Source organism: Rhodococcus sp. NPDC060090 (assembly GCF_042729855.1).
Lineage (GTDB): Bacteria > Actinomycetota > Actinomycetes > Mycobacteriales > Mycobacteriaceae > Rhodococcus.
This window is the reverse complement of the sequence record NZ_JBHWXB010000002.1, coordinates 168,677-224,582: the sequence shown is the minus strand read 5'-3', so window position 1 is coordinate 224,582 and position 55,906 is coordinate 168,677. Positions and strand designations below refer to the sequence as shown.

Below are 55,906 nucleotides of genomic sequence, written 5' to 3'. Positions count from 1 at the left end.
TCTACACGGGCGGCACCACCGGCATGCCCAAGGGCGTGATGTGGCGGCACGAGGACTTCTACTTCGCGGCGCTCGGCGGAGGTAACGCGTACGGCGACCCGCACAGCAGCCCCGAGGCGCTTGCCGCCGCGGCCGCCGCCAACGAGCATCCGTTGACGTATGTCGTCACCGCTCCCCTGATGCACGGCGCCGCCATGTACGCCGTGTTCATGGGGCTGTTCATGGGCTTCCCTCAGGTGATCATGCGGAACTTCGAACCCGTGGAAGCACTGCGGCAGGTCGACGAACACAAGGCAGCCGTGCTCATGGTCGTCGGAGACGCGATCAGCAGGCCCATCGCCGACGTCCTCGCCGAGAGCCGCGACGACTTCGACCTGAGTTCGCTGTTCGTCATCGGCTCGGGCGGTGCCCTCTGGTCGATCAGCGTGCGCGACCGATTGAAGGAACTGCTGCCCAACGTCATGTTGCTCAACTCCTTCGGCTCGTCCGAATCGGGGGCCAACGGCCCCCTCACCCCCGGTGAGGACGGCAAGCAGCGGCTGGCCGCATCCCCGAAGGTGCGTGTCGTCGACACCGACTACTCGACGGTCGAACCCGGTTCCGGCACCATCGGTTACCTCGCGCGGGTCGGGCACGTTCCGGTGGGCTACTTCAACGACCCGGAGAAGACTGCCGCGACCTTCCCCGTGGTGGACGGCACCCGCATGTCGCTGCTCGGCGACCTCGCCACGGTCGAGGCGGACGGCTCGATCATCGTGCTCGGACGCGGCTCGGCCTGCATCAACAGTGGCGGCGAGAAGATCTACGCCGAAGAGGTCGAGGAGGCCGTCAAAGGTCATCCCGCGGTGGAGGACGCACTCGTCACCGGTGTGCCGGATCCCCGTCTGGGTGAGACGGTTTCGGTGGTCGTGCAGCTACGCGAGGGTGCGCACGAGCCGACGCAGGAGGAACTCGCCGAACACTGCCGAACCGTCATCGCCGGATACAAGGTCCCCCGGCATGTCGTCGTGATGCCGGAGATCGTCCGCTCCCCCGCAGGCAAGGCCGATTACCGGTGGGCCAAATCGGTAGTGACACAGTCGATCACCGCCGAAGTCTGATCATCGTGTGAGAGCTGCTCTCGGGTCGGTGTTCGCAGCGCCGATGACGGACCCGAGGGTGGCGGTCAGCACGGATCGGCTCTTGCCGGCAGCCCACCGCGTGACTGTGCCCCTGCGGTACTCGATCAGGGTGAGCGCGTCGCTGTCATTGCCGGAGCCGATGCTGGTCTGATGCAGGGCGAGGACGTCCAGCGAGATCCCGACACGAGCGAGTGCTTCGGTGACGGCCTCCACCGGGCCGACGCCGTGATGCGAGCTGGTGTGCTCGGAGTTGTTCACGCGCAGTGTGAGAGTCGTGGTCTCCTCGGTGGTATGGAAGCCCGTCAGTTCGATGGCGGGCTTGTCGCCGGGTGTGAAGATGTACTCGGTCTCGAAGATGTCCCACAGTTGTGATGCGGTGACTTCGCTGCCGGTGGCGTCGGTGTGCTTCTGTATGTGGCGGGCGAAGTCGATTTGCAGACGCCGGGGCAGTTCGATGCCGTACTCGGCCTCCAGCAGGTAGGCGATACCGCCTTTGCCGGACTGCGAGTTCACCCGGATGACGGCATCGTAGCTGCGGCCGAGGTCGGCGGGGTCGATGGGCAAGTAGGGCACGCGCCACTCGGTCTCGCTGCCTCGACGGCCCTCGGCGGCCGCACGGGCATGGTGCTCGGCGAAACCCTTCTTGATCGCGTCTTGGTGGGTGCCGCTGAAGGCGGTGTGCACGAGGTCGCCGACATACGGATGCCTGGGATGGATCTCGATGCGGTTGGCGTGCTCGACGGTGCGGCGGATCTCGTCGATGTCGGAGAAGTCGATCATCGGATCGATGCCCTGCGCATGCAGGTTCAGAGCGAGGGTGGCGATATCGACATTGCCTGTGCGCTCCCCGTTGCCGAAAATGCAGCCTTCGACGCGCTGTGCTCCGGCCAGGACGGCGAGTTCGGCACACGCGACACCGGTACCGCGGTCGTTGTGTGGGTGCACGGACAGGATCACCGCATCGCGACGATCGAGGTTCTTGTGCATGTATTCGATCTGATCGGCATACACGTTCGGCGTTGCGATCTCGACGGTCGCCGGCAGATTGAGGATGACCGGACGCTGCGGCGAAGCATCCCACAGCTTCGTCATCGCATCGCAGACCTCGAGGGCGAAGTCGGGCTCGGTGAGGTTGAAAACCTCGGGTGAGAACTCGAAACGCACATTCGCGAGGTCGCCGGCGAATTCGAGCACATCCCGGCCTCCGGACATGATCAATTCGGTGAGCGCCGTGCGGTCGTGCCCGAGTACGACATCGCGCCACGTCGGTGCGGTCGCGGTGTACATGTGGATGACAACGTCATTGCGGACGCCTCGGACCGACTCGACAGTGCGCTCGATGAGGTCGCGGCGGGCCGGAGTGAACACGACGATCGTGACGTCGTCGGGTGCGATGTCGGTCTCGGCGATGAGGCGGACGAAGTCGTAGTCGGTTTGCGAGGCCGACGGATAGCCGACCTCGATCTCCTTGTAACCCATCGCGACCATCAGCTCGAACAATCGGCGCTTGCGGGCGGGATCCATCGGCTCCGCCAGCGCCTGATTGCCGTCGCGCAGATCGACCGGTACCCACAGCGGGGCTGTGGTCAAGCGCTTGGACGGCCAGTCACGCTCTGTGAGTGGAACTTCCAAGCGTGAGTACACATCACGGTAGCGGTGTGAGGGCATCTGTGAGTGCGTCTGCCGATTCCAGGACGGAGCATCGGCGGGTACCCGTCCGGCGGGAGTGTTGATGCTGGGGAAGGCGGTCATGTTCGTGGTTCCTTCTGCGGGTCGTGAAGTGTCGACCGGCGCGTTCGGGCTCCACGACGGGAGCCGGTCGGGCTACACCCCGCCGTGGCGGCGAAGAAGAAGGAATCCGAGGATGAGCATGCGGCGACACTACCACAACTCCTCAGACAAGCTGAGGAGTTGAAGGATGTCGAGCCTGGCATGGGAGAATGGCGGCATGTCGCTCGTCCGTCGTGAGTCACTTGCCGAACAGGCCGCTGAACTGCTGTTTTCGCGAATCAGAGACGGAGAGTGGAACGTGGGGGACAAGTTGCCCGGGGAGACCACGCTCGCCCCTCAGCTCGGAGTCGGCCGCTCGACCGTGCGCGAGGCGATCCGGCAACTCGCCGGTCAAGGGGTACTCGCTTCGCGTCAAGGGGCAGGGGTGTTCGTCACCGCCCTCGATATTCCGGAGAACTGGGATGCCGTGCTGCATCGCGCCGACATCGTCGCCGTCATCGAGGCTCGCATCGCGATCGAGGTCGAGGCTTCTGCTCTGGCGGCCGAACGCCGCACTCCCTCGGAACTCGAGAACCTGCGCCGGGCATTGGTCGACCGCGCGAAGCATCGAGTGGACATAGAAGAGCACGTCGACACCGACTTCGCTTTTCATCGCGGCATCCTGCTGGCAGCGCACAGCGCGATCCTGCTCGAACTGTTCACTCACTTCGCGCCGCGCAGCCGTCAGGCGATGGTCGACATGCTCCGTCTCCGAGGCGCACATGGAGACGACGCCGACCACGCCACACACGAACGCATCTACAACGCGATCGACTCGCGTGATGCCCTGACGGCAGCCTCTCTCACACGCGCCCACCTGAATTCACTCAAGGAACTACTTCTCTGAGGACGCGGAGGGAACAAGGTCTCGGTCGGCCACTTCTCTAAGAATCGAGTTGTTGCCCGGGCGGCTTCGGTGCATTCAGGGAGAAGCCGACGCCGACCATCCGGATCGCGAAACACACTGCGGCAGCGCCGAGGAGTGCGGCTGTTCCGCCGAAACCGAGGGAGTACGCGGTCGCGAACCCGAGCGCGCCGATCAAAGCAGGAATCGCGTAGAGCTCGCTGGTCAGGACCGTGGGAATTCGACGCACCATGACATCGCGGATGGTTCCACCGCCCACCGCGGTGATCGTACCGACGAGGACCGCCTGGAGGATCCCGAAGTCGAGGGCCAGAGCCTTGGCTGCGCCGAGGACCGCGAACACGCTCAGGCCGATGGCATCGAGGACCGTGATGGGGAGAGCGAGGCGGTCCAGGACCCGACTCAGGGCGAACGCAATCAACCCACCTGCTGCCGCCACCGCGAGATAACGCCAGTCCAGGAACGTGGCCGGCGGTAACGCGTCGAGGAGGATGTCCCGGATCACCCCGCCACCCAGCGCGGTGAACATGCCCAGCGTGATCACGCCGACGATGTCGAGCCGTGCCGCGCGGACCGCGGTCAACGCGCCATTGAGCGCGAAGACGAACGTGCCGGTCAGATCGAGAACGAACAGCAGCGTCGATTCGGTGGGCATTCTCGACTGTCTACCGCATGTGGCAGGTTTTCACCCGCCCGACAGCCGGTAGAACCGGAAGAAACTGAAGTCCTCGATCGGGAGGACATCCATCCGGGTGAAGCCGGCCTCCTGCGCATACTTCCGCAGGGTGGCGGGACGCATGACGGTGCCCGTCCCCACGCTCGGTTGCCGGCTCATCCCGTCGGGGAGGCAGAACATCAAGCTGTAGCCGTACATGAGTCGCTCGACCTCGTTTCCCGGCGCGGTGAACTCCTCTCCGACGGCCTCGTCCATCACGATCACCGCACCGCCCGGCACGAGCGCGCGGCGTGCTGCCGCGAGCACCTGCACCGGCTGCGGCATATCGTGAATGCACTCGAATGCGAACACCGCCTGGAAGGTCACCTCCGGTAGCCCGGACGCATCCACTTCGGCAATCGTGATCCGCTGTGCCACATCTTGTTCCGATTCCACATTCGAACGAGCGAGCTCGACCGTGGCCGGGTCGATGTCGAATCCGTGCAACATGGAGTCCGGATAGGCGCGGGCAAGCGCGATGGTGGACCATCCACCACCGCAACCGATGTCGGCGATCACAGCCCCAGGTGTGCGGAGCAGGTCGTCGACTTCGGGTACCGATTGCAGCGCCCCGGGCAACGCCAGCTCGAACCACGGCCGGTTCACATCGGCCTGCGACTCCCGTGCATCGCTTCCGTAGTGCGCCCAGCCGACCCCACCTCCGGTGCGATACGCCTCGAGCAGCGCAGGCATCTGCATCGCGCCTCCGGTCAGGATGCGAGGCAGTGGAGTCAGATACGCCAGGCTCCGCTCGTCGGTGAGCGCTTCCGCACCGGCAGGCGACAGGGTGAAGCACGGAGGATCGTCGTGGTCGACAGAGAGCAACCCGGTCACCGCCTGCTGTTCGAGCCACTCGCGTGCATACCGCGGATGCGTTCCGGTGCGGGTGGCGAGCTCATCGGCGGTGGCGGGACCATCGGAGGCGAGACTGCGGTACCAGCCGAGCCGGTCGCCGAGATAGATGGAGAACACGTCGATCGCGCCGAGGGTGGCATCGACGATGCGCTGCGCGTAGGCGTCGACCGAGTCCGTGTCGGTGACAGAAATCGAAGGTTGTTCGGGAATCGAGGTGGACATGGCTGTCATCTCCGTACAGGAGAACGAATGGTGTCTACCATCGTGGCCCTCGACCCTGCAGGTGTCACCGGTCGTTTGCCGTTCGAATCATTTTCGCACCGAGCCGCGCTACCGTGTTCAGGCATGAGCGCTTCGTCGAACGCAGCCAGTGGCGTACTCGAGAAACTCTCCGAGGTGCGTGCCGGCCTCGAGGACCTCTACCGCGACCTACACGCGAACCCGGAACTGTCGCACCAGGAACACGAGACCGCGAAGAAGGTGGCCGACCGACTCCGGGTCACCGGATACGAGGTGTTCCCAGGCATCGGCGGCACCGGCGTGGTCGGGGTGCTCCGCAATGGGGACGGCCCGACGGTCCTGCTACGTGCAGACATGGACGCGCTGCCGGTGAAGGAAGCGACAGGCCTCCCCTACGCCAGCGCCGTGCGTACCGCCGACGGCGACGGCAACGACGTCCCCGTGATGCACGCGTGCGGACACGATGTGCACGTCACGGCGCTACTCGGGGCGGCGGATCTGCTTCGGCAGGGTGTCAACTGTTCGCCATATCGAGTAAGTTTGCGTTATTTGATGTAGTTTTGTGTATGTGAGGTTGAAGGAGTGGGCTGCCGGTCAGGGGGTTTCGTACCGGACCGCGTTGAACTGGTTTCATGCTGGGACGTTGCCTGTGTCTGCTCGTCAGCTTCCGACCGGGACGATCCTGGTCGACCCTCCTGTCGCTGCGACGGATGGTGTGGCGGTGGCGTATTGCAGGGTGTCGTCGTCGGATCAGCGGGCGGATCTGGAACGGCAGGCGGGTCGGGTGGCCGAGCGGTGCGGTGAGCGCGGGATCGTGCTCTCGGCGACGGTGACCGAGGTTGGTTCCGGGCTCACCGCTCATCGCCCGAAACTTCGGAAGCTGCTGGCGGATCCGTCGGTGACGACGATCGTGGTTGAGCACCGTGACAGGTTGGCCCGGTTCGGTGTCGAGCATCTCGAGGCTGCGCTGTCGGCATCCGGCCGCCGCATCGTGGTCCTCGACGACGCCGAGATCAACGATGATCTGGTCGCGGACATGGTCGACGTGTTGACGTCGATGTGCGCTCGGCTGTACGGCCGCCGCTCCGCGCGGCGCCGCGCCGAGGCGGGCATCCGGGCCGCTGCGGGTGAGGCGACCGGATGAGGTCGGTGATCCAGGCCTACCGATTCGCGCTCGATCCCACCATCGGGCAGGAGCAACAGCTCCGGTCGCATTGCGGTGCGCAGCGTTTCGCGTTCAACTGGGGCCTGGCGCGGGTGAAGGCGAACCTCGACCAGCGCGGCGCGGAGCGTTCCTACGGCATCGCCGACCCGGATCTGACACCGAGCGTGAGCTGGTCCGCCTACAACCTTCGCAAGGACTGGAACCAGGCCAAAGATGGTGCCGCGCCGTGGTGGGCGGAGAACTCGAAGGAGGCCTACTCCTCGGGTCTGGCGAACCTGGCGACGGCCCTGTCGAACTGGGCGGATTCCCGGTCGGGACGCCGAAAAGGCGCGGCGGTCCGGTTCCCGCGGTTCCGGGGCAAGCGTGGCATGTCGTCATGCCGGTTCACCACCGGCGCGTTCGGTCTCGCCGACGCTGATCGGCGACATGTGAAGCTTCCACGGATCGGCCTGGTCCGCACCCACGAGTCGACGCGGAAACTCACCCGCCGGATCGAGGCCAGGACGGCTCGGATCCGTTCGGCGACAGTGTCGTTCACGAGGGGTCGCTGGTTCGTCTCGTTCTCCGTCGAGGTCGAACGCACCGCCCCGAACCCGGCAGGACCGCCGTCGGTGGTGGGTGTGGACCTGGGCGTCGCGTCGCTTGCGGTCCTCTCGACCGGGGAGGTGGTTCCGAACCCGCGTCACCTCGAGCAGGCGCAGAAGGAACTACACAGACTCGGCCGCCAGGCCGCACGGCGCACAGGACCGGACCGGCGGACCCGGCAGCAGCCGTCGAACCGGTGGCGACAGACCCAGGCCCGGATAGCTCGTCTGCACACGTACGTGGCGAACGCGCGGGCCGACGGGCTGCACAAGCTCTCGACCCGCCTCGTCCGCAGCCACACCACCATCGTGGTCGAGGACCTGAACGTGGCCGGGATGGTCCGCAACCGGCGGTTGGCCCGGCACATCGCCGGAGTCGGCATGGCCGAGCTACGACGACAGCTCACATACAAGGCCGACTGGCACGGGACCGACATCGTGGTCGCGGACCGCTGGTATCCCAGCTCCACAACGTGCTCGGCGTGTGGCGTGGTGAAAACCAAACTGCGCCTGTCCGAACGCATCTTCACCTGCGATGGATGCGGACAACGCCTCGATCGTGACCTCAACGCGGCGCGCAACCTCGCCGCACTCGCAGAGGCGTCCTCCCCGAGTTGCGGGGCGACGGAAAACGAGCCCGACGGAAACCCACGTAAGACCTGCACTACGCGGGCGACGGGTACTGCCCCGGGAAGACCCACACCCCCGGGTGAGGGCCAACGTCGACGCTGCAAGGCGTCGACTCAGGACACACATTTGTACGTTTCCTGAACGGTTCACAGCACTGGCAGGGCACGCTGGTGGCGCTCTTCCAACCGGCAGAGGAAACCGGCGACGGTGCCCGCACGATGGTCGACGACGGACTCGCTGACCTGCTGACCGACGTCGACGTCGCGCTCGCTCAGCACGTCCTTCCGGCACCGGCCGGCCACGTCGGCACCAGAACCGGTGCGGTCCTGTCCGCTGCCGACAGTATGCGCATCACCGTGTACGGACGCGGGGCGCACGGTTCGATGCCGCAGGCCGCGGTCGATCCCGTGGTGCTCGCCGCGATGATCATCGTGCGTCTCCAGGCCGTCGTGTCGCGGGAGACCGCGCCCGGCGAATCGGCTGTTCTCACCGTGGGAAGTGTCCACGCAGGCAGCAAGGGCAACGTGATCCCCGACAGCGCGGTGCTGCAGCTCAACATGCGTACCTACGACGAGGGCACCCGCGAGGCGATGCTGCGCGCGATCCGCAGGATCGTCACCGCCGAATGTCAGGCCTCGGATTCGCCGAGAGATCCCGAATTCGAACTCTACGAACGTTTTCCGCTGACCGACAACGACAGTGAGGTCACCGGCAGGGTGGCCGACGCGTTCGGGGAGTTCTTCGGTGACCGGTACCGTGAAATGCCTCAGCAGACGGCCAGCGAAGACTTCAGCGACATTCCGAACGCGCTCGGCGTGCCGTATACCTACTGGGGCATCGGCGGTATCGACCCGTCGACCTATCAGAACGCCGTGCAGCAGGACCGTGTCGCACAGGACATCCCGGTCAACCACTCACCGGCGTTCGCACCGGTCGTGCAGCCCACACTCGACACCGGAGTAGAAGCGCTCGTCGTCGCCGCACTCGCCTGGCTCGCGAAGGACTGATCCGCTCAGGCTCGGTTCATTGCCGACGTCACCAGGTCGACGAACGCACGCCCGGCTTTCGACAGCGACGCCGGATCGAATACCAGGCCGAATGTGCGGGTGAAATTCGGCTCGCCGGGCCGGACCACCGCGATGTCACGAACCGACTCCGCGAGCGACCGCTCCACGAGCGAGCCGCCGAGGCCCGCCAATACCATCGGCAGGCGCGCCTCGCGGTGGCTGGCGAGTACTGCTATGCGAGGCCGGTTACCTTCCTGGCGCATCGCGTGGTCGAACTCGTCGCTCAAGGTTCCGCCTCCGCGAGGCACGAACACCATGGGGATCGCGGGCATCGCCGACAGCGTGATCGGACCCGACGGCAGCTCGGTACCCGGCGGGTACGCGAGCCAGTACTCCTGCTCCCCCAGCTCGATGACCTCGAGTCCGAGCCCGCCCTCGAGAGGGAGATGTGCGACCACGAACTCGCAGTGTCCGTCGCGGATCACCGAAGCCGAATCACGCTCGTTGCGGAGGTCGCCGAAGCGCACCGTCGCCTTCGGGTGCGCGCGCCGGAACTGGGCGATCAGATCGAGAATCGGGCCGGTCGCGAGTGCAGGGAACACCATCAGGTCGAGGCGGCCCGTGACCTCGGCAGAACTCGAGGTCAGCAATTCCTCGACCCCGCCCACATCACGCAGGATCTGACGGCTCGGGCCGATGAGGGAACGTCCGGCTGCGGTCAGGACCATGCCCCGGCCGATGCGGTGGAACAGCTGCACCCCGAGCTCGCGTTCGAGACTGCGCAGGGCCTGTGACACCGTCGGCTGTGCAACGCCGAGCGCGGCCGCAGCACCGTTGATGCCGTCGTTCTCGACGACCGCGAGGAAGTACTCGATCTGACGGAATTCCATGTGTCTACGCTCCCGGTTTCGTGCCGGTTGCCGCCGAGATGAATGCAGCCGCCGCCGGCGACGGCTCTCCGGCCCGCAGAACGAGCCCGACCGGGCGGCTCAGCGGCGGATCGAGCGGCAGGACGACGGCACCGGGAATCTGCTGTTCCGCGACTCGGCGCGGCACCACGGTCGCGCCGGTACCGCGCATCACGAACCCCCAGATGGCGGTCGGGTGAGCACAGTCGATGACGACATTGTCTGCGCCGAGCAACTCACCGGTCTTCGCGGCGTCTGCAGGGGATCCCAGGTCGATGACCAGGGGCACCTTGCGGACGAGTTCGCGTGGCACCGGGTCGGGAAGCCCGACGGCGAGGTCGGGATGCAAGGCGAGGACCATCTCCTGCTCCAGGAGGGGGACGGTGATCATGCCCGCATGCTCGACCGACAGATCGGTCACCCCGATCTCGGCCTCACCGCGGCGCAGTGCGGAGTGCACCCCGGCCGGGCCTTCGGCGTCGGAGATCGACACGACGATGGCCGGATGGCGGGCACGGAACCGTCGGACGAGTTCGACGACGGGATGGATGGAGAACGCCGAGAAGGTGACGATGTCGACGCGACCGGACTCGAGTTCGCGGACCGCGGCGACCTTGCTCTTCGCGCGGTCGACGTCGGCGAGGATGCGGCGCGCCGCCACCTCGAGTGTCCGGCCATCGTCGGTCAGGGTGAGGCGTCGACCGGTGCGGTCGAACAAGGTCGTACCCAGCCGTCGTTCGAGTGTGCGGATGGCCTGCGACAGCGATGGCTGTGAGATGTAGAGTGCCTGCGCGGCTTTCGTGATTCCACCGTGGTCGATGACAGCCACGAAGTAGGTCACAAGGTGCAGGTCCACCCATTCATATTAGGTGGTTGGTGTTCTGCTGTGTTCGGCGGTGCGCTCGCGCGCTCCGCCGAACACCCGGCCTGCTCGCGTTACCTACGCGCCCGTCCAGACGGGAGCACGCTTCTCGGCGAATGCCTTGGCGCCTTCCTGGGCGTCGGACGACGCGAACACCGGGTCGATGAACTTGCGCTGTGCGGCGAAAGCGTCGGGGTCGGTGTACTTCGCGGACATCGCCACGACCTGCTTGGTGGCCTTCACCGCGAGCGGACCGTTCGCAGCGACACGTGCAGCGAGTTCCCTGGCGACGGTGAGTGCTTCGCCGGGCTCGGTGACCCGGTTGACGAGGCCGTGCTGGAACGCGACCTCGGCGGTGAGCGGGTCGCCGGTGATGGCCATCTCCATGGCCAGTGGGTACGGCAGGATCTTCGGCAGCCGCAGCAGACCGCCGGCTGCGGCTGCAAGTCCGCGCTTGACCTCGGGGATGCCGAACTTCGCTTCGCGCGACGCGACGATCAGGTCTGCGGACAGTGCGAGTTCGCAGCCGCCGGCGAGTGCCCAGCCTTCGACTGCGGCGATCAGGGGCTTGGTGGGCGGAGCCTCGGTGATGCCACCGAATCCGCGGCCGGGGATCGACGGGCGTTCTCCGCGCGAGAAGGCCTTCAGATCCATGCCGGCGCAAAATGTTCCACCGGCGCCGGTGAGGATGCCGATGGTCAGGTCGGGGCGCGCCTCGAATTCGTCGATCGCGGCGGCGAGTGCCTCGGACACTTCGAGGGTGACGGCGTTCTTGGCCTCGGGGCGATTGAGGGTGAAGACGGCGACACCGTCGGCGAACTCGGTGAGAACAACGCTCATTTCAGTTTTCCTTCGTATTCCGGTCGACAGCGGGGGTAGCGAGACTCCAGCGAGCGGGAGTTCCACCATCCGAACGTATTACATCTCGGTCGGCGAGAACGATCAGGTGTGCCTGGGTTTCGCGAACGGCGAGCCGCAGCAGTCGCGGGTCCATCGCGTCGATAGGCCGCGACCACGTGATACGCGTCGTGATCTCCCACGCTGTCGACTGGGGGTCCGCGTCGACGGCCGAGCGGATCTCGTCGAGACGCTCGTCATGGTGTGCCATCATCTGCCGAGCGCGATCGGCGACGCCGCGGAACCGGTACTCGTGGGCGGGCAGCACCTCGCAGTCGGGTAATGCGGTGGTGGCGTGCAGCGACAACAGGTACCGGTGTAACGGGGAGTCGAGTTCGCCCGGGCCCGACGAGATGTTGGGGCTGATGCGCGGGAGCATGTGGTCGCCGCTGAACAGCAGGTCGTTGTCGCGGTCCAAGAAGGCGAGATGGCCCGGTGTGTGTCCGGGCGTCCACACCGCTTCGATGTTCCATCCGGGGAGATCGAGGCGGTCGCCGCCCTCGAGGACGACGTCGGCGGAGGTGCCGGGAGGGAACCGGACGAGATCGAATCGGGGTGCTTCGACGACGTCGTCCGGAGCACCGAGGTCGGTCAGGTCCACGCGCCACGCCTCGACGTCGGCTGCCACATCGGCATGCGTGAAGTGCCCGAGAGCCGTTGCCTCGGCGGCGTGCATTGCGATCGCGGCGCCCGTGGTCTCGCGGAGTCGCGGTGCGAGACCGAAGTGGTCGGGGTGCAGGTGGGTGATCGCGGCATATCGCACGTCGGTGATGTGGTGGCCGGTCTGCGCGACACCGTCGACGAGGGCCTGCCAGGATTCCTCGGTGTCCATACCCAGGTCGATCAAGGCCAGTCCGGTGTCGAGTGCGAGCGCGTAGCTCAGCACGTAACGCAGTGGGTTGTGCGGCATCGGGACGGGAATCGACCACAGTCCGGGCCGGACCTCCTCGACGGGAGGCAGTCGTTTGGCTGCCCAGGCCTCGCGCTGGGCGACGCCGACGTCTTCGGTGATGATCATGATGTCGATCCCTCCCGGCTTCCGAGGGTGTCGCGCAGGGTGCGCTTGAGGATCTTTCCGCTCGCATTGCGCGGTAGTTCGCCGACGATGTGGATGCGTTGCGGCTTCTTGTACGAGGCAAGCCGCTCGGTCGTGAACGCGACGAGTTCGGCTTCCGTCGGGCGCGGCGCGCCGTCGACGAGTCGGACGACGGCGGTGACGGCTTCGCCCCAGCGTTCGTCGGGCAGGCCGACCACCGCCACCTCTGCGACGGCGGGATGTTCGGCGAGTACTGCTTCGACCTCGACGGGGTAGACGTTCTCCCCACCGGTGATGATCATGTCTTTCACGCGGTCGGTGACGAACAGGTAGCCTTCCTCGTCGATGTGCCCGGCGTCGCCGGTGCGCAGGAACCCGTCGGCGGTGTAGAGGGTGGCGGTCTCGGCGTCGCGCCGCCAGTAACCCGAGACGTTGTTGCGTGACCGCGAGACGATCTCCCCGGTGGCGCCTTGCGGCAGGGGTTCGCTGGTGATGATGTCGCGGATCTGCACCTCGGTACCCGGCAGCGGTGTCCCCGCGGAGCGCAGCAGGTAGGTGCGTGTTCCGTGCGGGTCGTGATCGTCGGCGCGGAGTGCGGTGAGCGCGCCCATCGTCTCGGTCATCCCGTACCGTTGCACGAGGCGGCAGCCCAGAGTGTCCATTGTGCGCGCGAGCATTGTCGGAGTGATCGGTGACGCCCCGTATGCGACCACCTTCAGGCTCGACAGATCGTAGTCGGCGAGGTCGGGCAGCTCGAGGATCATGCCGATCGCGGAGGGCACGAGAAATGCGTGGGTGACGCCGTACTCGGCGATCGTTGCCGCCACCAGCGCGGGGCGCATCTCGCCGAGCAGCACCAGATGCAGACCCGCAGACAGACAGGTGCTGGTCCACCCGGAACCGGCAATGTGGAACAGGGGCAGGGCATTCAACGACACCGAATCGTCCTCGAACTCGTAGAGCTCGAAGTTCTCCTGCACGTTGTAAAGGTTGCGATGCACGGCAACAACACCTTTGGGCTTCCCTGTGGTGCCCGAGGTGTAGAGCTGCAGGACCGCGGTCTCGGGATCATCGCCCAGGCCCGGATCGGTGGCGTCACCGGAGGCGACCAGCTCGTCCCAGCTGCGGGCACCGTCGAGGGCTGCTTCACCGACAACGATGATGCGCACGTCCGGGAGGGCGGCGGCGACCGCGCGGGCGGCCTCGGCGAAGTCCGCCTCGACGATGAGCACACCGAGCTGCGCGTCCGCCGCGATCCACGCGATCTCATCGGGGTTGAGCCGCCAGTTGATGGGGGTGAAGACGAACCCGGCCTTCGCGCAACCGACGAATGCCGCCGCGCCGGGCAGACCCATGCGGAGCAGTGCACCGACCCGGCCGGGTGATGTCGCCAGGGTGGTCAGTGCTGTGGCCACTTTGTTGGTGTACGAGTCGAACTCTGCGTAGGTGAGGGTTGTGCCTTCGGCCGTGACCGCAGGTGCCGACGGCTGGGAGACCGCCAGCTGCCGGATGCGGTTGGGAAGGTGCAGTTCGCTCACGAGACACTCCTGGTCGACTCTGTCCACGGGAATACTGATCCGGGGTTTCAGTCGATCACGACCGTGACGACGGCGACAAAGACCTGAGGCCGCATGAATCGATAGGGCAAACCTATATGCGTCGGTCGGTGCCTCCGGGTTCGCCGACTACCGACGTGACGAGACTGTGCACAGCGTGGGCGAGCCGCTCGGTCTGGCCGGCGCGGATGTGTTGCAGGATCACATCGGGGTTCAGTGCACCGAGGAGCACGCGGCCGAGGACAGTGGCGTCGACGTCCGGTCGTGCTTCTGTCAGCAGCGTCGCGATGTGTCGCGCCCAGAACACGTTGATCTCGTCTTCCTGTGCGTCGCTGGTGGAATTGCCGTACGCGATCATGAGCTCGACGTTGTCGACGATGAGCTGGAACATCGCGTCGAAATAGGCCAGGAGGCGGTCGGGTGCGGGTGCCCCCGGGCCGAGGGGTGGCTCACCGTCGGTCACGGCGTCGCGCAGGGTCAGGGCGCGCTCGCGCACGAGTTCTCGCATCAAGCCCGCACGGCTTCCGAAGCGGTGGAAGATCGTGCCTTTGCCGACGCCGGCTGCTGCCGCGATCTGGTCGATCGACACGTGCTCGGAGCCGTGGGCGGCCAGAAGGGCGTCGGTGGTGTCGAGGATCGCGCGACGATTGCGCGCCGCGTCGCTCCGCTCCTTCTTCGAGGGTCGATCCGGCATCGAAAAGCCTTCCGTTGACAAGTGGACTGTCGGTCCATATCGTCGGTTACGCGTCGAACTGGACTGACGGTCATGTTATCGGGTGCCACCCGAGACACTGCATCGCCCAAGCGTCACCGGTCGGAAGGACCTGGAAGAATGCCGCATTTCCCGAAGCCCCCGGAAGGTAGCTGGACCGAGCACTACGGAATCGACACTGCGCCGGTGTCGTACGAGGACTCGATCAGCCCCGAACACTACGAGCTCGAACGCGAGGCGATCTTCAAGCGCTCCTGGCTCAATGTCGGCCGCGTCGAACAACTTCGGAACGATGCTCACCGCTACACCCAGGACATCGTCGTTGCGGACGTCGCCGTTCTGGTCACGGAGGATGCCGACGGGCACATCGCAGCTTTCCGAACCCCGATCGACGGCGGAGCCGACCACGTTCCCGTGCAGATCGATGTGTGGGAAGGCTTCGTCTTCGTCAATCTCGACGACTCGAACGCCATTCCGCTGCGGGAGAGCCTCGGCAGGTTCGCGGCCGGACTCGAAGGCTTCCCCTTCGGTGAGATGACGCAGGTGTTCAAGTACCGATCCGATGTGGGGAGCAACTGGAAGCTCTACATCGATGCGTTCGCCGAGTTCTATCACGCTCCCGTGCTCCACTCGAAGCAGTACACGTCGGAGGAATCGAAGAAACTTCAGCGCTACGGGTTCGAAGCCCTGTACTACGACGTGGACGGCCCGCACGGAATGGTGTCATCGTGGGGCGGGATGGCGCCTCCGAAGGACCCCTCGATGGTCAAGCCCATCGAACGCATCCTGCGCAGCGGCAACTTCGGGCCCTGGGACAAACCCGACATCCCCGGGCTCGCCGACCTGCCACCCGGCCTCAATCCGGCCGAGCACCCCGCGTGGGGCCTCGACTCCTACGTCTTCTTCCCGAATTTCATGCTCGTCATGTGGGAGCCAGGCTGGTTCCTCACCTATCACTACTGGCCGACCGCGTACAACCGCCACACTTTCGAAGGCACGATGTACATGGCGCCGCCGCGCAACGCCACCGACCGCTTGCGTCAGGAGATCGCTGCGGTCACGTTCAAGGAATTCGCACTGCAGGATTCCAACACGCTCGAAGCCACCCAGAAGATGCTCGAAACCCGTGTGGTGTCGGAATTTCCGCTGTGCGATCAGGAAGTTCTCCTGCGCAATCTCCACGCGTCTGCACAGAGCATCGTCGACGACTACGTAGCGACCCAGCAGCCCGCAACCACCTCGACCGGATAGGAAGTGAAAGCCGATATGACACAAATGCTTCCCGCAGAATTTTCCGATCTCGAGCCGTGGGCCGAGTGGGCGCTGCCGACCGAGGCACAGCGCTACGGCCGGCGTCTCGAGAGCACGATGCCCGAACTGCAGTCGTTCTACGACGCGGCGCTCCCCCGACTCGCCGATGCGGCAGCATATCTCGACACCTTCGACCTCGAGAACCTGCCCGAGGATGCCACCCGGCTCCTGCATGTCTGCTACTCGTTGATCAACATCTCGTTCCCCATCGAGGCATGGCACCAGCCGCGGGTGCCCGACACGGGAGCCGCGAGCATGGATGCGGTGATCGAACCGGTGCCGTGACCCGGACGATCTGCGTGGAGGTGGCAGGTGATCGACGCTTGCCAGCGAGTAGTGCGGTCGTGCGTGTCAGGTGGCTCCGAGGGTGGTGATCACACGCTGCAGCAGGACCGCGTCGGCGGGAATCACATCGGGAGTGAAGGTCCAGTCGCTTCCGGTCCACGGGTCCGCGAAATGTCCATCGGCGCTCGACGGCAGATGCTGGGATTGCTCGAGCAGAATCTGGAATGCCGGATCGTCCACCACCGTGTCGGCCGCGCCGGCGATCACGATCGAGATGTGCTGCGCGCCAGGAAGGCGGGTGAGCCTGACGACCTGCAGGAGGTCGTCGCTGCTGTAACCGTGGGGCACGCCGACGAGCACGAGGACACGCGGTTCGAGGTGTGCCGCAGCAGGGTCCGTGGACATCGCCAGGGTCGTCAGATCGGCACTGTCGGCCAGACCCTTCAGTTTGGCTGCGACACCACCGATATCGAGGACGGGTGGTCCGGCGAGTACAGGTGCGGCCAGTTCCCGGAGTTCGACGAGCGCTCTCGCGGGGTCGACGATATCGACGCGCGCACCGGGTCGTGCGGCGAGAAGGCGAAGTGCGAGCGCGGTGACAACCTGTTGTGTTGCCGGGTCCTGCTGTATCTCCGAGTCGCCGCCGTCGATCCACAGTGGCCGATGCATCGGAAGCGGCACACACAGTGGCACCTGGAGAGTTCCGCGTTCGGGGGCCGAGAGTTCACCCACTCGGATTCCGTCGCTGGGCGTGCGCAGCGTATTCCAGGAAGTGGACGTCCATGTCGACAACGATGCGGGCAACCGGCTGTCGATGGTGTTCAGTTCGTCGGTGAGTCGTACTGAATCATCCCGGTGTCGTTGTTCTGCAGCAGAGTTCAACTCTTCACATCGTCGGTGTGCCCGAGCACGTGCGGCTTCCGCGGCAACGCCGGTGCGGGTTGCGGGGTCGGCGACGGCTGCAGACAGTTCATCGTCGAGGCGGTGCTGTGCGTATTCGTGTGCCGACAGGTAGGCCGTCGCGGATCGGGCGGCGTCCTCGAAGATCTTCCACAACCACTCGAAGGACGGTGCGAGATCGCTCGGTATCGCTGCGGGCTGCTGCTCCACCGGCGCAGGTTCGTCGTCGACCTCGACGCCGTGCGCGGTGAACATCGCACCGAGGCCGCCCGCGTATCCCTGGCCGAGGGCCCGCAATTTCCAGTTTCCGTTGTGCGGGTAGATCTCCCAGCACAACAGTGCGGTTTCGGTTCCGGACGGTTCCACATCGAATGCGGCGAGCGGTGCACCCGACGGATCTGTCAGCGAGGTGGAAACGGACACGGCCGAATCCGTTCCCACCGCACACAGCACGCGAGTGCCTGCACGCAGAGCGGCCAACTCGACGACGATCGTGTCGCCGTCGAGTCGAACACCCTGCCTCCGGGGCTGGTTGTAGAACACCACGTCGTCCGACGATGCGACCTGAAGGCGGTCGTCGACCACGAACGCGCACAGGTCGATCGGCGCGGCAGCCGAGGCGGTGAAGCGGACGGTGTGCGCCGTCAACGGAGCGTTCTGCCCCGACGAGAACACTCCGTTCACGGCTACGAGACCAGGAAGCGGCCGAGCTGCGGCGCAGCCTCACCCGGATGCTTGGCCTGGATACCCTCGCCGATGGCCTGCAGCTTCCATTCGCTGCCCTGGCGGTACACCTTCGCCATCACCATGCCGGTGAACGGCATTCCGCCCTGCAGCGTGTAGCGGGCGAGCTCGTCGTTCGTGGAGCCGTCGACGAGGCGGCAGAACGCATTCTGGACCTGCTCGAAGGTATGGCCCTTGTACGACGTGACGATGAACATCACCGTGTTGATGTGCGGGGGGATGCGGGTGAGGTCGACCAGGACCACCTCGTCGTCGCCTGCGCCTTCGCCCGTCAGGTTGTCGCCCTGATGCTGGATCGAGCCGTCTTTCGACGTCAGCTGTCCGTAGTAGGCGACGTCGACGATGTTCTGGTCGGCGAACAGCACCGCTGACGCATCGAGGTCGATGCTCGGGGCACGGTTGCCGAACAGTCCGCGCTTCTCGATGGGATCCCAGCCGAGACCCATCCGCAGGAACGTGAGCGCGACACCGCCGTCCTTGCGGAGCGTGACCTTCTGGCCCTTCACCAGGCTGACGGGGCGGCTCTTCGTCAGGTTCACCTCGGGCGGGCCGGCCGGTGGCTGGTTGAACTGCTGCGCGGGCGGCGGGGGAGCAACAGGCTGCGGGGGAGCAACAGGCTGCGGCGGGGCAACAGGCTGCGGCGGGGCAGGCGGCGCGGCGGGAGTAGCCGGTGCCGGAGCATCGTCGACAGAGACGCCGTGATCGGTCACCAGCGCCGCGAACCCACCGGCGTAGCCCTGCCCGACCGCACGGACCTTCCAGGCGCCCTGACGACGGTACAGCTCGAGGGCGATCACGATGGATTCGCTGCTCAGACCCTCGACCCGGTACTCGTACAGCACGGTGCCGTTCGCATCGGACACCCGAGCCGTGGGCGGAGCGAAGCGCCCGAAGCTGCTCGACGCGTCGTCGAGCGTGATGACCGCGCGCACCTGCTCGATGTCGGCAGGCACCGAACCGAGCGACACCGACAGGGACGCGGCCTGCCCGGGTGCGCCCGGCACGAGGTTGACGCCGGGACCCGTGGGCTGGTTGAAGAACACGAAATCGGCGTCGGACCGGACCTTGCCGTCGGCTTTGACCAGCAGCGCAGACAGATCTGCCGGTGTCGTCAGTTCCAGAGAAACGACGACGTCGTGTGCGCTGAGGGGGCCGTTCTGGCCTTTGGCGAGCGAGCTGGACAAATCGAAGACCTCACTGTGTCGGCGATAGGTGGGCGGTGGGTATCAACTCTACGAAGCCACCGGTACGGAAGCGGAGCGGGTGAACCAGTCCAGGATTTCCTCACCGGCCGCGATACCTGTGTGTTCCGTGATCGTGAGCGTCGGATGCTGCCAGCCGATGGACTCGAGTTCGCCGTGTCGCGGGCGGATGGCTGCGTCGGCGGACGCGAGCATCTCGGCGTCGAGCGCACCGTCGCCTGCCGCGAGCACCGGGGAGCCTGAAGTGAGTAGGCCCGCCTCGGTCAGTCGTCGGTGCACTTCCGCGACCGCGCGGCTCTTGCACACGGGATCCGGCATCGAATAGATCTTGCGGCCCTGCTGCGAGGCGTTCCATCCGTGGTCGATGCACCACGTGCTCCACTCGCTCATGAAGTCGTGGGGCTGTACGTCGACGTCGACGACCAGATAGCAGAACAGGTCTTCGGCGATCCGGAACTTCGACACCCACTCGGTCGAGATGCGTCGCCGCAGCTCGGCGGTGACCTCGTCGAGGCTCGCGGAGGCAGAGCGCACCGTGGCGTCGATGCCGCGTCGCCAGCTCGCATCGGCTTGTCCGTCCACGAGGATCGCTCCGCCGTTGCTCGTGATCGCGTACGGCCACGGACCGCCGGGAAGGTCGATACGACGGAACTGTTCGGGGGTGCGCGTGGTGGTGGGCACCACGGGGTGGGACGCAGCGAGGTCGCGCAACCCGAGCGCTGCCGACTCGCTCACATACGACAGCGGGGCACCTTCGTAGTATTCGACGCACAGGAGACCACCCGCGGCGAACCTGTCCTCGCCCATCGCGCCGCGCGAGTAGATCATCGTGCGGTCGAGATCGGTGGCGATGAGTGCGGTGGCGGTCACGGCATGTCCTTGATCAGGCCCATGCACGAATAGGCGAGGTCGGGTACTTCCACGACCGGAACGTCGCGGGCGGCGGCGAGCATCCGGATGTGAGCATGCTCGTCGGCGTGGCTGTCGCGTACGAGAACCTTCCACGGCACTCGGCGCAGCAGCACGCGGGTGGTTTCGCCGACGCCGGGCTTGACGAAGTTGATGCTGGAGATCCCGAACTGCTTTCGGATCTTCTCGACCGATTCCCAGCCCGCCCAGGTGGGTCGCCGGTCGGACCCGAGAATCTGCTGAGCCTGCGCGACGGCGGGTGCGCGATCGCCGAATTCGGCGGCCACGGTGTCGAGAAGCTCGCCGGAGACGTCGTCACCGGCGAGTTCGGCGTAGAACTTGGCGCCGTGGAACTCACCCGGTGCGATGAAGTCGTCGTTGAGCACAGTGCGCGACACGAGGCCCGACACGGTCGAGTTCAGGCATGCCGACGCGATGAGGAAATCATCTCGGGTGCCGAAGGTGCGCACGCAGTGTCCGGGATCGGCGAGGACTGCGAGATCGCTCGAGAGAGACGGCCCACCGGATGCGGCGTATTCGGCGAGCGCCGCCGACAGTTCCCGCGCGATGGCGCCCTTGCCGGTCCAGCCGTCGACGAAGACCACAGTCCCCGGCTTGTGATGTTCGGTAATGTAATCGAGTGCAGCCCTGTCGATCCCGCGACCGCGAACGATCGAGACCGCATAGTGCGGAAGATCGAGGCCGTGGTGCTGCTGCGCCCAGCGTCGGATCAGGATCCCGACGGGGGTTCCGGCTCGGGCCAGCGACACGAGCGTGAGATCGGTGCCGCGTTCGGCGAGCAGGAGTTCGGTGACGGTGCCGACGGCCTGCGCGAGACGGGGCGCTGTGGTGGCGAGGGCCTTGTCGAACAGTTCCCGGTAGGCGGCGTCGGGTTGGTACTCGACGGGCAGGGACTCGGCGTAGTGCGCGAGTCCCGCCTGGATTCGGGCTTCGCGCTCGGCGATGCTGCCTTCGAGGTCGAGATGCGACAGGTCTTTGAGGAGCCAGCTCACTTCGTCGGCTGCGTACGACCCGAACTCGGGTCCGGTCAGCGGCGTGGTCATCGGGCTTCCTCCCTGAAGTGGCGCAGTGCCACCGGATCCGTGGACGGCACGACGGCGACGAGCACGTCCTCTCCCGCGGCCGAGAGCACGTCGAGCACACCGCCCGGGGCGCGCAGGCGTTCGGTGTCGGCCGGGCCGTCGATCACCAGGATCAGTTCGGGTCGTGTGTCGGTGCCGGCCCACTGTGCGTTGTACAGGAATCGTGGTGACTCGGGCTCGAGGTCGATGTCGATGTATTCCGGTGCGGTGAAGGTGAATCCGCGACGAAGGGGATACCCGGGAACATCGAGGACATACGCCGGGGAACGCGTGGTGGTCTGAAACCGCGTCGGTGTTCCGCGCGAGACGAGCGCGTTCGCGAGCCGCAGCGGTAGATACATCAGTTCCTCGTGGCCGATCACGATCGCTGGGCGCGCGACATCGAGGACGTCCACAATCGCGTCGACGGCGGCGTCGATGGCGGCATCGAACCCCGCGACATCGGAGTTCAGTACCCCATGGCGGCCACCGTCGGGAACGTGGCCCGGCCATGGCAGCTGCACGAAACGAATCTCTCCCCTTTGCGATGCAACAGGATTCAGAGCAGGGTCGGGGAGCGCCGTCACACGGGAGGTCAGGCCGTCGGGGATCTCCGTGTGCCCACCGGCGAGGCTCACGTGATCGATGCGGGCATCGAGTTCGTCGGCGGTGGCAACGGTGAGCAGGCGGTGCTCGTCCGCGCGCATATCGACCAGGGAGGCGACGACGTAGTGGTCGCGGGGTTGCTGCCGGTGCAGAGCGCGGATCGCGTCGAGCGCGGTGGCGCCCGTCGAGATCTCGTCGTCCACGAGCACCAGTGGCGCAGTGTTCGCGAACAACTCGGGCGAGGTGGGCTGCAGCAGGTGCGACGTCGCGTGGGAGTGACCTTCTTCGAACCCGGCGAAGACGTCGGCGCCGGGAACGTGGCGGCGCGTGGAGTGCAGATAGCATGCGGCCCCGATGCTGTCGGCGACGCAGTGACCGAGCCCCGTTGCTGTTTCTGCGAATCCGAGCACGACAGCATCGGAGGCGATCGGTCCGAGTACGTCGGCGACGAGTTGTCCGAGTCGGCGACCCGCAGCCAGCACCACCGCGGGATCGGTGGGCAAGTGCTTGCCGAGTACGGTCGACACCAGCAGGTGCGCGCGTCGAGGGTTACGACGCAGGCCCGGTTCGACGAGTTCGGGCACGGTGTACCCCGTCGACGTGGCATCATGATGCAGGACCAGCCCGAATGTCTCTGTGGCCCATAAGGTCTGCAATGTATCCGTCACCGGTCCACCAACGCCGTCAGTAGGTCCACGAACGAGACTCCTTTGTTGGTGACTCCGAACACCGAGGCGCGTACCAGGGTCTGCTGCGCCCAGGTGCGATGCGGTCGGCGTTCGTTCATCTTGTTGCCGTAGCCCGACGCCTGAACCCCGCCGGTGTCGGTATCGAGAATGTCGACGGCATCGTGGAATTCTTCGTGGGTCACCGCGGACAGTGCATGCACCGCGGCGACGTGCGACGGGTGGATGACGGTTTTCCCCTGGATACCGTTTGCTCGGTCCAGCGCGATCTCGCGCAGCAGCCCATCGAGATCGCGACTGACGAGTTGCTGCCGGAACAGCACCGCGTCCTGCTCCTCGAACGGGGTGGCGCGCAGCATCGGCCGGAACATCCGTTCGTGGTCGGCGAAGTACTCCCAGACCGGGCCTGTGATGACGAAGCCGGTGCCGTCGGTCCGGCCCAGGTGGTTGACGATATGGGCGATGACGTCGACGACGACACGCACGTCGTAGATGGTGAGGTCGCGGTCGCGGCGGATGCCGAACGCGCTGCACATGTCGGTCGCACCGATCCGCACCGCGAGTACTCGAGACCGGTATTCGGCGAGCAACTGCGAGATCGCGCGCAGTTCGTCATCGCGGGTTTCGCGATGCACGATCGCTGTGGATTCGAGGACGGGCATGGCATACAGGTGTTTGCCGAGTAACTTCGACGCGTCGACGATAGCGTCGAGGAAGTCGCGTCCGCATTCAGCAGTGAACTTCGGGACCACGAACCCGGTGAGGACCGCGGTGCCGGTGCCGAGACCGCGGGCGATACGGCCGATACCGTCGGCGGTGCGGACCCGCACGAACAGCAGCATCCGGCCGGTGTCATCGGCGGCGAGTTCGTCGAGCGTGGCCACTGCGTTGCTGAGAGCGAACTCGACCTCGTCGTCGGCGACGGCGTCTTCGAGATCGAGGACCATCGAGGTGACGCCCTCGGCGGCACGCCGCTGGATTGTTGCCGCGAGGTCGGCGCGGGTAGCGGGCACATACAGGGTCGCACCGAGCGCGAGTGCGAGACGCTCGCGCTCGTCGGTGTGACCGAACGGCTCCGGTTCGTGGAGAAACAGTCTGTCCAGGGTGGCCTGATCCAGATGGCGGAAGTGGCGCATGTTGCGCACTTCGGTGTAGGTCGCCCCTGTCATGTGCGGTCTGTCCGTCCTCTCATTCGTTCAACCACTCCAGCGATGAAATCCGATACGGCGTCCAGGTCGCGCACGTATGCCCAGTAATCGGGGTGAACCCCGGTGAGAGCGTCGACGGCTCTGTCGATCCGGTCCAATTGGGCGTCGAGGACCGATCCCCATTCTGCAGCCAGGTCGCGCTGCACCGCGAGTAGTTGCGCATCACGCAGGCGGAACCGCACCTCGTCGACCTTCGCCCGAGGATTCTCGCGCACGGCGCGCAGCGTCGCGAGTCGACCGGTCACCGCGTCGACCAGGTCTTCTGCCGCTGCAAGCTCTGCGCGTACTTCGTTCGCGAGGTCGAGTGCCAGTTCGGGCCGGGCGTCTGCGGCTGCCCGGCGCGCTTCGTCGAGTCGTGCTTCAGCGCGTTCGAGCAGTGCGTGGGCCTGCTGTTCGTTGCCGGACAGATCGGCCGAACTCGCGGCGTTGAACTCTCGGAGCAACGCGGAATAGGCCGGCGGTAGGCCCGAAGCCCGAGTGCGTACGGCGCTCGATCGAGTCGTGACAGATGCCACGGTGTTGCGGGCCTCGGCCTGCCGGCCGGGTGCTTCGGAAAGGGCCTGGCGTAGGGCTTTCGTTGCTTCTTCTACCTGATGAGCAGCCGAGCGGACAGCGCCGGTGCCGCGAGCGGAGTCGAGCGCGCGCAACGCAGCACCGATTTGGTCGGCGGCTGTGCGCACAGACGGGTAATGCGCGAAGGACATGCGTTCGGGGGCCTGCAGTGCTTCGAGCGCCACCTGTGCGTCGGCCCGAACTCGATGCGCGAGTTGGGGAGCGGTCTGGGCAAGTGCGGTCGCATGCTCGAGGTGTCCCCGATTGTTCTCGTAGAATTCATCGAGAATTCTTGTTGCATCCGATATTTGACGTGTCACCTGGTCGTACGCCGCGGCGGGAGCAAGAGCTTGGTCGGGATCGGTGTGTGCGAGCTGCAGATACCCTTCGGCTGCTCGATAGCAGGTCTGCCGGATCGGTTCCCACTGCCGGAGCAGATTCCGTTCGGGCGCGATCTCATGTGATTCGGCGACCCCGGCCTCGGCGACGGACTGGCGCCGGTCCATGTCGAGGAACGCGGCCACCATCGTGTCATGGGCACGACGAGCCGCGGGATCTTCGGTGCGCCCGCCGCCGAAGAGGCGGCGTGTCCATCGGCTCGCCACAAGACCGAATGGTACTGGTCGCGCGGCCGACGGCACCGTGGCCCACAACACTGGGCATAGTGGACAGGGGCGTACTTCATTCCTACCTATTACTGTGGGGGATACGCACGAAACCGGGCGTACCTCTCCGGTGCGTCGACCGACCGATCGAAAGGACCCCGCATGGGCGTCAGCTTGACCAAGGGCGGCAATGTCTCCCTCACGAAGGAAGCTCCGAACCTGACCGCAGTGGCCGTCGGCCTCGGCTGGGACGTGCGCACCACCACCGGCACCGACTTCGACCTCGACGCGAGTGCGATCGCGACCGGTGCCGACAAGAAGGTCGTTTCGGATCAGCACTTCATCTTCTTCAACAACATGAAGTCGCCCGACGGCTCCATCGAGCACACCGGTGACAACAAGACCGGTGAGGGCGACGGCGACGACGAGATCATCAACGTCGACCTGGCTGCCGTTCCGGCGAACATCGAGTCCATCTTCTTCCCCGTCTCCATCTACGACGGTGACGCGCGCAGCCAGTCGTTCGGCCAGGTCCGCAACGCCTACATCCGCGTCGTCGACCGCTCCAACGGCACCGAGCTCGCCCGCTACGACCTGAGCGAGGACGCTTCCACCGAGACCGCCATGGTGTTCGGTGAGCTGTACCGCAACGGCGCAGAGTGGAAGTTCCGCGCAATCGGTCAGGGTTACGCGTCGGGTCTGTCGGGCATCGCCCGCGACTACGGTGTCAACGTCTAAGAACCGTTCGAATCGGATCCGGTCCTTGGCCTCGATGCCGGGACCGGATCTGCATTTGCCGAATTGCAGTAACCACCCTGCATAGCCCTGACTCCGAGAAGAAAGGCCACGCTTCGTGGTTCTGCGAATATTCGGTGCGTCCTTCGCCGTCACCGTCGTCTCCCTGGTGGTCGCCTTCCTGTATGGCGGTCCCGAAGCCCTATTTCTCTGTGTGATCCTCGGCATTCTCGAGGTGTCGCTCTCGTTCGACAACGCGGTCATCAACGCGACCGTGCTGCGGCGGATGAGCGAGTTCTGGCAGAAGATCTTCCTCACCATCGGCATCCTCATCGCCGTCTTCGGTATGCGCCTGGTGTTCCCGCTGCTCATCGTGTGGGTCGCGTCGGGTCTCGGCCCGGTCGCCGCGCTCGACCTGGCATTGAACCCACCGCCGGACGGCGCCCCCTACTTCCCCAACGGGGATCCGAGTTACGAAACCTTGATCACCGACGCGCACCCGCAGATCGCGGCATTCGGTGGCATGTTCCTGTTGATGCTGTTCCTCCACTTCATCCTCGAAGAGCGTGAGATCAAGTGGCTGCAGTGGATCGAGCGTCCGCTGGCGAAGGCAGGCAAGCTCGAGCAACTCGAGGTCGTCATCGCGATCGTCCTGCTCCTGATCACCGCCACGGTCATCGCTCCCGACGACGCGGTGTCGACCGTGATGATCGCCGGTGCGCTCGGCATGATCACGTACATTGCGGTGAACGGTCTCGGCGAGATGTTCCACATCCCCGAGGAGGGCGAGGAGCCCAGCGGTGGCCCGTCAGGTCTGGCCAAGGCCACGGGTAAAGCGGGATTCTTCCTGTTCCTCTACCTGGAAGTCCTCGACGCATCGTTCTCGTTCGACGGTGTCATCGGTGCGTTCGCCATCACGTCCGACCCGATCATCATCGCGCTGGGGCTCGGCTTCATCGGTGCCATGTTCGTCCGTTCGATCACCATTTTCCTGGTCCGCAAGGGCACACTCAACGAGTACGTCTACCTCGAACACGGTGCTCACTGGGCGATCGGTGCGCTCGCGCTGATCCTGCTGTACTCGATCGGCACGCACGTTCCCGAGCTCATCACCGGAATGGTCGGCATCGTCCTGATCGGTGCGGCGTTCGCGTCGAGCATCTACCGGAACCGCAAGCACGGCAAGGCGGAAGTGTCCGTCTGATCGAGATCGACCGATGGGAGCCTTCGACCCTGTTCTCGGGCCGGAGGCTCCCATTTCCATATCAGGGCACCACCTCATGAAAGGCAAGTACATGGCCATCGACTACAGCAAGAAGCCCGAGCAGGGATCCGGCGGAGTCAATCTCGGCAAGATCAACCTCACGAAGGACGCCCCCACCGTCAGCCTCAGCAAGGGCGGTGCAGGACAGGGCGTGACCCGCATCAACCTCAACTGGTCGCGTGGTGAACAGAAGAAGGGATTCCTCGCGAAGCTCACCGGCGCAGCCGGCGGCGTCGATCTCGACCTCGGGTGCCTGTTCGAGCTGGCCGACGGGTCGAAAGGCGTCATCCAGGCGCTCGGCAACAGCTTCGGGGCACTGAACACCCCGCCGTACATCCACCTCGACGGCGACGATCGCACCGGTTCCGCTCAGGGCGGCGAGAACATGCACATCAACCTCGAACGTCCCGAGTTGATCAAGCGGGTGCTGATCTTCGCGATGATCTACGAGGGTGCTGCCAACTGGGCCGCGGTCGACGGCGTTGTCACACTTACTCAGCCCTCGGGACAGGAGATCGAGGTGCGCCTCGATTCACCGAACAACGGCGCCCGGATCTGCGCCATCGCGATGCTGCAGAGCACCCCGCAGGGCGTGACCGTGCAGCGTCTCGTCGAATACGTCAACGGCAGCCAGTCCGACCTCGACCGCCAGTACGACTGGGGCATGAAGTGGCAGGCCGGCCGCAAGTAGGCATCTCCACCCGTTTTTCGCCCGCCAGAGCAATCGCTGTGGCGGGCGTTCGGGTCTGCACGCCTGCTGCGGTGAGGAAGCCCTTCTCCTCGTAGCCGGGTGTCAGTGACCGATCCTGTCGAGTTCGGCCACGGCCTCTTCCGGGAGAGAAAGGCCGGCGCCTGCGATGTTCTCGCGCAGGTGCGCCGATGACGATGTGCCGGGGATGAGCAGGATATTCGGGGAACGCTGCAGAAGCCATGCGAGTGCCACCGACATCGGCGCTGCCTCGAGCTGTTCGGCTACCGCGGAGAGCGTCTCGGACTGCAGCGGCGTGAAGCCTCCCAGCGGAAAGAAGGGAACATAGGCGATGCCCTGCATGGCGAGTTGGTCGATGAGGGCGTCGTCGTGGCGGTGCGCAAGGTTGTACATGTTCTGTACGCACACGATCGGGGCAATGCTCTGGGCTTCTGCGACCTGCTCGGGGGTGACGTTGCTGACCCCGAGGTGTCGGATCGAACCCTGCGCCTGAAGCTCGGCGAGTGTCCCGAACGCTTCCGCGAGGGAGCCGGGCTGCGGTCCGGTCGCGTCGCCCATCCGCATGTTGACGAGATCGAGGACTTCGACCCCGAGGGATCGGAGATTTCCCTGGACCTGCTTGCGGAGGTCTTCGGGCCGCCGAGCGGTGGGCCAGCCGCCCTGCGCGTCGCGGTTCGCCCCGACCTTGGTGGCGACGAGCAGCGAATCAGGGTAGGGGCGAAGGGCTTCGCTGATCAGCTCGTTGGTGACCGTGGGCCCGTATGCGTCGCTGGTGTCGATGTGGGTGATCCCAGCCTCGACGGCGTCGCGCAGTACGGCCAGGGCGCCGGCCTGGTCGGCGGGCGGCCCCATGACTGCCGGGCCTGCAAGCTGCATTGCCCCGTAACCGAACCTGGTGACGGGAGAGTCACCGAGAGTCCAGGTGCCGCCGGGAAGTGAAGTGCTGAGTGCTTCCATCGTGTTCGCTTTACCCCTTGGTCCTACGGTGGCGCTTATCGCCACCGTAGGACCATCATTGGGTAACCGTTTCCCCTGGGGAAGTAGGCACCTGAAAGTGCGTAACCTACCCGGGGGAAGGCGTGATCGAAGTGGCAACGACGAGTGCGGCTAAGAAGTGAGCGTTGGACAAGGTGCAGTACAACGCGTTCCTGGGACAGTGCCCGAGCCGTCAACTGCTGGAACGTATCTCCGGATACGACGAGCGCGATGTCTGACCAGCGGCGGCATTGTTGCCATCAGCCCCGAGCGGTGAGTCGGACATCCGAGGGGCGTAGCGCGACTCGGCCACCGCACTGATGCCGCGCCGAAGTCCACACGGCCACCCGATCGAAACGCCCGCCAGCCGAGTCCGGATTGCGTGTGTGGCGGAATCTCCGGAAGAACCAAGACCGATCGTTTCCGATATCTCCAGTGGAATCCCGGCCGCAAGTAGGACCCTACGGATGTTTCCTCACCCGCCGCATGGGTACGCAGTGTGTGGACTGTGTACCGGGCCGGTGAGGAGCAATCGATGCGCGACGACTACGACGAACGTGACCTGACGGTCGGCGAGCAGAAGGAGTGGGCGGCCGGAGTCCGCGGTGTCGCGGTCGCGCTGAAACGTTCCTACGAGCACATGGGGCTGGTCCGGTCTGCCGAGACTCTGCGTGAGCTGAATCAGGCCGAAGGGTTCGACTGTATGAGCTGTGCGTGGCCGGACCCGGACCCGGGACACCGGAAGATCGCGGAGTTCTGTGAGAACGGCGCCAAGGCGGTGGCGGAGGAAGCCACCCGCGACCGTGCCGATCCCGATTTTTTCGCGCGGTACAGCATCGCCGACCTCGCGAGCCATAGTGAGATGTGGCTCGGACAGCAGGGGCGCATCACGCATCCGATGGTCAAGCACCCGGGGGCGACGCATTACACCCCGATCACCTGGGATTCTGCATACGCACTGGTCGGCGAGCAACTGAGGTCGCTGGACAGCCCGGACGAAGCGATCTTCTACACCTCGGGCCGGGCCTCGAACGAGGCAGCCTTCGTCTACCAGTTGTTCGCACGCGCGTACGGCGCCAACAATTTGCCCGATTGTTCGAACATGTGCCATGAATCCACCAGCATTGCACTGCAGGAATCCATCGGCATCGGAAAAGCCAGTGTCACGCTCGACGACATCCACAACGCGGAACTCATCATTCTGCAGGGACAGAATCCGGGCACCAACCATCCGCGCATGCTCACCGAACTCGAGACGGCCAAACGTCGCGGCGCGAAGATCCTCACGATCAATCCGCTGCGAGAAGCCGGCCTGATGAATTTCCGCAATCCGCAGGCGCCTCGGGGAGTGGTGGGCCACGGTACAGATCTCTCGGATCTCCACCTTCCCGTCGCAGTCAACGGCGACTTGGCGCTGTTGCAGGCGTTCGGAGCGCTGCTCGTCGAATGGGATGCGCTCGACCATGAGTTCCTCGATCGCCACGCCCACGGCTTCGACGCGTGGAAGCTGCACGTGGAGGCTCTCGATTGGGATCTTGTCACCTCGGCGACCGGGTTGTCGCGCGAGCAGATCACGGAAGCCGCGCAGATGCTGCGGCGGTCGAAGGCGACGGTGTTCTGCTGGGCGATGGGCCTGACACAGCACCGCAACGCTGTGGCAACCATCAAGGAGATCGTCAATCTTTCTCTGGCGCAGGGAAACATCGGAAAGCGAGGCGCCGGGCTGATGCCGGTGCGTGGACATTCCAATGTCCAGGGCGATCGCACGATGGGTATCTGGGAACGAGTGCCACAGCATTTCCTCGACGCTATCGAGCGCGAGTTCGGGTTCGATCCTCCTCGTGAGAATGGCTGGGATACGGTCGATTCCATTCGTGCCATGCGCGACGGCAAAGGGAAGTTCTTCCTCGGACTCGGCGGTAACTTCGTGCAGTCCGCGCCCGACACCGCAGTCACCGCGGAAGCGCTGTCCCGCACCGCGATGACGGTGCATATTTCCACGAAGATCAACCGGTCGCATCTCGTGTGCGGCGATACCGCGCTGATACTGCCCACGCTCGGTCGCACGGAGAAGGACGTCCAGAAGTCGGGAGAGCAGTTCATCAGTGTCGAGGACACCGCGTGTGCCGTGCACGCATCGCGTGGGCCTCTGAAGCCTGCGAGCACGCACTTGCAGTCCGAGGTTGCGATCCTCACCGGCATCGCCGAAGCCACACTGGGTGACCGGTATGGGATTGCCTGGAAGGCGATGCGCGACGACTACGCGAACATTCGAACCCACATCTCGCGGGTGGTCGCGGGTTGTGAAGGATACGAGGTGAACGTACGGCGACCCGGCGGGTTCATCCTTCCGCATCCGCCGCGCGACAGCAGAACCTTCCAGACCGAATCGGGCAGAGGAGAATTCGCGGTCTCCCCCATCGAGGTCCTGCACGTGCCCGAGGGCCACCTCTTGTTGCAGACGCTGCGCAGCCACGACCAGTTCAACACCACGATCTACGGGCTCAGCGACCGCTACCGGGGTATCGAGGGTGGGCGTCGGGTCGTGTTCCTGCACCGCGACGACATCGCCGCGCTCGGATTCGACAACGGTGACATGGTCGATCTCTTCACTCTTTGGGACGGTGACGAACGCGTGCGGTGCGCGTTGCAGTTCCGCATCGTCGAATACGACGTCCCGCGAGGGTCCGCGGCCGCCTACTATCCCGAGACGAACGCCCTGGTGCCGCTGGATTCGACAGCCCTGCACAGCAATTGCCCGACATATAAGTCGATCGTCATCTCTCTGTCCGCCGCGGGCACTCGGGACCACACGTGTCCCGACGTGCACAGCCAGCAGCCGGTGGGATCGGATCGGTCGCACAAGTCGCATCCGGCACCGGAGCACCTGTCCTAGAACACGCCGTCGCGCAACAGAGTTCCGGCATCGGCGAACGCCCGGGCGCGACGCAATACCGTCGGTGGCCCGGGTGGATTGCCGTGCCACTGGTGGAACAGGGTGCTCAAGCTCAGCACGATTCGCTCGGGTGAACTCCAGTGGTTCCACCGATCGAATTCTTTGCTGCGCGCAAGTTCTCGTGCTGCCTGCCTGATTCCGGTTCCGCAGTCGTACTGTGCCCGGCCTGCGTCACGCAACCAGACCCAGTATTCGCGTAGCTCGAGAATTTCGGTGGTCCCACACAGTGGTCCGTGACCCGGAACGTAGACGTCGGCTTCCCACGCGAGTAGGCGATCGAGCGCCGCGATCCAATTCTCGAGCGGACCGTGCCAGAGGATCGGCGTGGTCCCGATGAACAGCATGTCGCCGGTGAACACCACGCCCGCGTCAGGCACATGCGCGACGAGATCACCGGCGGTGTGGCACGGTCCGAGCCCCTCGAGGTCGACCGCCCGGTCTCCGATCGTCAGGCGATGCGTCTCGTCGAACGTGTGGTCGGGGAAGCGTGGTGTGCGGCGCGGGAACCGGGCGTCGCCCCGCACGCGTGCCAGGTAGCTGCCGGCAGCGCCGATCGGTCCGGGGAGCCGCCCGATCATCTCACCGGCCTGGCCATCACGGTCAGGGCAGCCGGCGGAAGGTCCTCGTGCATTCCTTCCAGTGCTGCCGCGCTGGTCGTGATCCGAGTCGCGGTGGGGAGTGTGTCGTTGCCCCACCAGTGATCGCCGTCGGAGTGGGTGTTGACTGCCTCAGTGATCGGTGCGTCGACCACGAGCGGCCACTGCACGTCGGCGACACGTTTCGCCCACGCGACGTCCCACATGGTGTCCACCACGAGCGACGCCGCGCCGGGCGCGACGACGAGCCCGGTGTTCGCTTCGCCCCAGCCCCCCGACGGGCGCAGGAAGGCCCATACTCCGTCGCCCAGCTGTGTCAGTCCGCTCTGTTCCATCGCTCCCCGTTGCCTGCTGAACGTTCACGGCCTTCGGCGTGCGCCGCGTTTCGGACTCGTGCTCCCGGGTACCCACACGCATACAGTGAATCGGGAAGAGGTGTGTCCGGGAATGAAGCTTACAACCGTTCTGGGTACCGTAGCGGCCACGGCGACGACCGCGCTCATCGGGTCGATCGCATCGCGCGACGTCGATTCACGGTGGTACCGCAAGTTACGCAAGCCGGATTTTCAACCTCCGGCGGCGGCTTTTCCGGTCGTGTGGACGACCCTGTACACCGACATCGCGGTCACGTCCGCAGTGGCGATCGACGAGTTGACCGAGCGGGGTGCCACCGAGGAACGCCGGAACTACGTCGGTGCGCTAGTGACGAACCTGGTGCTGAACGGGGCGTGGTCGTGGGTGTTCTTCAAGGGTCACCGGCCCGTGCCTGCGACGGTCGTCGCCGCACTGCTCACCGTGAGTAGTGCCGATCTCGCGCGTCGCACCGCATCGGCGAACTCTGTCGCCGGGCTGGCGCTGGCGCCGTACCCGGTGTGGACCTCGTTCGCGACGTTACTCAGCGGACGGATTGCACAACTCAATCGGTGATGCAGTGCGCCGACCGGCCGTTCTGCGCATGGGGCGAGGTCACCGGCTTTGCTCGGCAGCATTCTTGATGGCCTCCAGCCGGCGGTCCCATCCTGAGCCCACGGCATCGAGTGTGCGGCCCACCGCACTCAATCTCGAACCGGCAGCGGAGAACCGGAGTTCGCGACCGACGCGTTCGGAGGTCACGAGGTCGCATGCTTCCAGGACCGCCAGATGTTTCGCGATCGCTTGACGCGACACCGTGAATTCCGACGCGAGAGCCGAAGCGGATGCGGGTGATCGTCCGAGGCGCTGCAGGATCTGCCACCGTGTGTCGTCGGCAAGTGCCGCAAACACGCGCGTGGTGTCGGAGACCTCATCCGACTCGGTGTGCGGCAACCGTTTTCCCTTTCTCGAGGTGGTTCTTGGCGAGATCCAATTCGAGGGCCCAGCCGTCGGCGTTCCCCTCGTACTTGGCGCGGCGCTCGGCGGAGTCGCCGGGAAGCGAGGTGAATCCGGATTCCGTCACGCTCAAGACGGTCGAGGTATCGGATACGGCGTCGAGCCGGAACTCGACGAGCGTTGACGGGCTGTCGGGGTCGGCGTGGTCGGAAAGCCAGCGGAATGCCGCGTAGTGCGGTTCGTCCAGTGTGACGGTGCGGAAGGTGAAGGCACCGTGGACAGGGTCGTGAACGACGGTGAGATCGCCGTTGTATTCGAGTCGGTGCTCGGTGATCAACGCGTCGTTGATGTACCACCCGGGTTCGGCCACGAGGTCCCACACTCGTGTGGCCGGGGCGTCGATGGTGATCTGTCGTTCGATGCGGTCGAGTTCGTCTGCCATGATTCCTCCTCGTTGGGTGCAACCCCATGGTTGCACTCGCGGGAGTTACTTGCAACCCTCGGGTTGCAAATGGGGCACGGCGACGGAGGGGGTCGAGAGTGGGTGATGATGGTGTCATGCTCGAGACATCCGTGATCATCGGAATCGCGTCCATCTGTGTTGGCTTCGTCTTCTTCCTCGCCGCCGCGACCGGGGCGCGCGCCAAGTGGGACAGGAAGCTGACGATCGCCCTGTTCGTCGTGGCGATCGTGTTCATGACGGTCATTCCGGTGATCGGCGCGGTGGGTTTCGCCGCCTGATTCTTTACCGATTTCTCATTGCGGACCACAACTGTCCTCGATCGTTTCTACCGTATGAACATGACCGAAAACATCACCGTGGAAGCTGCCGATATTCTGGCGATGCTGGCGGAACAGCGTGACATGCTCCTGATCACCGTGCGCGGACTCGACGATGCAGGCGCGCGCACCCGAAGTACAGCCAGCGACCTCACTCTCGGCGGGCTCATCAAGCACGTGTCGGCCACGGAAAGTGGCTGGATCGACAGGATCCGTCAGCTCGACGAGAACGCGACCTTCGACATGGACTCAGCGATGGTGTCGTACTACATGGGCGACGGCGACACCCTTGCCGATCTCCTCGACGAGTACGCGAAGGTTGCGGCAGCGACCGAGGAGTTCGTCGCGGGCCTCGACCTCGACCTGCAAGTTCCCCTCCCGACCGCGCCGTGGGCGCCGGAGCGGGAGTGGTGGAGCGCGCGAAAGGTGTTGCTGCACATCATTCGCGAGACCGCCCACCACAGCGGCCATGCCGACATCATCCGCGAGTCGCTCGACGGTGCGAACACCACCATGCAACGCGGCGCCGATGCCGGCATGACTGTCGACTGAGGGTTTGCCTGCTCTTGTGCTCTTGTGCTCTTGTGCTCTTGTGCCCCAACCCCTCTGAGCGAATGTACCCTTCGTCTCGTTCAGTAGAGTGAAGGGTACATTCGCTCAGATCGCGGAAGCGGGTGCGACAACGTCAGTGCACTTCGGCGACCTCCGCGCCGATGCCGGTCTCTGCCCGGACGAGCATCTCGGCGAATTTCTCGTCGTCGTGGACTCCGCGGCCGCGACGCTTCTCGGCAACGAGCGAGCCGATGATGCAGGCGGCCAGGCCGAGCGGCATCGTGAAGATCACCGGAAGCTGGATTGACAGGGGCGCCGGCCCGCTGCCCATCCACAGTGCCTCGGTGAACATGAGACTCACGACGGTGGAGATCAAGCCTGTGAGCACGCCCCATACTGCGCCGATGCTGTTGAACCGTCGCCAGTTCAAGCTCAGGACCAGGGCGGGGAGATGGGCGCTTCCGGCCACCATGAACGCCATGCCCATGAAGAACGTGATGTTGGTGTCGTCGCCGATGAGCATCGTCAGGCCGATGGCGATGACACTGAACGCGACCGCACCGTAGCGCGCGATACGTGCCTGCGCATTCTCCTCGCGGTGGCGGTCCTCGACGTCGAGGTGCTCGACGGGTTCCTTGCGGGTCAGGGCCGGCCACACATCGCGTGCGAATGTGCCTGCGGCGGAGATGACCACACCTGCGACGACCGCGATGATGGACGCGAAGGCAACCGCTGCGACGAGCGCGAGTGCGATCGAGCCGCCGGTGGTGCCGATGCCGCCGCCGAGTTCGGTCACGAGGACCGGAGCGGCCAGGTTGCCGCCGGGGCCGACGAGATCGGTGCCGTTCGGGCCGAGTAGCGCCGCGGCACCGAAGCCCATCACGATGACGATGAGGTAGAACATGCTGCACAGTGCAACGGTCCAGCCGAGCGAGCGTCGTGCTGTCTGTGCCTCGGGGACGGTGAAGAACCGGATGAGGATGTGCGCCATGCCTGCGGTGCCGAGCGCGAACGCCAGGGCGTACGAGACGAGGTTGATCGCGCTGGTCTCGCCGAAGATCAGGCCGGGCGACAGGATCGCTTCGCCCGCAACGGCATTATCGGTGGCGTCGCCGAGAACCTTGGGGAAGCTGAACCCGAACTGCGCGAGAATGCCGAAGCACACGATGAGCGCGAGGACCGACAGGATCGACGACTTGATGACCTGTACCCAGGTCGTCGCGAGCATGCCGCCCACGAACACGTAGATGCCCATGAGCGAGCCGGCCACGATCACCGAGAGCCAGAAGGGGATCCCCGAGACCGATTCGAGCAGCACGCCGGCGGCGACGAGCTGTGCGAGGAGGACGAATGTGCCGGTTGTGATGGTGCTGAGCGCCACCACGACACGCACATTACGTGATTCGGTGCGGAAGACGAGCACGTCGGCGAGGGTGTACTTGCCGAGGTTGCGCATCTTCTCTGCGAGCAGGAACAGCACCGGCAGGAACGAGATGACGGACGTGAACAGGATGACGGTGCCGTCGACGCCCTTGGAGAAGATCAGGCCCGTGGTGCCGAGGAAGCTACCGGCGGAAATGAATTCACCGGCGATGGCGAATCCGTTCTGCCAGCTCGAGATCGAGCGACCCGCGGCGAAGAAGCCGTCGGCGCTCTTGGCGCGACGGGACGCCGCGAACGTCACCCACAGGGTCAGTGAAATAACGGCACTGCAGATTGCGATGGCCAGGTAATCGGCGTCGCCGGTCATGCGACGACCTCCTCGGAGTCGGGCCGGTTATCGGCGACAGCGCGGATCGCAGCGTCGGCGGCGGGCTGAATGTATGTGCGGGACAACCGGAAATATGCCCACACCATCACCCAGGTGCCTGCGAACTGGCTGAACACCACCCAGAGCGACAACGGGACACCCAGGATCGAGTGGGAGCCGAGCTGGTCGGGGAAGCCGATCCAGGCCACGAGGAAGCTGGTGAACAACACGATGGTGATGCCACCGAGGGTGTTGGTGACCATCTTGCGTCGATGCCGCAGTTCGGCGACCTCGGGAAGCTGTAACATCCGCGACCAGATCAGATCGTCTGCAGCGAACGTGCCCTTCTCGGAGACGGTGTCGTTCATGCCCGCACCGCCGCCCGGCGTGCCGTCTCGAGTGCGAAGAGGTTCTCGTCCCAGCCGGCTTCGAGGGGGCCGAAGAAGTGGAAGCGGACCTGCTTGACCTTGTAGAGCCAGCGGCCGTCGATCTTGACGACCTCGTCGGTGTACCGGCCGGCTGCGATGCTCGCGGTGCCGTCGGTGACGCACGGCTGCCACAGGAACGAACGAACGGTGGCGCGGTCTCTGTCGAGGTCGATCTCGAGATTGGTGATGAAGTGCCAGAACGCGGTGAGTCCGCCGTCGGCGAGGCCGGCGAAGAAGGTCTTCATCTCTTCTTTGCCTTTGGGATGTGACAGCCCGTCGAATTCACCGTCGTCGGTGAACAGGTCCATCAGGGCATCCCAGTTCCCGTCGTCGAGGTGGCGGCAGTACCGGGCGTCGAGCGTGCGGATCGCTTCGAGATCTTCGAGGCGTGCGATGCGCTCGAGGAGAGATCGATCGGATTCTGTAGTGGTCACGGGGGAGCCTCCGGGAGCGTCTGGATTAACGCATGTTCATGTGATCCGAACCATAGCAAGGCCGGATCGTGTGGTCAACGCCGCCGTTGTTGCTGGTGGTGGCGTGTGCCACTACTCTTCGAGAGATGAACACGCGGTCAACTGCGGCTCTGCCGTCCGTTCGTGAGCGGATCCTCGAGACCGCCCTCGACGAGTTCTATGCGTCCGGATTTCACGGGGCGACCATGCGGAATATTGCCAACAGTGCGGGTTGTAGCGCTGCGAATGTGTACAACCACTTCGAGAACAAGTCCGAGCTCCTGGTCGAGATTCTGCGCCGGGCCAGCGATGAGCAGTTCACCGCAACTCGCAACGCACTGCGGAAGGCGGGAGTTGATCCGGCGGTGCGCTGGCGTGCCGCTGTGGTCGCGCATTCTCTGTTCACCGCGCGGAATCCGCGCGCCTGTCTTGTTGCGAACACTGAGCTCAGGTACCTCGACGACATGAACCGCAAGCGGGTCGTGGGGTCGCGCGACGCGCAGGAGCAATTGTTCGTCGACATCGCCGAGGTGGCTGTCGACCTGGAGATATTCGCCATCTCGAATGTGCACCAGGCAGTGACGGCAGTGTTGACGATGTGTTCGGGAATCCCGTTGTGGTTCCGTCCCGACGGCCCGCTCACTGCGCAGGAGGTCGCCGATGACTACGGCGACTACGCACTCAACCTCGTGGGATACCGCAAAGTCTGACGAAGCACGTTGACGGGGTGACGGGCATCATGCTGTACTGGGGTGAACAAGCGTTAATGACCTACTCCGGTCCATAGAGGGAGTACCCCCATGACTCACCGCCCGTCTCAGCCCCGTACCGACTCGCCGCGTTACCTCACCGAGGAACGGCTCGAGATCCGCGACCTGGCCCGCGACTTCGCGATGACCCGGGTCCTGCCGGTGGCGAACGAACTCGACCCGGTCCAGGGCACCATCCCGGACTCGCTGAAGAAGGAGATGGCCGAGATCGGCTTCTTCGGGATCATGATCCCCGAGGAATACGGTGGCCTCGGCCTCGGCGTCTTCGAATACTGCCTCGTCGCCGAAGAACTCTCCCGTGCGTGGATGAGCGTGTCGGGCCTCCTTGCCCGCGGCAACGGCATGGGCGGCGGCTTCACACCCGAGCAGGAGCAGGCATTGCTCCCGCGGGTCGCCCGCGGTGAGTACCTCGGCGCCTACGCGTTGTCCGAGGCCGAAGCCGGCTCCGACGTCGCCAACATTTCCTGCCGTGCCGTGCGCGACGGCGACGAATGGGTCGTCAATGGCACGAAGATGTGGTGTACCTACGCGGACGAAGCCGACTACATGGTGTTGTTCGCCCGCACCGATCCGAACAAGGACCCGGCCAAGCCGCACCGCGGGATCAGCGCGTTCCTCATCGAAAAGGAGCGTGGGGGATTCCCGGAGGGCATCTCGGGTACCAAGATCCGTAAGATCGGCTATTTCGGCTGGAGCACCTGGGAGTTGTCGTTCGACAACTTCCGCATCCCGGCGGGCGAGATGCTCGGCGAGGAGGGCAAGGGCTTCTACCTCGCGGTGTCCGGTCTCGAGGTGGGCCGCGCCCATACCGCAGCCCGCGCGATCGGCCTGGCACGCGCGGCCCTCGGGGACTCCATCGAATACGTGCACACCCGCCGCCAGTTCGGTCGTCCCATCGGCGATTTTCAGCATCTGCGTTTCAAGATTGCGAAGATGGCGGCGGATATCGAAGCTGCCCGTCAGCTCATGTACTCGGTGGCCACCGATATCGACACCGGACGTCGTTGCTCGCTCGAGGCATCGATGTGCAAGCTCGTGGCGACCGAGATGGCCGAGCAGGTCACCAGCGAAGCGGTACAGATCCACGGTGGTGCCGGATACACCACAGACTTCCAGGTGGAGCGGCATTGGCGCGACGCGCGTCTGACGAAGATATTCGAAGGTACCAGCGAAATTCAGATGCGCATCATCTCCGATGAGCTGCTCGGAAGGCCGGAAAAAGCATGAGCATCAAGACTACTCACGAGGTTGTCACTGTCGGAGACCGAACCGTGAGCCTGCCGCAGGTTGCTGCCGAGACTCTCACCGAGGCAGGGGTATCCCTGCCTGCCGGTTCCACGTCGGTCGGTGCTGTTGTCGCATGCGTGTCCGCTCCTGCAGTTCCGGGAGCGCGGCGGATCGGGTCCCAGTGGAATGCAGAGAAAGTCGTCGAACAGGCCGAGAGTGTGTCGGTCGATACGGTGATCGTCCGCATCACCGGCGACCGCGTCGAACGCTACATGGCCCTGCGTGACCACACGAGCGTGATTCGTGAGAGTGGCACCGAAACCTGGGTTCTCGAGGACCCCGCTACGGCGGTAGCAGCCCCGGAACTCGACTTCTGCAGCGTCGAATGGGGAAACCTGCTGAGCGAAAGTCTCGAGGACGACCGCGGTTTCACCTCCTCTCTGTCGACGTGGGACGGCACCATCGGGCTGCGCTGCAGCGATCGGGAACTACATCTGCGCATCTACAAGGGCACCATCATCGATGTCACCCGGCGTACGCCGCACGGCGCCACGTTCACCTTCGTCGCGCCCGCCCACACCTGGGTCGACCTCGTCCTGTCCGACACCGACGACTTCATGCGCAGGGCCATCAGCGGCGAATTCTCCTCCACCGGAGACGGATACGAGTATCTGCGGTTGACCAAACCGCTCAACACGATCATCGCGCATGCCCGACTCATCGCAAGGAAGGCCAACTCATGATCGAGGCCCGCTATCTCGACATCGGGGGAGCTCTCGGATTCGTCGAAATCGTCACCCCCGATCATCGCAACACCGACCACCGCGACGTCGAGACATTGCCCGCAATCCTGTGCATCCACACCGCAGGCCAGAGCGGCGTGCAGTGGCGGCACGTCGCCCGCGACCTCGCGAACCGGGGCTACCGAGTGATCGTGCCCGACCTGCCCGGCCACGGACGCTCCGAGCCCGCACCGTCCGGACCGGTGACCAGCATCGTCGACTACGGCGACTGGCTGTGCAACGTGCTCGACGCCCTCGGGATCGAACGTCCGTATGTGATCGGCTGCTCCATCGGCGGCAAACTCACCCTCGAACTCGCAACCCGTCCCGAGCGACCCCTGTCCGGCGCCATCGCAATGGAGGCAGAAGCCGGCCCCGGCCGGGTCAACGTCAACGGACTCCGTCGCGAACTCGAAGACGTCGCCGGCCCTGCCCGCGCCGAACGTACCTACCTGGGAACTCTTGCTTCGGTGGGGCGTTCGGTTCCCGAGGGTAAGGCCCATCTGATAGCGCTCATGCACAAGCGGGAAGACCCGGAGATCTCGTCGTCCGACCTGATCGGCTGGGGGACCCACGACGTGCGCGACCGACTGAACCAGGTCACCGCCCCCTTGCATGTAGTAGCGGGGCGCGACGACCCGTGGATCGTCGTCGACGAAATCGCCCGGGTCGCGGAAGTGGTCAACGAAACGTCACCCGGACGTGCACGATTCACCGTGTTGGACGGTATCGGGCACTACCCGATGGAGGAGATGGACGACTTCGCCGGTCTCGTCGACACGTGGATCGGCGAGCTGAAGCAGTCGGCCCGGAGCGAGGAGGTAGTGCTGTGACGACCCGAACCGAGACTCTGTCTGCGTTGCTGGACACTCTCGTCGCCGAGAACCCCGCAGCGGCGATCACGTACGACGTGGTCGCGGACGATGTCGTCGTCAGCAGTAGGGCTGATCTTCGCAACCGCGCCGAAGCTCTGCGTGCCGAACTCGAAGCAGTCGGAGTGCGCCCTGGGCAATGCATCGCAGTGATGCTGCCGAACTGGTCCGATGCCCTGGTCTGGCAGTTCGCCGCCGCCGCGGTGGGCGCCCATGTCATCGGCGTCAACACGCGTTACAACACCGGCGAGGTCGCACACATCCTCACCGCCGCCCGACCCGCCGTGGTCGCCGTCCCGGCAGCGTTCCACGGACTGGATCTGTTCGGCCGCCTCACCGAAGCCGCCGCATCGGTTCCCGGTGTCGTGGCCCCGGCCGTCGCCGTGGTACGAGGACCATCCGAAACCGAAGCGACTGCACAAGAATTCGACCTCGGTGGGGGCGCATGGGTCGCGGGGAGCGGTGATACCGGAGCCCTCGAGGTTCCCGAGACCCCCGACCAGGTCACGCTCACCGCAGCCGGAATCGATGACGATCCCGAGGATCGCCTCGCCGTTTCCTTCACGACCTCCGGTTCGACCGGTGTTCCGAAGCTCGCGGCGCACCGTCACAGCGCCATCGTGCGACACGGACATGCCGACGCCGAGATCATGCAGGTTCGCGAAGGCGACGTGGGCTTGTGTGTCCTACCCGTCTCGGGTGTGTTCGGTTTCAGCACTGCCATGGCGATGATCGCCGGTGGTGGCGCGTTGCTCATGGAGACCGTGTTCGACCCGGCGGCAGTGCTGCGCCGCATGCAGCGGGTGAAGGTCACCCATGCGGTAGGCGCCGACGACCTGTTCGGCCGGCTGTACGACGAGTGGCACCTTGCCGATTCGCGGGGCGCAGCCGAGCGCATCGACCTGTCGGCGCTGCGGTGGCTGGGCATCGCCGACTTCCTCGGACGGTCGCACGAGATCGCGCGCTGGACCCGCGACGAGTTCGGCACCCACACTTCCGGGGTGTTCGGATCGTCCGAAGTGTTCGCGCTCGCGATGCTCTGGAACGCCGATGACCCAGAATCGGTGCGCTGGAACGGCGGTGGCCGTGCGGTGGAATCCGCGATCGAGCTGCGTGTCGCGGATCCGCTCGACGACACCCCGGTCGCCGACGGCGAACAGGGCGAACTGCAGTTCCGTGGGCCCAACGTCGTCGACGCATATCTCGGCAATCCCGAGGCCGCGGCGCGCGCCTTCACCAAGGATGGCTGGTTCCGTAGCGGCGACCTCGCCGTGGCGCTCGGTGACGGCGGCTACCGGTATGTGTGCCGCATGGGCGACGTACTGCGTCTGCGCGGGTTCCTCGTCGACCCCGCCGAAATCGAACGACGCCTCGCTCGGCATCCGGGCGTGGGAGTCGTGAAGGTCGTCGGGATCACCGGCGACGGTGGCTACACCCATGCCGTCGGGTTCGTGGTGCCCACCGACGACGCACCTGCCGACACCGACGCAGAAAGCCTGAAGGCGTGGTGCAAGGACGAACTCGCCGCGTTCAAGGTGCCGTCCGCGATCCACATCATCGACCGCATGCCCACCACTGTGGGCGGCAACGGCTCGAAGATCCGGGCCGTAGAACTGCGCGAATGGGCGCAGAACTGGACAGACCGTGAAAGGGACTACCGCCGTGACTGATTCCCCCGCGAACGATGTAGTGATCTGCGAACCGATACGTACCCCCGTCGGCCGGTACGGCGGCATGTACATCGACGTTCCTGCCACCGACCTGGCTGCCCGCGTCATATCGGAGTTACTGGCGCGCACAGCGATCGACCCCGGGACGATCGACGACGTCATCTTCGGACAGTGTTACCCCAATGGTGAGGCACCTGCAATCGGCCGTGTCGCGGCGCTCGATGCCGGTCTTCCCGTCACCGTCCCTGGTCTGCAGCTCGATCGCCGTTGCGGCTCGGGACTGCAGGCGGTACTCGACGCCGCGATGCGCGTGCAGACCGGTGTCGCCGACATCGTCATCGCCGGCGGCGTCGAATCGATGAGCCGCTCCGAGTACTACACCGAATCGATGCGCTGGGGAGCCAAGGGAGCTCCCGCCGCGCTGCACGACCGCCTCGCACGCGGCCGTGTCACCGCGGGCGGTCGCAACTATCCGGTGCCCGGTGGCATGCTCGAGACCGCTGAGAACCTGCGTCGCAAGTACGACATTTCACGGCGGGAACAGGACGAACTCGCCGTCGAGTCGCACCGGCGTGCGGTCGCCGCGATCGCATCGGGGAAGTTCGCCGACGAGATCGTGCCCGTGCAGGTGCCGCAGCGCAAGGGAGATCCGAAGACGATCGACCGCGACGAGCACCCGCGCGCCGACACCACCGTCGAGACGCTCGCGAAGCTCCGCCCGATCATGGGCAAGCAGGACCCCGACGCCACCGTCACTGCAGGCAATGCCAGCGGGCAGAACGACGGTGCCGCTGCATGTATCGTCACCAACCGCGCGACCGCGGACCGGCTAGGTCTGCGTCCGCTCGGCAAGCTCGTCACGTGGGCGGCCGCCGGTGTGGCACCGGCCGAGATGGGCATCGGACCGGTTCCCTCCACCGCGAAGGCCCTCGACCGCGCGGGTCTGAACCTCTCGGACATCGATCTCATCGAACTCAACGAAGCCTTCGCCGCACAGGCGCTCGCTGTGACGCGCGAATGGAAGTTCACCGCAGCGGATTTCGAGCGCACCAACGTCAACGGATCCGGGATCTCCCTCGGCCACCCCGTCGGCGCGACCGGCGTGCGGATCCTCGCCACGATGCTGCGCGAACTCGACCGCCGCGGCGCGCGCTACGGCCTCGAGGCGATGTGCATCGGCGGCGGCCAGGGTCTGACCGCGATCTTCGAGAGGGTCGAGTGACCGCGCGTCCGCTGGACGGTGTCCGTGTCGTCGACCTGTCCAGCTTCGTCGCCGGCCCCACCGCAGGCCGGATGCTCGCTGAACTCGGGGCCGACGTCATCCGCGTCGATCCGATCGGCGGCGCGGTCGACGGTGGCCGCTGGCCGCTCACCGGCGACGGTGCGAGCCTGTACTGGACGGGGCTCAACCAGGCGAAACGCTCGGTCGCGGTGGATCTGCGCAGCGACGAGGGCCGTGCCCGCATCGTCGAGTTGATCGCCGATGCCGGCATCGTCCTCGAGAACGCCGCACACGCCCCGTGGCTTGCCCACGAAGAACTGGTCGCACATCGCGCTGATCTGATCCACCTGCACATCGCGGGCAACGCCGACGGCAGTCCCGCTGTCGACTACACCGTCAACGCTGCCGCAGGGATTCCGCTGATGACCGGTCCGACCGGTCTCGGTACACCGATCAACCATGTGCTGCCCGCGTGGGATCTGCTCACCGGGGTGCACGCTGCGCTCGGTATCGTCACTGCGCTTCGTCGCCGCGAACAGACGGGTGAGGGTGCGTATCTCGAACTCGCGCTCGACGACGTCGCGAACTCCGCGGTCGCGAGCATGGGCTGGCTCGCCGAGGCCCAGGCGCGCGGATCCGGACGGGAGCTGCAGGGCAACGCGCTGTACGGCAGCTACGGTTCCGAGTTCGCAACCGCCGACGGCCGCTACGTCATGATCGTGGGTCTGACGCGCGGGCAGTGGCGGGCACTCGTCGAGGTCACCGGCACCACCGACGTGTTCACCGCACTCGCCGCGCAACGCGGTCTCGATTTCGAGAACGAAGGCGATCGCTACGCGGCACGAGACGCGATCACCGCGATTCTCGCGCCGTGGTTCTATGCGCGAACCCTCGAGCAGGTCGAAACGGACCTCGCGGGCACGCGTGTGCTGTGGGCGCCGTATCGGATGATGGACGAGGTCGCGGCCGATCTCGCGGCACGTCCCGACTCGGTAGTGCAGTACGTCGACCAGCCCGGCATCGGCCCTGTTCTCACCGCGCGGTCGCCGCTGCGCTGGAACGGTCGCTACACCGACGCGATGTCCGCACCTCGGCACGGGCAGCACACCGACGAGGTCCTCGGGGCGGGTCAGCTGCCGGGTGCTCGATAGGACGCATCCCGCCGAGCGGCTTCGTCGACCTGCTCCGGGGTGAGCAGCACGATCGGCTTCGACCGCGCGGCACCGGAGGCGATGGTGCGGAGTTCCAAAGTGGCGGCGGCGATCTCGTCGGGCACGTCACCGAGCACGTACAGGTCGTGCCCGCCCAGTGCGAAGTGCACGGACTCGACGCTGCCGCCGACACTTTCGACCATCGCGACGATCGCATCGCGGCGGGCACTGCCGCCGTCGCTCAACAGTCCTTGTGCGCCCTCTGCCGTGTAGGTGACCTGCCAGAGATATCTAGGCATGTTGTGTCCCTTCCGGGATGCTGTCGGTTTTCTCCATGGTCGGTCGAACGGTTGGGTTGCGCGGTGCTTTCGTGCAAACGCGTCCGTGTTGTGTCCCTGTGAATCAGGGGGAAGCACGCCCGCGTACCCGGACAACGGTGGACCATGGACAACAGCGACCGTCGCATGTCCACCCGCCCCGTACGTCCGAAAGAGAATGTCGAATATGTCGCAGACCGAGATCATTCCCGCCGACTATCGTCGTCTCCTGGTCGAACCTCTCTTCGGCCATCTGGGGACCATCCGCCCGGACGACACCGTGCAGGTGACCCCGATGTGGTTCGAGTTCGACGGCGAGCACATACGGTTCACCCACACCACGAAGCGTCAGAAGTTTCGCAATCTGCAACACAATCCGTCGATGGCGCTGTCGGTGATCAATCCGGATGAGCCCCATCGCTACCTCGAGGTCGCAGGCAGACTCGTCGATGTCGTCCCTGATCCCGACGGTGCGTTCTTCGTTCGCTTGAACAATCGTTACGGGAATCCCGACACGACCCCGCCGCCGGACAAGGCAGATCGGGTGGTGCTGGTGATGTCGATCGAGCGGTCGACGAAGCAGTGACTTCGGCGCCCCATCGGTGGGCGGTAGCGTCGGTGGTCGACGAGTACATACCGGGCCATGATGAGCGTCATGGATCCGTGACGAGAGGATCGCCGTGCCGAAGCCACCACTCCCCGAGGCCGTCGCAGAACTTCTGACCCACGCCAACCACGCGACGATCACGTCGTTGCGCGCCAGCGGCCAACCCGTGTCGGTGCCCACCTGGTACCTCTACGAGAACGGCCGGATCCTTGTGAACATGGACGAGGGTCGTAAGCGTCTCGAGTACCTCCGCAAAGATCCGCGCGTGGCGCTGAGCGCGATGGATCCGGAGGACTGGGTCACGCACGTGAGTCTCCAGGGCAGGGTCGTCGAGTTCGTAGACGACCCCGACCTGGCCGACATCGACCGGATCGCCCGGCACTACACCGGGAAGCCCTACTACGTGCGCGACCGCACGCGTGTGAGCGCGTGGATCGAGATCGACCGCTGGCACGCGTGGGGAAGGTTGATGAACGTCTCTTGATCCTGCCGCGCGGAGAACGGCCGGCTCACATGATGCCGGCCTTCTTCGCCGCGCTGCGCACCTGGAACGACATGACGATCAGCAGGATGCCGAACAGGATCGCGTAGATGCCGAGCAGGACGATCAGGCCGAGGATGCCCGAGCCGGGGAAGATCAGCAGGAGTACGCCGAAGAGGACCGCGACGACGCCGGCGATCAGCGACCACACCCAGCCCGAATCGGGCACCTTCCGGAACCGCAGAGCACCGACGATGCCGATGATGCCGAACAGGATTGCGTAGAACGCGATCAGGTACAGCAGCACCAACGCGGTGATCCCCGGCCAGAACAACGCGACCAGACCGGCGAGGACGGAGACGACGCCCATCGCCAGCCACAGCCCCCAGCCGTCCAGGGTTGCGCGATCTCGGATGGAATGCCATACGAGTACGGCGCCGTCGACGATGGCGTACACCGCGAATACGACGACGAGCGCCCACACCGTGATGCCCGGCCACACCAGAGCGACGATGCCGAAGAGGACGGCGAGGATGCCGCGGATCAGCACCACCCACCAGACTGTTTTGAAGACCGACCGGAACAGATCGGATGCTGACTCGGGGTTCGCGGACATGACGACTCCTTGCGTATGACTGCGCGATCTTGATGGCCTTCAGAATAGGTCGGCTTACCTTGATCCGCAGGGGAAACCGTCGTCGTTTTCCCGAGGGACGAATGCGGCCGTAGTCGCGGAAGGTGGCATCGGCACGGATCGGTATTTCCGGTTCGACAACGACTTTCCTCGCGTTGTCCGGGTTTCCGTGGGTCATGAGGCAACGGAAACCCATGTGAGCGGAGGAAAGCTTCGCAGCGGAGCCGGATGATTCGACAGATACAGGTCCCGATGCCGTGCGCGGAACATGAAAGAATTTCCACCGTACGACGCGCTGGCGCTGCAGTGCCGACTGCGACCCGGAGCATCCGGGACCGAGTAGCTGGAGGAGTAGTACGTGTGGCCCGATCACTGGCCGACGATCACCCGACGCGTCGCGACGACCACCGACGCCGCGCTGGGCGCAGCCCGCACCGAGGCGGTGCCCGCATTCGATGAGGCGCTCGACGAGCTGATCGCGTTGCCATACGAGCAGGTCACCGCGGTGCATGCGGCGATGCTGCGTGAACTGCTCGAGGAACTGCATCCCGATGGGCTGACCGGTGAGGATGTGCAGAGAGTGCTCGAGCGAGCGCTTCGGAACGGCATGCGCTGGTTGCCGTCGCTGCAACCCGACGCGGTGGTCGCGGTGCTCACCGGCACGTTGGGTGTACACGACGACGAGGCCCCTAAGGTACGGCCGGGCGACTATCTGACGGCAGGTCTGCTGGTACTCGCCGATCTCCTCGCCGCGCGCACCTCCGCTCCGGGCCCTTATCTGCGACGCGCGGTCGCAGAGATCGAGCGGTCCGAGACGATGGAGATGCCGTGAGGACGAGCGCTGAACCTTCCTCCGCTCCTGCGGGTTTCCGTGGATCGACGACCCACGGAAACCCGTAGAGGCGGAGGAAACTGACCGCGTCGTAGGTCAGGGCAGCGTCTGCTCTTCGACGTTGCGCGCGATGCGCTGCAGTAGTTCGGTGAGGACGTCGAGTTCGTCGTCGCTCAGTCCGTCGAGCATCTGCCTTTCGCTCTCGAGTCGGCGTGGTAGCTCCCGCTCGACGAGTTCGCGCCCCGCATCGGTGAGGGAAAGCAGCACTACGCGTCCGTCGCGTTCGAGGCGCTGACGTTCGACCAATCCGATCTTCACGAGCCGTTCGGTGTGCTTGGTGGTGGATGCGCCGGAGATGCCGGTGACGGAAGTGACCTCGCTCGCTCGCAGTGGGAAGTCGCTGCGCGCGAGTGCGCTGAGTACCTCGAACTCGGTGCGGCCGACGCGGCTCGATTCGAGTTCCCGATCGAGTCGGTTCAGAGCGAGGGAGCCGATGCGGGTGATGCGGCCGATCACGTCGATGGGGCGGACATCGAGTTCGGGGTAGCGGGTCGCCCACGCGTGACGGATGCGTTCGACGTAGTCGGAGCGGGCAGAGGGCGTGGACATGTGTGCATTCTAACGGCTGGAATCCAAGAAGTTCATAGATAATTTACATACGAAGTATTATCCTTGAAGGATGCTTCGACCGCGCCGACACACGGACCACGACCGCCTTCGCTACACGGGCGGCGCGTTGGCGCATTCGCTGTCGGCCTCCGCGTGGCGGGAATCCCTCGAGATGCGCCGGGCCGATCCCACTGTCGCCGTGGCGATCCGTGTCGGCGTGGCCACGCTGATCGCACTGATCGGAGGTGGCCTCCTCGGTCATCCGGAGGTTGCGGGATTCGCCGCCCTCGGCGCATTGTCGTCGGCGTTCCTGCGCTACGAGCCCTTCCCGCGGCTCGCGACGAAGCTGGCTGGTGTCGGCCTCGGTGTCACGGCCTTCACCGCGTTCGGTGCCGTGCTCGGTGCCGTCGGGCTCACCATATGGCTGCAGATCCTCCTGCTCTCCATAGCTGCAGGTGTGTCGTTCTGGCTTCTTACCGCCTTCCGGATCACCGGGCCGGGCCCCGTGGTCCTCATCTTCGCCGCGGCCGGTGCCGCTGGCTTCGCCGACAGCGCCGCCGACGTGCGTCTCGCCGCTGCGGCAGCTGCCAGCGGATCGGTCATCGGCTGGATCGTGGCCATGCTTCCCGCGCTGTCGCATCCGCAGAGCCCCGCCCGAGTCGCGGTCGCACGTGCGCTCGCCTCCGTCGCCGCGCTCGAATCCCAGGGTTCAGCGGGGGTGACGACCGCTCGCCAGAACATCACCCGCGCTCGTGAGGTGATCGCACTCGGTGGCGATCGACGGATGCGCTCCCACGGGCACGAGCTTCTCGCGCTGCTCGATGCCGCCGAGAAGACCGTCGACGGTGGGTCGCACGACACGCTGTCCGAGCGCCGCGCCGACTTCCACCGGTTCGAAGCGGAACTTCGCAAGGTGCGGCGCGACATCGACATTCCTCGATCCGGAACATCTGTCCAGGGTGCTCGACGCGTGAGCCGGACCGACAAATTCTTCGGATTCTTCGGCGAGGGTGTGCAGCGGTTGAGCGACCGGGTGATCGTGATCGGTGTCGCGCGGGTCGTGGTCGCCTCGTTGCTCGCCGGGGGGATCGCCGCGGCACTCGGTATGGCGCATCCGCTCTGGGCCACGATGGGTGCGATGGCCACGCTGCAGGGGGCGAACTATCGGCATACCGTGCAGCGTGCGATCCAGCGACTGATCGGTAACGCGCTCGGTGCGGTGCTCGCGGTGGTGCTGCTGGTTCTCGACCTCGGCTATTGGCCGCTGGTCGTCGTGATCGTGGTGCTACAGACCGTCACGGAAATGGTCGTCACCCGCAATTACGCTCTCGCGTCCGTCTTCGTCACGGCCATGGCGTTGATGCTCACCGGGTTGGGCAGCAGCATCGGGCCGGATGTGGCGGCCGGCCGCGTGGGTGACACCCTCATCGGCGTGGTGGTCGGAGTGATTGTCGCCGCGCTGACCATCCAGCGCGGCGACCGTGCTCACCTGACCGAGGTCACACGTGAGCTGCCTCGAAGCTCTCGAGAATGTGCGACGGAATGCGCCCGCGTGAGCTGACGTCGAATCCTTGACCCCGGGCCCAGTGGCGCACCGCAGCCAGCTGCTCGGGGGAACGTCCGGGAATCACCTTGCGGTTGCGGGGCTTTCGCGGACGAATCGGGGTGGGGGCGGTTGCATGCGCTGCCGGGGGAATGCTCGGCAGTTTCGGTGTCCGGTTGCGCTTCGACTCGTTCAGCCACGGCTGTAGAACTGCCCAGAACTTGTCCGCGTTGGAGGGACGAAGATCGATTTCATACTCGATATCGTCGACGGTGATCCGGAACGATTGCGCCAGACCATCGGTAATCGGTTCGCCGTCGATGTCGTCGTAATACTCGACACGCACCTGCTGTGCCACACTGTCTCCTTGTCCCCGAACTTTCAACTAAACGCTAGTTGTTACTGGAGGGTAGCTTCAAATTCCGGGCGAATGCACCAACCCGGACAGTGAGGTGTTCGAAGAACATCTCAGGATGGGTCGCCGTGACGATAGCGGCATTCGGTTCGCGCCGCCAGATGCCTGCCCAATCTGCGATCGTGGTGCCCCGCGTGAGCCGCCCTTCGAGCTCCACGTCCACCGTTGCGGGTGTCGTCGTGTACGGCACGGTCCCCAGCGCCACCGCTGCTGCGAACGGGTCGTGAACGTGAGCGAGATAACCGAGATTCTGATCGCGGTGGAACTCCATGTAGAAACGCAGCGCATCGGAGAGGTGTCGCACCACCGGATTCGATGCGCGCGATCGCATCTCTCGCGGGTCGTCGGACGACAATGCCTCGGCGGGAGTGCTTTCCGACGCCTCCGCGATACGGTCCACGTGCACGGGATGCATCTCGATGGTCTCGGTGATGTCCAGTGGACACACGATGGGATGCTGCGAGGCAGGCAGACCGGAGAACGCATCGAACACCTCGCGTGCGGCTTCCGGGTCGACCGCCACGTTCCACTCCGACGTCGGTGTCGTGTTGCCGGGATGGTTGAAGCAGCCGCCCATGATCACGAGGCGCCGCAGTCGCTGCGGCAGCTCCGGATCCATCCTCAGGGCCAGTGCGAGATTCGTCATCGGTCCGGTGACCAGCCCCGTCAACTCACCCGGGTGCTCGCGTGTGAGCTCGACCCACGCCTGCGCTGCGGTGCGAGACGACGGCGCCCGCGATGTCGCCGGAAACTCGGCATACCCGACACCCAGCGGCCCGTGAGTGTCCTCGGTGGTCATCAGCGGTGCGACGAGCGGGACTTGCGCCCCGGCCGCGACCTCGATGTCGGTGCGGCCACACATATCCAGCACCGCAAGGGTATTCGCGGTCACCTGATCGACAGGCACGTTCCCGGCCGTGCACAGCACCGCGGCGATGTCGGCCTCCGGACTCGCGAGCAGATACAGCAACGCGAGCGCATCGTCGATGCCGGTGTCGACATCGACGATGAGTCGAGTCGAGGTGATCGGGAGGTCGGGGGAGCCCACGCCACACATCTTGCGACATCGCGTTCACGTCGCGCACCATGGGGTCCCACTCGCCCGTGAAACCTCGGCTTGGGAACATTCGAGGATGCAGAACAATGCCTGGGGCTTTTTCACGGACGCCGACGGTGCGTATCGGCCCACCAAGTATGCGGTGAGCCCATGGTCGTCCACGATGCTCGCGGGCCCGTGCGTGTGCGGTCTGATCGCCCGCGAACTCGAGAATCGGCACGGCGACGACGCGATGGTGCCCGCGCGCCTGACCGTCGACCTGTTCAAGCCGGTCCGCAACGACGAGATCCGATTCACCACGACGCGTGTCCGCGACGGTAAACGGATTCGCGTAGCCGACGCGCTGCTGATGCAGGGCGACGACGTCTCGGCTCGCGCAACCGTCGTCTTCCTGCGACCGTCGGCGCAACCGCCGGGCGAGATGTGGGTGCGCGAGGATCGTCCGGAACCGCCCGCGGAAACTCCCGCCGACCCGGAGACCGGATTCGTCTTCCCCACCTGGTTCGGCAGCGACGCCCACCCCGAAGGCTGGTCGACGAACCGAGCCGAACACCAGAATGCGAGCCGCAAGCGTTTGTGGGCACGTCAACTGCCCGTCGTCGTCGGAGAAGAGATGTCGCCGTTCGTGCGCACCGCGACGGTCGGGGAAGCGACCAGCTTGGTGACCAACTGGAGCGACCGCGGCGTCGGCTTCATCAACGCCGACCTCACCTTGACCCTGTCGCGGTTGCCTGTCGGGCCGGAGGTGGGTGTCGAGGCCGACCACCACATCAGTGCCGACGGCATCTCCGTGGGCACGTCGGTGCTGTTCGACCGGCTCGGGCCGTTCGGTTCCGGAACGGTCACCGCACTCGCCGATCCGCACCGGCAGGTGGATTTCGGCGGAGCATGATCTTTTCCGAACTAGCATGTGCGCCATGCGAGTAGTGCGGATCGTCGATCTCAGCCACCCCGTGTCGCCGAGCACGCAGGTGTATCCGGGAGATCCGACGCCGGTGTTCACTCCGCACGCGACCATCGGCGGCGACGGCTACAACCTGCTGCACGTCGCGATGGGATCGCAGACCGGCACCCACGTCGACGCGCCGCGACACATCCGCGACGACGGGAACTCCGTCGACCGCCTCCCGCCCACGGCGTTCGTGGGCAGGGGAGTGGTTCTCGATGTGCGTGGCCGCGTCGGTCGGGGCGAGCTGATCGGTCCGGATGCGTGGGATGAGGCCGACCTCGGCTCGGGCGACATCGCTCTCGTGCACACGGGATGGTCGGAGCACTTCGGCACCGACGAGTACTTCCACCATCCGGCGCTGAGCGTGGACGCGTGCCGGTGGCTGCTCGACCGCGGAGTGCGCACCGTCGGCATCGACGCCCCGAGTATCGACCCCACGGGCGACGAGGAGCTCCCCGCGCACCACGTGATCGCCGACGCGGGTGGTGTGATCTGCGAGAACCTGACGAACCTCGCGTCGATCGACTTCCCGGATCCGTTGGTGAGCCTGCTGCCGATTCCGTTCGTGGGTGCCGACGGGGCACCCGTCCGTGCGGTCGCGATGAACCTCGAGTTGTTCTAGGGCAGGTGCGTCACCACGACACGTGCCGTCCCGTACACCGCGGTCCCGGCCGTGACCAACCCGAACGCAACGATCCACAGCCCCGCGGGAATCTTCGTCAACCACCTCAACTGGTCGGCGTCCGAACCCTGGCCGCGGCCACGCATGTGGGTGCGAGCCAGTTCGAACACCGGACGTGTGGCGCCGAGCAGCAGTACCCACGTGATGAGGTACGCGGCGGCATACCGCACGACCGGGTCACCGAGATAGGCCGCGGCACCCACGAGAGCGCCCGCGATCACGACGGACACGAAGCCGTACAGGTTGCGGATCAACAGGAGCAGCAACGCCTGGGCTGCGAGGATGGACCACAACACCGCCGCCGGTCGGTTCATCGTGAGCAGGGTCGCCGCCGCGAACCCCAGTACCGCCGGGCCCGTGTACCCGGCAAACGCCGTCGCGACCATGCCGGGGCCGCGCGGATTCCCCGACGACACCATCACGCCCGACGTGTCGCTGTGCAGCCGAATGCCCGACAGTTTGCGCCCCACCAACGCGGCCACGAGCGCGTGCGACCCTTCGTGCGCCTGCGTGATCACGTTGCGGGTCTTGCGCCACAACGGCTGCACCGTCACGAGAATCAGCGCGATCGCCGCTGTGACCAATACCAGGGCGGTCGGCGCGGGTGCGTCGACGGCCGAGACGGCCTGCCACGCGGACTCCGCTGCGTTCGTGAACGAGTCGAGGCTCGACGCCACTGATCACCTTTCGTCGGTTATGGGTGAGGCACGACACGTCGTCGGCCTCGATAGCCTCATGAGCATGCCTGACAGTCGTGCCATCGATATCCGCGCGGGTATCGCCGACTCGTGGGCCGTCGGGCTCGGCCTGATTCCGCTGGGCCTCGCGTTCGGCGTGGTGCTCACCCAGGGTGGCTTCGACTGGTGGTGGGCGACGATCTTTTCGATCGTGATCTACGCGGGTTCGATGGAATTCCTGGCGATCGGTCTCATCAGTGCGGTGACACCGTTTGCGTCGATCGCCGCGGCGACGTTGCTCGTGAACTTCCGACACGTCTTCTACGGACTGTCGTTTCCTCTGCGGTCCATCCGCAGCCGGATCGGCCGTCTCTACGCCGTCTATGCGCTCACCGACGAGGCCTACGCGATCGTTGCGCCGAAAGCCGGTCAGGATCTGTCCGGTACCCGAGTGCTCACCGTGCAGGTGCTGTGCCAGTCGATGTGGGTGGTGTCGGGCACTGTCGGCGCGCTCATCGGTGCGGTGCTGCCCGCGGGCCTCACGGGTCTCGAGTTCGCGCTCACCGCCTTGTTCACGGTGCTCGCGATCGATGCGTTCCGTACCAACCGCGATGTGCCCGCCACGGTGCTCGCGGTGGTGTGCGGCCTCGTGGCGATGCTTATAGCGAAGGATCAGATGCTCGTCGTCGGACTCGGGTTGTTCGTCGCGTGCCTGCTCGCACGATTCGTCTACCGGAACAGGACGGCCAGTGCCTGAGTCGGTGCCCGGCGCCGGATACGTTCTCGGCGCTCTGCTGGTGATGTTCGCCGTGACCGTTACGCTGCGCGCGGCGCCGTTCCTGGCGCTGTCGGGGCTGAAGAACTCCGCCGTCGTCGACTTCCTGGGCAGGACGATGCCGGTCGGCGTCATGATCATCCTCGTCATGTACACGCTGCGCGACGTGGGCGCGACGACGTGGCTGCCCGCGACGATCGGGTTGTGCGGCACGATCGCAATGCACTTGTGGCGGCGAAATGCGGCGCTGAGCACCGTGGTGGGTACCGGCCTCTACTTGGTGGCGTCGGCCTTCTGGGGCTGAGCTGTTACCGGCGAGGCTGTTACCGGCGGGATCGGGGTCATGATCTCGCCGCGGCGGGTGCGGGCGGCGAAGACCGCGGCGACGAAGACGACGACGGCGATGATGGCCTGCGAGTTTCCGAGTGCCTCGAGCACGACGTGTTCGACCCAGCCGCGCGACGATGCATCGGTGAGTAGCTTGTTGGGTCCGAACAGGAAGATCAGTGTGGCGGGCACGAGTACGGGCCACCAGCCGCGGTAGCGCGGGGCGACGAGCAGCGGCACCAAGAACAGCGAGTACACCCAGTGGTGGGTGACGGCGATCGGTGCGGCGAGCAGCGTCGCGAGACCGACCAGCGCGAGGGCAGGGACGGTTTCGCCGGCGCGGAGGAATCGGTGTGCTGCCCACGCGGTCGCGGCGACGATCAGCGCGGCACCGACGATCCAGAGGATTTTGCTGGTGCCCTCGGAGAACCCGAATCGGGCGATCAGGCCGGTGAGTGCTTGGTTGCGGAAGAACCCCTGGTCGCCGGCGCGATCGGTTGCGAAGAACTCGTCGGTCCAGAAGAACACAGAGGAGTCGGGCCGCAGCCAGTATCCGAATGCCACGGTCGCGAAGAAGGCGCCGAACGCTCGGGCCACCGACGGGATGTCCTTGCGGAGCAGGAGCAGTAGCCCGAATGCCGCGGGCGTCACCTTGATCGCTGCCGCGACCGCGATACCGACGCCGCGGAAGCGCGCGGGGATCACACCGAGGACATCTGCGACGACGAGCGCCATGAGAATGATGTTGATCTGGCCGAATGCGAAGTTCGATCGGAACGGCTCGAGCAG

At 65.5% G+C, this 55,906-nt stretch carries 57 protein-coding genes and 3 pseudogenes (2 of these 60 cut by a window edge); 30 read left to right on the top strand and 30 right to left on the bottom strand.

What is annotated here, in order from left to right; genetic code table 11:
* Positions 1–1,100 carry the 3' portion of an acyl-CoA synthetase gene (locus tag ACFWCF_RS03455; protein ID WP_378557185.1) on the top strand. Its footprint begins 526 nt before the window's first position, so the window shows 1,100 of its 1,626 coding nt (coding positions 527–1,626); its start codon lies off the left edge, out of view; the stop codon is at positions 1,098–1,100.
* Here the strand turns inward: ACFWCF_RS03455 and ACFWCF_RS03450 are convergent, their stop codons facing one another.
* Entirely contained in the window at positions 1,101–2,873 is a 1,773-nt protein-coding gene (locus ACFWCF_RS03450) for a 2-isopropylmalate synthase (RefSeq protein WP_378557182.1), read from the bottom strand.
* Positions 2,874–3,069: 196 nt separating this feature from the next.
* Between ACFWCF_RS03450 and ACFWCF_RS03445 the strand changes: the two genes are divergently transcribed.
* Positions 3,070–3,738 (top strand): FadR/GntR family transcriptional regulator, encoded by a 669-nt coding sequence (locus ACFWCF_RS03445; protein ID WP_378557715.1) that lies wholly within the window; start codon positions 3,070–3,072, stop codon positions 3,736–3,738.
* 37 nt (positions 3,739–3,775) lie between these two features.
* Here ACFWCF_RS03445 and ACFWCF_RS03440 read toward each other — a convergent pair whose 3' ends face one another.
* Both ACFWCF_RS03440 and ACFWCF_RS03435 read right to left on the bottom strand, forming a co-directional pair.
* The gene (locus tag ACFWCF_RS03440; RefSeq protein WP_378557179.1) at positions 3,776–4,411 is read right to left on the bottom strand and encodes a trimeric intracellular cation channel family protein; all 636 of its coding nucleotides are present in this window, start codon (positions 4,409–4,411) and stop codon (positions 3,776–3,778) included.
* Positions 4,412–4,441: 30 nt separating this feature from the next.
* Complete coding sequence (locus ACFWCF_RS03435) at positions 4,442–5,548, bottom strand: class I SAM-dependent methyltransferase (protein ID WP_378557176.1); 1,107 nt, start codon at positions 5,546–5,548, stop codon at positions 4,442–4,444.
* A 123-nt stretch (positions 5,549–5,671) separates the two neighbouring features.
* On the opposite strand from ACFWCF_RS03435, the pseudogene ACFWCF_RS03430 reads away from it, so the two are divergent.
* From ACFWCF_RS03430 to ACFWCF_RS03415, 4 genes and pseudogenes are all read left to right on the top strand, one after another.
* Positions 5,672–6,079, top strand: a pseudogene (locus tag ACFWCF_RS03430) (M20/M25/M40 family metallo-hydrolase); the annotation flags it as partial.
* Positions 6,080–6,134: 55 nt separating this feature from the next.
* Positions 6,135–6,710 (top strand): IS607 family transposase, encoded by a 576-nt coding sequence (locus tag ACFWCF_RS03425; protein ID WP_378557173.1) that lies wholly within the window; start codon positions 6,135–6,137, stop codon positions 6,708–6,710.
* Positions 6,707–8,086 carry an IS607 family element RNA-guided endonuclease TnpB gene (gene tnpB, locus ACFWCF_RS03420; RefSeq protein WP_378557170.1) on the top strand — a complete coding sequence of 460 codons (1,380 nt, stop codon included), beginning with the start codon at positions 6,707–6,709 and terminating at the stop codon, positions 8,084–8,086. The genes ACFWCF_RS03425 and tnpB overlap by 4 nt, the downstream gene beginning before the upstream one ends.
* A gap of 2 nt (positions 8,087–8,088) precedes the next feature.
* A pseudogene (locus ACFWCF_RS03415) lies at positions 8,089–8,952 on the top strand (M20/M25/M40 family metallo-hydrolase); the annotation flags it as partial.
* Between the two features lie 5 nt (positions 8,953–8,957).
* Here ACFWCF_RS03415 and ACFWCF_RS03410 read toward each other — a convergent pair.
* The 6 genes from ACFWCF_RS03410 to ACFWCF_RS03385 all read right to left on the bottom strand — a co-directional run bounded on the left by ACFWCF_RS03410 (position 8,958) and on the right by ACFWCF_RS03385 (position 14,905).
* Positions 8,958–9,842, bottom strand: coding sequence for a LysR family transcriptional regulator (locus ACFWCF_RS03410; RefSeq protein WP_378557167.1), 885 nt, complete (start codon positions 9,840–9,842; stop codon positions 8,958–8,960).
* Between the two features lie 4 nt (positions 9,843–9,846).
* Complete coding sequence (locus ACFWCF_RS03405) at positions 9,847–10,716, bottom strand: LysR family transcriptional regulator (protein ID WP_378490129.1); 870 nt, start codon at positions 10,714–10,716, stop codon at positions 9,847–9,849.
* Between the two features lie 84 nt (positions 10,717–10,800).
* The gene (locus ACFWCF_RS03400; protein ID WP_378557164.1) at positions 10,801–11,562 is read right to left on the bottom strand and encodes a crotonase/enoyl-CoA hydratase family protein; all 762 of its coding nucleotides are present in this window, start codon (positions 11,560–11,562) and stop codon (positions 10,801–10,803) included.
* A gap of 1 nt (position 11,563) precedes the next feature.
* Positions 11,564–12,637, bottom strand: coding sequence for an MBL fold metallo-hydrolase (locus ACFWCF_RS03395; RefSeq protein ID WP_378557161.1), 1,074 nt, complete (start codon positions 12,635–12,637; stop codon positions 11,564–11,566).
* The gene (locus ACFWCF_RS03390) at positions 12,634–14,193 is read right to left on the bottom strand and encodes a long-chain-fatty-acid--CoA ligase (protein WP_378557158.1); all 1,560 of its coding nucleotides are present in this window, start codon (positions 14,191–14,193) and stop codon (positions 12,634–12,636) included. The genes ACFWCF_RS03395 and ACFWCF_RS03390 overlap by 4 nt, the downstream gene beginning before the upstream one ends.
* 112 nt (positions 14,194–14,305) lie before the next feature.
* Entirely contained in the window at positions 14,306–14,905 is a 600-nt protein-coding gene (locus tag ACFWCF_RS03385; protein ID WP_378557155.1) for a TetR/AcrR family transcriptional regulator, read from the bottom strand.
* Positions 14,906–15,043: 138 nt separating this feature from the next.
* On the opposite strand from ACFWCF_RS03385, the gene ACFWCF_RS03380 reads away from it, so the two are divergent.
* Together ACFWCF_RS03380 and ACFWCF_RS03375 are read left to right on the top strand one after the other, a co-directional pair.
* The gene (locus ACFWCF_RS03380; protein WP_378557152.1) at positions 15,044–16,174 is read left to right on the top strand and encodes an SRPBCC family protein; all 1,131 of its coding nucleotides are present in this window, start codon (positions 15,044–15,046) and stop codon (positions 16,172–16,174) included.
* A 15-nt stretch (positions 16,175–16,189) separates the two neighbouring features.
* Positions 16,190–16,519: a hypothetical protein gene (locus ACFWCF_RS03375; protein WP_378557149.1), complete on the top strand. Its 330-nt coding sequence runs from the start codon at positions 16,190–16,192 to the stop codon at positions 16,517–16,519.
* A 66-nt stretch (positions 16,520–16,585) separates the two neighbouring features.
* On the opposite strand, the gene ACFWCF_RS03370 is transcribed toward ACFWCF_RS03375, so the two are convergent.
* Genes ACFWCF_RS03370 through ACFWCF_RS03340 form a run of 7 tightly spaced genes read right to left on the bottom strand, consistent with a single transcriptional unit; the run spans position 16,586 to position 24,935 of the window.
* Positions 16,586–18,103: a TerD family protein gene (locus tag ACFWCF_RS03370; protein WP_378557146.1), complete on the bottom strand. Its 1,518-nt coding sequence runs from the start codon at positions 18,101–18,103 to the stop codon at positions 16,586–16,588.
* Positions 18,104–18,105: 2 nt separating this feature from the next.
* Positions 18,106–19,347 (bottom strand): TerD family protein, encoded by a 1,242-nt coding sequence (locus ACFWCF_RS03365; RefSeq protein WP_378557143.1) that lies wholly within the window; start codon positions 19,345–19,347, stop codon positions 18,106–18,108.
* Positions 19,348–19,395: 48 nt separating this feature from the next.
* Entirely contained in the window at positions 19,396–20,193 is a 798-nt protein-coding gene (locus tag ACFWCF_RS03360; RefSeq protein WP_378557712.1) for an HAD family hydrolase, read from the bottom strand.
* A gap of 38 nt (positions 20,194–20,231) precedes the next feature.
* On the bottom strand, positions 20,232–21,338 hold the full coding sequence (locus ACFWCF_RS03355; protein ID WP_378557140.1) for a cysteine protease StiP family protein: 1,107 nt from the start codon (positions 21,336–21,338) through the stop codon (positions 20,232–20,234).
* Positions 21,335–22,630 carry a phosphoribosyltransferase family protein gene (locus tag ACFWCF_RS03350; RefSeq protein WP_378557137.1) on the bottom strand — a complete coding sequence of 432 codons (1,296 nt, stop codon included), beginning with the start codon at positions 22,628–22,630 and terminating at the stop codon, positions 21,335–21,337. Before ACFWCF_RS03350 ends, ACFWCF_RS03355 begins: the two co-directional genes overlap by 4 nt.
* The gene (locus ACFWCF_RS03345) at positions 22,627–23,784 is read right to left on the bottom strand and encodes an HpcH/HpaI aldolase/citrate lyase family protein (RefSeq protein WP_378557709.1); all 1,158 of its coding nucleotides are present in this window, start codon (positions 23,782–23,784) and stop codon (positions 22,627–22,629) included. The genes ACFWCF_RS03350 and ACFWCF_RS03345 overlap by 4 nt, the downstream gene beginning before the upstream one ends.
* A 29-nt stretch (positions 23,785–23,813) precedes the next feature.
* Positions 23,814–24,935 (bottom strand): hypothetical protein, encoded by a 1,122-nt coding sequence (locus ACFWCF_RS03340; RefSeq protein ID WP_378557706.1) that lies wholly within the window; start codon positions 24,933–24,935, stop codon positions 23,814–23,816.
* Positions 24,936–25,175: 240 nt separating this feature from the next.
* On the opposite strand from ACFWCF_RS03340, the gene ACFWCF_RS03335 reads away from it, so the two are divergent.
* The 3 genes from ACFWCF_RS03335 (at position 25,176) to ACFWCF_RS03325 (ending at position 27,703) form a co-directional block, all read left to right on the top strand.
* Positions 25,176–25,751 (top strand): TerD family protein, encoded by a 576-nt coding sequence (locus ACFWCF_RS03335; protein ID WP_378490069.1) that lies wholly within the window; start codon positions 25,176–25,178, stop codon positions 25,749–25,751.
* Positions 25,752–25,866: 115 nt separating this feature from the next.
* Entirely contained in the window at positions 25,867–26,952 is a 1,086-nt protein-coding gene (locus ACFWCF_RS03330; RefSeq protein WP_378557134.1) for a DUF475 domain-containing protein, read from the top strand.
* 91 nt (positions 26,953–27,043) lie between these two features.
* A complete protein-coding gene (locus ACFWCF_RS03325) occupies positions 27,044–27,703 on the top strand; it encodes a tellurium resistance protein (protein ID WP_378557703.1) in 660 nt (219 codons plus the stop codon).
* 102 nt (positions 27,704–27,805) lie between these two features.
* On the opposite strand, the gene ACFWCF_RS03320 is transcribed toward ACFWCF_RS03325, so the two are convergent.
* Positions 27,806–28,678, bottom strand: a complete 873-nt coding sequence (locus ACFWCF_RS03320) for an aldo/keto reductase family oxidoreductase (protein ID WP_378557131.1) — start codon at positions 28,676–28,678, stop codon at positions 27,806–27,808.
* Positions 28,679–29,231: 553 nt separating this feature from the next.
* On the opposite strand from ACFWCF_RS03320, the gene ACFWCF_RS03315 reads away from it, so the two are divergent.
* Complete coding sequence (locus tag ACFWCF_RS03315) at positions 29,232–31,592, top strand: FdhF/YdeP family oxidoreductase (protein ID WP_378557128.1); 2,361 nt, start codon at positions 29,232–29,234, stop codon at positions 31,590–31,592.
* Here ACFWCF_RS03315 and ACFWCF_RS03310 read toward each other — a convergent pair.
* Positions 31,589–32,583, bottom strand: a pseudogene (locus ACFWCF_RS03310) (MBL fold metallo-hydrolase). The gene ACFWCF_RS03315 and the pseudogene ACFWCF_RS03310 sit on opposite strands and share 4 nt — an antisense overlap.
* A 112-nt stretch (positions 32,584–32,695) precedes the next feature.
* On the opposite strand from ACFWCF_RS03310, the gene ACFWCF_RS03305 reads away from it, so the two are divergent.
* Positions 32,696–33,175, top strand: coding sequence for a TspO/MBR family protein (locus tag ACFWCF_RS03305; protein ID WP_378557125.1), 480 nt, complete (start codon positions 32,696–32,698; stop codon positions 33,173–33,175).
* 39 nt (positions 33,176–33,214) lie between these two features.
* Here ACFWCF_RS03305 and ACFWCF_RS03300 read toward each other — a convergent pair whose 3' ends face one another.
* Together ACFWCF_RS03300 and ACFWCF_RS03295 are read right to left on the bottom strand one after the other, a co-directional pair.
* Positions 33,215–33,553 (bottom strand): ArsR/SmtB family transcription factor, encoded by a 339-nt coding sequence (locus tag ACFWCF_RS03300; protein WP_378557122.1) that lies wholly within the window; start codon positions 33,551–33,553, stop codon positions 33,215–33,217.
* Complete coding sequence (locus ACFWCF_RS03295) at positions 33,531–33,998, bottom strand: ATPase (RefSeq protein WP_378557119.1); 468 nt, start codon at positions 33,996–33,998, stop codon at positions 33,531–33,533. Before ACFWCF_RS03295 ends, ACFWCF_RS03300 begins: the two co-directional genes overlap by 23 nt.
* A 116-nt stretch (positions 33,999–34,114) precedes the next feature.
* Here ACFWCF_RS03295 and ACFWCF_RS03290 point away from each other — a divergent pair, with 116 nt between their 5' ends.
* Complete coding sequence (locus ACFWCF_RS03290) at positions 34,115–34,297, top strand: hypothetical protein (RefSeq protein WP_378490058.1); 183 nt, start codon at positions 34,115–34,117, stop codon at positions 34,295–34,297.
* A 60-nt stretch (positions 34,298–34,357) separates the two neighbouring features.
* Positions 34,358–34,888, top strand: coding sequence for a DinB family protein (locus ACFWCF_RS03285; protein WP_378557117.1), 531 nt, complete (start codon positions 34,358–34,360; stop codon positions 34,886–34,888).
* Between the two features lie 133 nt (positions 34,889–35,021).
* Here the strand turns inward: ACFWCF_RS03285 and ACFWCF_RS03280 are convergent, their stop codons facing one another.
* The 3 genes from ACFWCF_RS03280 to ACFWCF_RS03270 are packed head-to-tail and all read right to left on the bottom strand — an operon-like array spanning position 35,022 to position 37,500.
* Complete coding sequence (locus ACFWCF_RS03280; protein ID WP_378557115.1) at positions 35,022–36,638, bottom strand: cation acetate symporter; 1,617 nt, start codon at positions 36,636–36,638, stop codon at positions 35,022–35,024.
* A complete protein-coding gene (locus ACFWCF_RS03275) occupies positions 36,635–37,006 on the bottom strand; it encodes a DUF485 domain-containing protein (protein WP_378490055.1) in 372 nt (123 codons plus the stop codon). Before ACFWCF_RS03275 ends, ACFWCF_RS03280 begins: the two co-directional genes overlap by 4 nt.
* On the bottom strand, positions 37,003–37,500 hold the full coding sequence (locus ACFWCF_RS03270; RefSeq protein ID WP_378557113.1) for a nuclear transport factor 2 family protein: 498 nt from the start codon (positions 37,498–37,500) through the stop codon (positions 37,003–37,005). The genes ACFWCF_RS03275 and ACFWCF_RS03270 overlap by 4 nt, the downstream gene beginning before the upstream one ends.
* A gap of 125 nt (positions 37,501–37,625) precedes the next feature.
* On the opposite strand from ACFWCF_RS03270, the gene ACFWCF_RS03265 reads away from it, so the two are divergent.
* The 7 genes from ACFWCF_RS03265 to ACFWCF_RS03235 all read left to right on the top strand — a co-directional run bounded on the left by ACFWCF_RS03265 (position 37,626) and on the right by ACFWCF_RS03235 (position 45,212).
* A complete protein-coding gene (locus tag ACFWCF_RS03265; RefSeq protein ID WP_378557111.1) occupies positions 37,626–38,228 on the top strand; it encodes a TetR/AcrR family transcriptional regulator in 603 nt (200 codons plus the stop codon).
* A 90-nt stretch (positions 38,229–38,318) separates the two neighbouring features.
* On the top strand, positions 38,319–39,515 hold the full coding sequence (locus tag ACFWCF_RS03260) for an acyl-CoA dehydrogenase family protein (RefSeq protein WP_378557108.1): 1,197 nt from the start codon (positions 38,319–38,321) through the stop codon (positions 39,513–39,515).
* Positions 39,512–40,258, top strand: coding sequence for a hypothetical protein (locus ACFWCF_RS03255; RefSeq protein WP_378557105.1), 747 nt, complete (start codon positions 39,512–39,514; stop codon positions 40,256–40,258). The genes ACFWCF_RS03260 and ACFWCF_RS03255 overlap by 4 nt, the downstream gene beginning before the upstream one ends.
* Positions 40,255–41,130, top strand: coding sequence for an alpha/beta fold hydrolase (locus ACFWCF_RS03250; RefSeq protein ID WP_378557102.1), 876 nt, complete (start codon positions 40,255–40,257; stop codon positions 41,128–41,130). The genes ACFWCF_RS03255 and ACFWCF_RS03250 overlap by 4 nt, the downstream gene beginning before the upstream one ends.
* Positions 41,127–42,839: an AMP-binding protein gene (locus ACFWCF_RS03245; RefSeq protein ID WP_378557099.1), complete on the top strand. Its 1,713-nt coding sequence runs from the start codon at positions 41,127–41,129 to the stop codon at positions 42,837–42,839. Before ACFWCF_RS03250 ends, ACFWCF_RS03245 begins: the two co-directional genes overlap by 4 nt.
* The gene (locus ACFWCF_RS03240; RefSeq protein ID WP_378557096.1) at positions 42,832–44,061 is read left to right on the top strand and encodes an acetyl-CoA C-acetyltransferase; all 1,230 of its coding nucleotides are present in this window, start codon (positions 42,832–42,834) and stop codon (positions 44,059–44,061) included. The genes ACFWCF_RS03245 and ACFWCF_RS03240 overlap by 8 nt, the downstream gene beginning before the upstream one ends.
* Complete coding sequence (locus tag ACFWCF_RS03235; RefSeq protein ID WP_378557093.1) at positions 44,058–45,212, top strand: CoA transferase; 1,155 nt, start codon at positions 44,058–44,060, stop codon at positions 45,210–45,212. The genes ACFWCF_RS03240 and ACFWCF_RS03235 overlap by 4 nt, the downstream gene beginning before the upstream one ends.
* Here ACFWCF_RS03235 and ACFWCF_RS03230 read toward each other — a convergent pair.
* Positions 45,191–45,511 (bottom strand): GYD domain-containing protein, encoded by a 321-nt coding sequence (locus ACFWCF_RS03230; protein ID WP_378557090.1) that lies wholly within the window; start codon positions 45,509–45,511, stop codon positions 45,191–45,193. The genes ACFWCF_RS03235 and ACFWCF_RS03230 overlap by 22 nt on opposite strands.
* A 205-nt stretch (positions 45,512–45,716) precedes the next feature.
* Between ACFWCF_RS03230 and ACFWCF_RS03225 the strand changes: the two genes are divergently transcribed.
* Both ACFWCF_RS03225 and ACFWCF_RS03220 read left to right on the top strand, forming a co-directional pair.
* Complete coding sequence (locus tag ACFWCF_RS03225; RefSeq protein WP_378490045.1) at positions 45,717–46,115, top strand: PPOX class F420-dependent oxidoreductase; 399 nt, start codon at positions 45,717–45,719, stop codon at positions 46,113–46,115.
* Between the two features lie 94 nt (positions 46,116–46,209).
* Entirely contained in the window at positions 46,210–46,620 is a 411-nt protein-coding gene (locus ACFWCF_RS03220) for a pyridoxamine 5'-phosphate oxidase family protein (RefSeq protein ID WP_378557087.1), read from the top strand.
* Positions 46,621–46,645: 25 nt separating this feature from the next.
* On the opposite strand, the gene ACFWCF_RS03215 is transcribed toward ACFWCF_RS03220, so the two are convergent.
* On the bottom strand, positions 46,646–47,233 hold the full coding sequence (locus tag ACFWCF_RS03215; protein ID WP_378490043.1) for an HdeD family acid-resistance protein: 588 nt from the start codon (positions 47,231–47,233) through the stop codon (positions 46,646–46,648).
* A 376-nt stretch (positions 47,234–47,609) separates the two neighbouring features.
* Between ACFWCF_RS03215 and ACFWCF_RS03210 the strand changes: the two genes are divergently transcribed.
* Positions 47,610–48,083 (top strand): hypothetical protein, encoded by a 474-nt coding sequence (locus ACFWCF_RS03210; protein ID WP_378490042.1) that lies wholly within the window; start codon positions 47,610–47,612, stop codon positions 48,081–48,083.
* 96 nt (positions 48,084–48,179) lie between these two features.
* Here the strand turns inward: ACFWCF_RS03210 and ACFWCF_RS03205 are convergent, their stop codons facing one another.
* A complete protein-coding gene (locus tag ACFWCF_RS03205) occupies positions 48,180–48,692 on the bottom strand; it encodes a MarR family winged helix-turn-helix transcriptional regulator (protein WP_378557084.1) in 513 nt (170 codons plus the stop codon).
* Positions 48,693–48,762: 70 nt separating this feature from the next.
* Here ACFWCF_RS03205 and ACFWCF_RS03200 point away from each other — a divergent pair, with 70 nt between their 5' ends.
* A complete protein-coding gene (locus ACFWCF_RS03200; protein WP_378557081.1) occupies positions 48,763–50,253 on the top strand; it encodes an FUSC family protein in 1,491 nt (496 codons plus the stop codon).
* Here ACFWCF_RS03200 and ACFWCF_RS03195 read toward each other — a convergent pair.
* Entirely contained in the window at positions 50,192–50,593 is a 402-nt protein-coding gene (locus ACFWCF_RS03195; protein ID WP_378557078.1) for an Lsr2 family protein, read from the bottom strand. The two genes, ACFWCF_RS03200 and ACFWCF_RS03195, sit on opposite strands and share 62 nt — an antisense overlap.
* Positions 50,594–50,627: 34 nt before the next feature.
* The gene (locus ACFWCF_RS03190; RefSeq protein WP_378557075.1) at positions 50,628–51,707 is read right to left on the bottom strand and encodes a nucleoside hydrolase; all 1,080 of its coding nucleotides are present in this window, start codon (positions 51,705–51,707) and stop codon (positions 50,628–50,630) included.
* Between the two features lie 76 nt (positions 51,708–51,783).
* Between ACFWCF_RS03190 and ACFWCF_RS03185 the strand changes: the two genes are divergently transcribed.
* Both ACFWCF_RS03185 and ACFWCF_RS03180 read left to right on the top strand, forming a co-directional pair.
* On the top strand, positions 51,784–52,599 hold the full coding sequence (locus ACFWCF_RS03185; protein ID WP_378557072.1) for an acyl-CoA thioesterase domain-containing protein: 816 nt from the start codon (positions 51,784–51,786) through the stop codon (positions 52,597–52,599).
* Positions 52,600–52,624: 25 nt separating this feature from the next.
* Positions 52,625–53,278 (top strand): cyclase family protein, encoded by a 654-nt coding sequence (locus ACFWCF_RS03180; protein WP_378557069.1) that lies wholly within the window; start codon positions 52,625–52,627, stop codon positions 53,276–53,278.
* Here the strand turns inward: ACFWCF_RS03180 and ACFWCF_RS03175 are convergent.
* A complete protein-coding gene (locus ACFWCF_RS03175; RefSeq protein ID WP_378557066.1) occupies positions 53,275–54,015 on the bottom strand; it encodes a M50 family metallopeptidase in 741 nt (246 codons plus the stop codon). The genes ACFWCF_RS03180 and ACFWCF_RS03175 overlap by 4 nt on opposite strands.
* A 58-nt stretch (positions 54,016–54,073) precedes the next feature.
* Between ACFWCF_RS03175 and ACFWCF_RS03170 the strand changes: the two genes are divergently transcribed.
* Entirely contained in the window at positions 54,074–54,772 is a 699-nt protein-coding gene (locus tag ACFWCF_RS03170; RefSeq protein ID WP_378557063.1) for an AzlC family ABC transporter permease, read from the top strand.
* Positions 54,765–55,094: a branched-chain amino acid transporter permease gene (locus ACFWCF_RS03165; RefSeq protein ID WP_378557060.1), complete on the top strand. Its 330-nt coding sequence runs from the start codon at positions 54,765–54,767 to the stop codon at positions 55,092–55,094. Before ACFWCF_RS03170 ends, ACFWCF_RS03165 begins: the two co-directional genes overlap by 8 nt.
* Here the strand turns inward: ACFWCF_RS03165 and ACFWCF_RS03160 are convergent.
* Positions 55,064–55,906: the 3' portion of a glycosyltransferase 87 family protein gene (locus tag ACFWCF_RS03160; RefSeq protein ID WP_378557057.1), read on the bottom strand. The gene runs 396 nt beyond the window's last position; the window shows 843 of its 1,239 coding nt (coding positions 397–1,239); the start codon falls outside the window, past its right edge — the gene reads right to left on this strand; the stop codon is at positions 55,064–55,066. The genes ACFWCF_RS03165 and ACFWCF_RS03160 overlap by 31 nt on opposite strands.

Coding starts and splice junctions, on each gene's coding strand:
- ACFWCF_RS03450 (WP_378557182.1), bottom strand. CDS start 2,873: ATGACCGCCTTCCCCAGCATCAACACTCCCGCCGGACGGGTACCCGCC.
- ACFWCF_RS03190 (WP_378557075.1), bottom strand. CDS start 51,707: ATGTGTGGCGTGGGCTCCCCCGACCTCCCGATCACCTCGACTCGACTC.
- ACFWCF_RS03355 (WP_378557140.1), bottom strand. CDS start 21,338: ATGACCACGCCGCTGACCGGACCCGAGTTCGGGTCGTACGCAGCCGAC.
- ACFWCF_RS03185 (WP_378557072.1), top strand. CDS start 51,784: ATGCAGAACAATGCCTGGGGCTTTTTCACGGACGCCGACGGTGCGTAT.
- ACFWCF_RS03170 (WP_378557063.1), top strand. CDS start 54,074: ATGAGCATGCCTGACAGTCGTGCCATCGATATCCGCGCGGGTATCGCC.
- ACFWCF_RS03225 (WP_378490045.1), top strand. CDS start 45,717: ATGTCGCAGACCGAGATCATTCCCGCCGACTATCGTCGTCTCCTGGTC.
- ACFWCF_RS03285 (WP_378557117.1), top strand. CDS start 34,358: ATGACCGAAAACATCACCGTGGAAGCTGCCGATATTCTGGCGATGCTG.
- ACFWCF_RS03385 (WP_378557155.1), bottom strand. CDS start 14,905: ATGCCGGATCGACCCTCGAAGAAGGAGCGGAGCGACGCGGCGCGCAAT.
- ACFWCF_RS03265 (WP_378557111.1), top strand. CDS start 37,626: ATGAACACGCGGTCAACTGCGGCTCTGCCGTCCGTTCGTGAGCGGATC.
- ACFWCF_RS03380 (WP_378557152.1), top strand. CDS start 15,044: ATGCCGCATTTCCCGAAGCCCCCGGAAGGTAGCTGGACCGAGCACTAC.
- ACFWCF_RS03305 (WP_378557125.1), top strand. CDS start 32,696: ATGAAGCTTACAACCGTTCTGGGTACCGTAGCGGCCACGGCGACGACC.
- ACFWCF_RS03345 (WP_378557709.1), bottom strand. CDS start 23,784: ATGCGCCACTTCCGCCATCTGGATCAGGCCACCCTGGACAGACTGTTT.
- ACFWCF_RS03325 (WP_378557703.1), top strand. CDS start 27,044: ATGGCCATCGACTACAGCAAGAAGCCCGAGCAGGGATCCGGCGGAGTC.
- ACFWCF_RS03275 (WP_378490055.1), bottom strand. CDS start 37,006: ATGAACGACACCGTCTCCGAGAAGGGCACGTTCGCTGCAGACGATCTG.
- ACFWCF_RS03205 (WP_378557084.1), bottom strand. CDS start 48,692: ATGTCCACGCCCTCTGCCCGCTCCGACTACGTCGAACGCATCCGTCAC.
- ACFWCF_RS03320 (WP_378557131.1), bottom strand. CDS start 28,678: ATGGAAGCACTCAGCACTTCACTTCCCGGCGGCACCTGGACTCTCGGT.
- ACFWCF_RS03180 (WP_378557069.1), top strand. CDS start 52,625: ATGCGAGTAGTGCGGATCGTCGATCTCAGCCACCCCGTGTCGCCGAGC.
- ACFWCF_RS03315 (WP_378557128.1), top strand. CDS start 29,232: ATGCGCGACGACTACGACGAACGTGACCTGACGGTCGGCGAGCAGAAG.
- ACFWCF_RS03335 (WP_378490069.1), top strand. CDS start 25,176: ATGGGCGTCAGCTTGACCAAGGGCGGCAATGTCTCCCTCACGAAGGAA.
- ACFWCF_RS03445 (WP_378557715.1), top strand. CDS start 3,070: ATGTCGCTCGTCCGTCGTGAGTCACTTGCCGAACAGGCCGCTGAACTG.
- ACFWCF_RS03255 (WP_378557105.1), top strand. CDS start 39,512: ATGAGCATCAAGACTACTCACGAGGTTGTCACTGTCGGAGACCGAACC.
- ACFWCF_RS03295 (WP_378557119.1), bottom strand. CDS start 33,998: ATGGCAGACGAACTCGACCGCATCGAACGACAGATCACCATCGACGCC.
- ACFWCF_RS03260 (WP_378557108.1), top strand. CDS start 38,319: ATGACTCACCGCCCGTCTCAGCCCCGTACCGACTCGCCGCGTTACCTC.
- ACFWCF_RS03410 (WP_378557167.1), bottom strand. CDS start 9,842: ATGGAATTCCGTCAGATCGAGTACTTCCTCGCGGTCGTCGAGAACGAC.
- ACFWCF_RS03250 (WP_378557102.1), top strand. CDS start 40,255: ATGATCGAGGCCCGCTATCTCGACATCGGGGGAGCTCTCGGATTCGTC.
- ACFWCF_RS03375 (WP_378557149.1), top strand. CDS start 16,190: ATGACACAAATGCTTCCCGCAGAATTTTCCGATCTCGAGCCGTGGGCC.
- ACFWCF_RS03400 (WP_378557164.1), bottom strand. CDS start 11,562: ATGAGCGTTGTTCTCACCGAGTTCGCCGACGGTGTCGCCGTCTTCACC.
- ACFWCF_RS03230 (WP_378557090.1), bottom strand. CDS start 45,511: ATGCCTAGATATCTCTGGCAGGTCACCTACACGGCAGAGGGCGCACAA.
- ACFWCF_RS03290 (WP_378490058.1), top strand. CDS start 34,115: ATGCTCGAGACATCCGTGATCATCGGAATCGCGTCCATCTGTGTTGGC.
- ACFWCF_RS03200 (WP_378557081.1), top strand. CDS start 48,763: ATGCTTCGACCGCGCCGACACACGGACCACGACCGCCTTCGCTACACG.
- ACFWCF_RS03395 (WP_378557161.1), bottom strand. CDS start 12,637: ATGATCATCACCGAAGACGTCGGCGTCGCCCAGCGCGAGGCCTGGGCA.
- ACFWCF_RS03280 (WP_378557115.1), bottom strand. CDS start 36,638: ATGACCGGCGACGCCGATTACCTGGCCATCGCAATCTGCAGTGCCGTT.
- ACFWCF_RS03215 (WP_378490043.1), bottom strand. CDS start 47,233: ATGTCCGCGAACCCCGAGTCAGCATCCGATCTGTTCCGGTCGGTCTTC.
- ACFWCF_RS03435 (WP_378557176.1), bottom strand. CDS start 5,548: ATGTCCACCTCGATTCCCGAACAACCTTCGATTTCTGTCACCGACACG.
- ACFWCF_RS03360 (WP_378557712.1), bottom strand. CDS start 20,193: ATGATCTACTCGCGCGGCGCGATGGGCGAGGACAGGTTCGCCGCGGGT.
- ACFWCF_RS03440 (WP_378557179.1), bottom strand. CDS start 4,411: ATGCCCACCGAATCGACGCTGCTGTTCGTTCTCGATCTGACCGGCACG.
- ACFWCF_RS03340 (WP_378557706.1), bottom strand. CDS start 24,935: ATGGTGGCCGCGTTCCTCGACATGGACCGGCGCCAGTCCGTCGCCGAG.
- tnpB (WP_378557170.1), top strand. CDS start 6,707: ATGAGGTCGGTGATCCAGGCCTACCGATTCGCGCTCGATCCCACCATC.